The following is a 57,671-nucleotide window of genomic DNA, read 5'->3' on the forward strand; positions in this document are numbered from 1 at the left end:
TTAGTATCAGATGGTGTGGCTGAGGCTAATCAGGAAAGCCAGTCGTTGTTAAGCCTAGTGAAAAAGCTTGAGAATCAACTGGGGCGTTTCCGCTATTAATTGCTTGAGTTGAGCATCTTTACTGAATTGATGTAGCGCTTTTTCAATATACACATTAAACATTTTCCGTCCATTGAGGCGGGAAATGTTTTATTGTTTCTACATATGAGGCAACAGTGCCCATTTGTTGAGAACGGCCACAGCGAGTTGTTTATCAGTTTTAAGCGTACGTGCTTTAAATCAGCACAGTGAGTTACTTTTTTATATGATTATCTAAAGCAAGTTTCGGGTCGATTCTTTCATCCTTGGATCTTATTCTCTACTCTATATTCTATTGATAAATGCGTAGTGTGTTAATTGGAGAAGCGATGCGTCATGATTGATCAAGACAACATGAATTACACTCGCATTGCTGAGGCAATCGCATACATAAAAGATAACTTTAAAGAGCAACCTTCTTTGAATGAAATTGCAGCGGCGGTTAATCTCAGCCCGTTTCATTTTCAGCGGCTATTTTCTGATTGGGCTGGTGTGAGTCCTAAAAAGTTCATGCAATATATCAGTATTGAACATGCGAAGGGGCTACTTAAAGATCAGCGTTTGAGTTTGCTTGATACAGCTTATGAAACAGGGCTTTCAGGCACTAGTCGTTTGCATGACTTGTTCATCAATATCGAAGGAATGACACCAGGAGAGTTCAAAAAAGGAGGCGAAGCTCTACAGGTAAGCTACAACTTTGCGCAGACGCCTTTTGGTCAAGTTATCGTAGCATCCACAGAGAAAGGGGTTTGCCATATGGCTTTTGAAGAAAACGCCGAACAAGCCTTAACGACGCTTAAGCAACGCTTCCCTTGTGCCATCTATCATCAAAGCACTGATAAATTCCAACAGAGTGCGTTGTTAATTTTCCAAAAGGATTGGCAGCAATTAGATAAAGTTAAGCTTCATCTTCATGGCACTGCATTTCAATTAAAAGTGTGGGATAGCTTACTTAAAATACCCAAAGGCCAGCTTGCTAGCTACGGCGATATTGCAACGGCCATTGGTAACCCTAAAGCTTCACGTGCTGTTGGTACGGCTATTGGCAGTAATCCGGTAGCGTTTCTTATCCCTTGCCATCGCGTTATTCAAGCCAGTGGTAATCTTGGTGGTTATATGTGGGGAGCTACCCGAAAATCTGCCATTATTGGTTGGGAAGCATCACAAAAAGCGGTTTTATAGTTATCTTTAATCGTATGAGAAGTGAATACTAAACATGGACCTTTTCGAGCAAATAGAGGGCACGCCACACAACCTGCTTCCTTATGATGGCACCGTGCAATATTATGGTGCAGTGATGTCGTTATCTGAGGCTGACCATTACTATGAGGTATTACTTAGTACTATTGAGTGGAAAAATGATGAGGCAGTCATTTTTGGTAAAAAGATTATTACCAAGCGTAAAGTTGCTTGGTATGGCGATATCCCTTTTCCCTATACCTATTCCAACACCACTAAAACGGCATTACCGTGGACAAAAGTGTTATTGGCACTTAAAGCATTAGTCGAAAAAGAAAGTGGCGAAACTTATAATTCTTGTTTACTTAACCTTTATCATGAGGGTAGCGAAGGTATGGCTTGGCACAGTGATGCAGAGCTCGACTTAAAGAAAAACGGTGCTATTGGTTCTTTGAGTTTTGGAGCGGTAAGAAAATTTTCTTTTAAACATAAAAAATCTAAAGAGAGTATCTCTCAAGTATTACAGCATGGAAGCTTGTTGATAATGAAAGATGAAACACAAACACACTGGTTGCATCGCCTCCCGCCCACTACATTGGTTTTTACACCACGCATTAACCTCACATTTCGGACCATTGAAGCGAGCTAAGCGGCACCTGATGTTCGCCTTATAATTGCAAAGACCGATACGCGCTATAGACAAGATTAACGCTTAGTTAAACCTGATCTAGCACAGAGTGAGAGATCAGGTTTGCGTTTATAAAATCAGTGCTTATTTCTCTTTGTTTAGGTTTGCTCTTACCGTCTCGCTGTACCACTCCATAAAGTTGATTACTGCAAACTCGTATGTTTTTGAGTAAGGGCCAGGCTGGTAGCCAACTGAGTTTATACCCCGTTGGTTCTCTTCACCCAAGATGCGGTCTTGATCATTGGTTGCATCCCATACATGACGTAGTTTTTCGACGTCGTAGTCGATACCTTCAACAGCATCTTTGTGTACAAACCACTTGGTCGTTACCAAGGACTCTTGAGCAGAGATTGGCAGCACACGAAACACGACAAAGTGATCACTTTGCATGTGGTTCCAAGAGTTTGGTAGATGCAAAATACGCATAGAACCCAGCTGCGGATTTTTGATGCGACCAAGTAGCTTTTTACTACCTTCGGACCCATCCATCGTCATAGCCTGTGTACCTTTTTTAAGTGGCATACGCACGATACGATTACGCTTACCAGGGCCGAAGCTACGGTGCTCATGCGGAATGCCTTCTGCGTCCCATTCAGCGGCTTGTGCGTTGTAATGTTCTACAAAATCTTTGGGTGCGCGTGGGTCATTGGTATCATCCCATTCGAGTAAGCTGTTGAGCAGTTCGGGGTGGTTCGCTGCACAATGATAGCATTCGCGATTGTTCTCGATAACGAGTTTCCAGTTAGCTTTTTCATACATGTTGGACTCCACCGCAAGCTTGGTGTTTTCCACATCGTACGGTTCCATGTATTCCTGCAGTGTTGCTAGGAACTCATCAAAGTCGCCTTGAGGCTCTTCTTTTGCAAGACTAATAAAAATGAATCCGCCGGCGGTTTTACAAAAGGCTTTCTTTAAGCCGTTCTGTTTCATGTCGAAGCTTTCGCCCATTTCTGAACCAGCAAAAAGTAAGTTGCCTTTTAAGTCGTAAGTCCATGTGTGGTAAGGACAAACTAGGTTAGCAACCTTGCCGCGATGTTTAGTACAAATACGTGAGCCGCGGTGGCGGCAGGTATTATGGAATGCGTTAATATTGCCTTCTGCATCACGTACGATTAGAACAGGGTTTTGGCCGATTTCGACAGTGAAGTAGTCACCCTTCGTAGGGATTTCGCTGGTCATGCCAACAAATAACCACTCTTTCTGGAAAACTTCTTCCATATCTACGCGGAACATCTGTGGGTCGTTGTACAAAGGCTGTGGAAGTGAGTAGTCAGGCTCACGTGTTTCCAGCAGTTGCTCCATCTCCTTTCGTGCATCAGCATAGGAGGCGCTGGTGACGTTTAGCAGATCGTTCTGGTTCATTTGTTCTTATCCTCGTTAGCACCAGAGTGTGCGTAAATTTTTTGCTTGTTTCGGCGTAAAACCCCTACGTTATGTAGCAGCATTGACCTTGTGCTAATCCTCTTACAATAGGGCGTAAGCAGTTTGACCATTTACGACACGAAAGCATCTCTAAATCGACCAATTCGCACAGTGAAATTAGATATGTGTCGCTATAAGCAAGTTTTTGTCGCTATTGGCTAAATGAGTAATGAGAACAGGGCTGAGAATGCACGCATAGAGTTCCATTCATGCGAAGAATAATAGAGAGAAGAGCGATGGCAAATCCAGCAGCGGTAGCGGTGAATACCGATGCATTCATACCGGTTAATACACAAACATGGGTGAATGGTCGTCATAATGTACGTTGTGTAAAGGTTATTGATGAAACCTGGGATGTAAAAACGTTTTGTTTTATGGCAGAACAGCCGGTTATGTTCTTTTTCAAGCCAGGGCAATTTGTCACGCTGGAGCTAGAAATCGAAGGCCAGCAAGTGATGCGTTCTTATACGATATCGAGTTCTCCTTCGGTGCCTTATAGCTTTTCCATTAGTGTTAAGCGTGCACCGGGCGGGCATGTGTCTAATTGGTTACATGACAACTTAGAAGAAGGGCATGAATTAGCAGTGCATGGTCCGGTTGGCCAGTTTAACTGTATCGATTTCCCTGCAACAAAAGTACTGATGTTATCAGGTGGTGTTGGTATCACGCCTGTTATGTCGATGGCTCGTTGGTTTTTTGATACCAATGCCGATGTAGATATGGCGTTTGTCCATAGTGCGCGTACATCAAAAGATATTGTTTATCAGCGTGAGCTGGAACATATGTCCTCACGCATCACTAACTTTACCTTGCATGTGATCTGCGAAAAGGTTGAGCGTGGCCAGTCTTGGTCGGGCTACCGTGGTTATCTTGATCAGGCTAAACTAGTCATGATGGCACCAGATTTTATGGATCGTGAGGTCTTTTGCTGTGGCCCAACACCGTATATGAAAGCGGTTAAAGCATTGCTAGAAAGCAATGGTTTTGATATGAACCGTTATCATGAGGAATCGTTTGGTGCGACCCCAGTAGATGTTGAAGAGGAAGCAATAGAGCAGGCTGAAATTGCTCAGGAAGAAACGGACGCGCTTGTGCCTGCCGATATGGTACGGGTTGAGTTCTTCTCTGCGGGTAAAAGTATCCAAATTTCTCCGGGTGAGACGGTACATGCGGCGGCCTCTAAGTTGGACCTGCAGATTCCAAAGGCATGTGGGATGGGAATTTGTGGTACCTGCAAAGTGTTAGTGACAGAGGGTGAGGTAACAATGGAGCATAATGGTGGTATTACAGATGAAGACGTTGCTGCCGGTTATGTCTTATCATGCTGTAGTGTACCTAACGGTGACGTGGTCGTTGATTACTAAAAATGACTAAATATAACCGTTAAAGTTTTGAATTTACTTTGAAGGGCAAATAGAGAGTCTGATGGAAGCAGAACATATAGAGATTGCGGGGTTTCTAAAACAGTTTCAGCCCTTTAGTGGTTTACCTGACGAAACCATCAATACGGTTGCTCAACAGATAGAAATTGCTTATTACCGAGCTGATAGCGATATTTATCAGTTTGGGGATGAAATACACGACTTGTGTATGATTCGCAGTGGTTCTGTTGAAATCTACCGCCGTAATGGTGATCTCTATAATCGCTTGAGCCCTGGTGGGTTGTTTGGGCAGATGGGGTTGTTGATGAACAACCGCATTCGCCTGCCCGTCAGAGCGCTAGAAGACACGCTGATCTACTTTATTCCTGAGTCTGTTTTTGTTTTATTGTGCGAGCAGTTTGATACCTTCGCTTATTTTGTGGAAATGGATGACCATTCAAATTTACAGCATGCGGTATCAGGTAAAGAAAGCAATAATTTAATGGTCTCTAAGGCGACCATGATGATTTCGCGCCAGCCGGTGATTGTTGAAAGCAGCGCTACCATTCGTGAAGCCGCAATTAAGATGACCGAAGAGGGTGTGTCCTCTCTACTGATTGTAGATGCGTTATCGCCTGATAATATCGAGTCTGAAAACCAAGAGCAAAGCGGTGAGTCCCAAGTTGTAGGGATTATTACCGATCGAGATATGCGGACCCGAGTAGTATCGACCGGGATTTCATCGGATGTCGCGATAGAACAGGTGATGACGACCGATCTTCTCACCCTCGATAGTGATGCCTATGCGTTTGAAGCGATGCTTTGTATGCTTCGCTACAACCTGCATCATTTACCTATTTTGGATAAAGGTAGGCCGGTGGGTGTTATTGCTGTGTCAGATATTGTGCGCTATGAATCGCAAAGCAGCCTATATATGGTGAGTACAGTATTTCGCCAGAACAGTGTAGAAGAACTTAAGCTGTTGTCTGAAGAGGTATCTCCCTGTTTTGTACGTTTAGTGAATGAAGATGCTAACTCCCATATGATTGGTAGTGCTATGTCTGTCATAGGGCGTAGTTTTAAGCAGCGTTTGCTAGAATTAGCCGAAGAACATTTAGGTCCTCCTCCTGTACCTTATTGTTTTTTGGCGCTTGGTTCGATGGCACGAGATGAGCAGCTGATTATTACCGATCAGGATAACGCCCTGATTTTAGACAATAGCTATAACCCAAAACTACATGCTGAGTATTTTGAGACGCTGGCTAAGTTTGTCAGCGATGGCTTGGCCGCTTGTGGGTATACCTATTGTACCGGCGGTATTATGGCAACCAATCCACAATGGCGAAAAACCAGAAAGGAGTGGGAGGCGTGCTTCGCGGATTGGATTGATAACCCTGTACCTGAGGCTCTGCTCAATTGCTCAATATTTTTTGATCTTGAGGGTGTGTGGGGAAAGATAAAATGGGCAGAACAGCTTAACTTTTTTGTGGCAAAAAAAGCATCTCGTGAACCTCGCTTTTTGTCTAACTTGGCACGTAATGCTTTGAGCCGAACCCCTCCATTGGGCTTCTTTAAAAGTTTTGTGATGGAGAAAGATGGTGAGCATCGCAATTCGATCAATTTAAAGCGTCGAGGGACAGCACCCATTGCGGATCTTATTCGCGTGCACGCATTGGCGGTAGGTTCGCAAGCAAGAAACTCTTTTGAAAGACTAGACGATATTGTTAAAGCGGGGATCGTACCTGAGGGGCGTATTTCGGACTTAAGAGATGCGCTTGAATTTATATCGATGGTAAGAATCCGTCATCAAGCTTTAGATATCGCGGAACAACGTCCTGCAGATAATAATATTGAACCTGAGCATTTATCTGAGTTTGAGCGGCGTAATCTGAAAGATGCTTTTCAAGTGCTTAGTAACAGCCAGCGCTTTCTTAAATTTCGTTACCCCTAAATCTGGAATTCAGAATGTCGGGCTTTAAAAACAAACATCAAGACAGTATTGATTGGTCGCTTAGAATGAGTGAGCAAGCAGCAGTTGTGCGTGATTCACGCTTACGCACCTTCTGTGAAGGTGGCAGTTTTTCCCGAGATACGCCATTGAAAGAGGTCTCTTTTGTTGCATTAGATTTTGAAACTACCGGCTTAAATGCTAAAAAAGACGATATTGTTAGTATTGGCTTGGTGCCTTTTACGCTGCAGCGTATCTACTGTAAAAATGCTAAGCAGTGGATATTAAATCCACGGCAACACTTAGCTGAAGAGTCTGTGGTTATCCATGGGATTACGCATTCTGATATCGATAATGCTCCGGATTTAATGGGTGTCCTGGGGCCTCTGTTAAACGCACTGGCCGGGCGTGTCGTGGTTGTTCACTATCGTTACATGGAGCGTGAGTTTCTTAATGAAGTGCTATTAAAGCGTTTGGGCGAAGGCGTTTATTTTCCGGTAGTGGATACCATGGATCTGGAAGCACGCGTGTATCGTAATGGATTTTCGGCGCGATTTTTACGTTTTATTGGTCGAAAGCAGGTGTCGATTCGCCTGTCTGATAGTCGTACACGTTATGGTTTACCTTTCTACAAGCAACATGAAGCACTCACTGATGCGGTAGCTACGGCTGAGTTGTTGCAAGCACAAATAGCTCACCGCTACTCTCCAGAGACACCTATTTCTGATCTATGGCTTTAGATTATTTAGCTGTTTCTATAAAGTTTTAATTTTCTCTTTGGGCACAAAAAACGCATCTATTGTAAGCAGATCAATATTTTCAATAATGGCTGCTTAGCAATGATGCGTTTTTCGTTTGGTGCCAGTAGGGCTATAACGTATAGCCCTACTGGCGTCTTAGCCTTGTTATAATACTTGAGGCTGTAACGTTAAGATTTAACGCTATTGTGTGGATCAATAACGTATTTCTTAGCAGCACCGCCATCAAAATCTGCATAGCCTTCAGGCGCTTGGTCCAAGGAGATCATCTGAACATTAACCGCATCAGCAATTTTGACTTTATCAAAAAGAATAGCCTGCATTAATGGACGATGATATTTCATGACGGGACATTGGCCAGTATGGAATGAATGAGACTTAGCCCAACCTAAACCAAAACGCATACTAAGAGCGCCTATTTTAGCTGCATCATCCATAGCGCCCGGGTCTTCTGTTACATACAGACCAGGAATACCGATTTGCCCGCCTGCGCGGGTAATTTGCATCGCTGAGTTTAGTACCGTTGCAGGTGCTTCTTGGCCGTGGTTACAACCACACGCGTGTGCTTCAAAACCAACGCAATCCACAAAAGCATCCACTTCACGCTCGCCCAGAATAACTTCTAGCTTATCGGCCATATCGCCATCTTCACGAAGGTCGATCGTTTCGCAGCCAAAGCTTTCTGCTTGCTTGAGGCGGTCTGTCACCATATCGCCAACAATAACGCATGCAGCGCCTAATAAATGTGCGGCTGCGGCAGCAGCAAGGCCTACAGGACCAGCACCAGCGATATATACGGTTGATCCTGGACCAACGCCGGCCGTAACGCAGCCGTGAAACCCAGTTGGAAAGATATCAGACAGTAATGTTAAGTCTTTAATCTTTTCCATGGCTTGTTCAGGGTCTGGGAACTTAAGCAAGTTAAAGTCGGCATAAGGTACCATGACATATTCTGCCTGGCCTCCTACCCAGCCACCCATGTCGACATAACCATAGGCTGCACCTGGACGAGCCGGGTTAACGTTAAGGCAAATACCTGTATTGCCTTCTTTACAGTTACGACAGCGCCCGCAAGCGATATTGAAGGGGACTGATACAACGTCACCTGGATGAAGGAATTCGACGTCTGAGCCGCACTCAATTATTTGTCCGGTAATCTCATGGCCTAATACTAAACCGGCTTCTGCTGTTGTTCTGCCGCGTACCATGTGTTGGTCAGAACCACAGATATTGGTTGTTAACACACGTAAAATAACACCGTGGTTGCACTTTCTTTTACCAATGGAGAGTTCTGGAAATGCGATCGATTCAACGGCAACTTCGCCGGGGCCTTTATAAACAACCCCACGGTTATCAAAGTGGCTAGTCATGTATACACTCCTGTTATTTTTATGGTTGGATCTATTTTAAAAACCACTCTATGCTGAGCTGCGTTTTACGACATGACCGTAACGACCAGATACGTGTCTATTTCAGACATTTTAGAAATTTATAATATTTTTATGGCGGTGCGTTCTAGGTGAAAAGACTACTTGGCGTACAGCAATGTTTGATATTTATCAGGTAATAAATACTCATGTGTCGTTTTTAGATAGAATTTGTTATTTAATCGTCGTTTTTTGATGTGTTAAATTTAATTTGAGGGATATTATTGGTGATAATTCCACGATAAATTTTGTGCGGAAATAGCAGGGTTACAACAGCTATATTTTAGCTGCCATTCATGCCATTCAAGCTTAAAATAACTGACGTTCTGGAAGGTATGAACTGACAATGAAACCGAAATTTGAACTACTAGTTCTTAGATAATAATTATAAATAAATATCGATCTCTTACTGTGCAAAACAGAGGAGTTTGGTGAGGACTCTACAATGAATTCAATTGATACGCTTGGCCCTGCGCTCAAAAATAAAAAACTAACTCGAGTTGGCTTCTTACTGCTAGATAACTTTACTATGATTGCTTTATCGTCGGCGATCGAGACGCTAAGGATGGCTAATCAATTGTCGGGTGAGGAGCTTTTTAGTTGGCAATTAATCTCAGAAGATGGCTGTTTGGTGAAAGCCAGTGATGGGCTTTCGTTTACACCTGATTTTTCTATACAAAATGCTCCCACGTTAGATATTGTAATTGTAGCGGGTGGCGTTGATATTACCCGCAGCTTCACTCAGAAGCAGGTGAGTTGGCTGCGTACGTTGGGGCGTAAAAACTATACATTAGGTGGTATCTGTACAGGTGCTTATGCGCTCGCGCATGCCGGCTTGTTAGATGACCATGAGAGCAGCATTCATTGGGAGTGTTTGGCTTCTTTGCAAGAGCACTACCCTAAAGTTCGTTGTAATAACCGCTTGTATAGTATTGATAGAAATCGCATGACATCATCTGGGGGCACAACGCCTATGGATATGTTTTTGAACTATATTGCGCTTCAGTATGGCGGTAAGTTATCCAGTGCCGTATCGGATATGTTTATCTGTGATCGTGTGCGTGGTGAGTTTGATCAACAGCGCGTGTCATTACGCCAATTACATACTAATGGCCAGCCAATGCCAAAGTTAGTTGATATTATTGAGCTGATGGAAGCTAATCTTGAAGAGCCCATTGAGTTGGATGAGTTAGCAAGTTTTGTGTCGGTATCTCGCCGTCAGTTAGAAAGGATGTTTTTAAAGCATCTGGAGTGCTCGCCTTCACGTTACTATTTGAAACTGCGTTTAGATCGTGCAAGACAGTTACTAAAGCAGTCGAGCTTGTCTATAGTTGAGATTTCAGCCGCGTGTGGGTTTGTGTCCACGCCTCACTTTAGCCGCTGTTATCGCAAGCATATAGGTATTTCACCACGTGACGAGCGTAAAGGCATCTGGGCAGATACGGCGCGCTCTAATGTGTTACGTGAGCCTCTAATAGATCAAGAGAGCAGCATTGCCGCAGGCATCAGGTCGGCAACGGCGCTATTGCATGCGCAAACCGAGCCGAGTTACGGTTCGGTTGCTATTTGACGTTTAGTTAACTAGCTTTTAGCCTCGTAATTAACTAAGCATCGATCTTTAACGTGGTCGATGCTTACTTGTCTCACTAAAAACCATTAGCCTTTTAATACACTGCTTAACGACTGTGCAACATAGCTTAGGTTTTGCGCCGAAAGTCCTGCGATATTGATACGGCTTGAGTCCACCATGTAGATGGAGTATTCGTCGCGTAGCTGGCCTACTTGCTGTTTGTTTATACCCAAGAAAGAAAACATGCCTTTCTGTTGCGGTATAAAGCTAAAGTCTTGAGCGCATCCTGTTACTACCATTTCGTTAGCCAGTTGGTGGCGAAGTTGCAGAATTCGAGTACGCATTAGGGTTAGCTCGTCGTCCCAGCTTTTTGTTAGCTCTGCATTACCTAATATAGTTTCGACAATAGCAGCGCCATGTGCGGGAGGCATTGAGTAGTGACCACGGATGATACTGAAGAGGTTGCTGGCTGTAACGGCTGCTTGCTGCTGGTTAGGTGCAATGACCATAACTGAACCGGTGCGTTCGCGGTACAGGCCAAAGTTTTTTGAGCAAGAGCTTGCTATCAGCATTTCGGGTGCTTTATCCGCTAGTAAACGAACACCGTAAGCGTCTTCAGCTAAGCCGTCGCCTAAACCCTGGTATGCAATATCTACAAAAGGAATCAGATTTTTGCGGATTAGTAACTCAGCAATAGCATCCCATTGTACCTTTGAAAGGTCTGCACCGCTTGGGTTATGGCAGCAGCCGTGTAGTAGGACAAGGTCACCCGCTTTAGCTGTTTCTAATGCACTACACATGGCATCAAACCGAATGCCTTTGGTTTCACCATCATAATAGGGATATTCGGTGATGTTTAATCCAGCACCTTTTAGCAGAGGAATGTGGTTTGCCCATGTTGGATCACTGACCCATACGGTTGCATCTGGTGAGCATTTAGCTGTGAATTCAGCGGCCATGCGCAGTGCGCCACAGCCCCCCGGTGTTTGTGCCACCGTGATGCGTTGGTCTTTTATCGCACTATGGTCATTACCCAGTAGTAAGCGGCTGATGTGGTAATTAAAACCTTCTGCACCGGCAGGGCCAATGTAAGTTTTGGTGGTCTCTGTCGCTAACAAGTGCGTTTCAGCGGCAGTAACGGCATGCATAATACCTGTATGGCCTTGCTCGTCTTTATAGACACCTACACCTAGATCTACTTTATGCGGGTTGTTATCCCGACGGTATTGGACCATCAGGTTTAAAATCGGATCTGCGGGTAGCGCTTGCAGATGTTCAAACATAGCTATTCTCCTGCGCCTTTTGGGGCTTGTTGGTACTGTGCCATCAATGCTTTAAGCTGCTTTTCAGCTTTTTCGGCAGCTGCTTCCCGAACCGGCCCATATCCGCGAACCTCTTTTGGAAGGTTGGCAAGCTGTAACGCGGTATCGTAATTGTGCTGTGTCGTACCGCTTTGTAGCATTGTTATCACTTGTTTGTAGCTGGCTAACAGCTGTCTGTCCAGTTTTCGGTCAGCAGAAAAGCGAAAAGGGTCGAGCATTGTGTGGCGTATGCCGCGCATTTTGGCGAGCATTCGTAAGGATTTCAACATCCAGGGGCCAAATTGACGCTTAACAGGTCGCCCATTGGCAACTTTACCCCCTAAAATGGGTGGAGCGAAGTTGAAATTGATTTTATAGTCACCTTCAAACGTATCAGCCACTTCTTTAAGAAAATCAGTATTGGTATATAAACGAGCAACTTCATATTCGTCTTTGGTTGCCATTAAGCGGTACAGCTGTGTGGTGACAATATCAGTAAGCTGTTCGTTGTTATCGGCGCCTTGTTGTTGGTGAAGTTGGTTGTCGAGCTGGCGAATACAGTTGACGTGTTGTAAGTACTCATCCGCGAGCGCTTTGTTTTGGTAGCTTACAAGCGTGTTTGTTAAGCGTTGGATTTTCTGGTCAAGGGTTTCAGTAGCTTGGCTGGGTTGTGGGTTTGCCGCTTGCGTTACGTATTCTGGCATTGTTGCGGCTAAACGCCCCCAGTTGAAGGCTGTTTTGTTTTTCTCAACAGCCACGGCATTGAGTTCAATGGCGCGAATAAGTGCTGTTTGAGAGATAGGGATAAGGCCTTTCTGCCATGCGTAACCCAACATCATTACATTTGAAAACACCGTATCGCCTAATAAATGCAGCGCGAGGGTATTTGCATCCAATGTGGAAAATTGGCTATCGCCTACGGCATCTGCAAGCAGGTTTACCCGTTTACTACTTTCAATATCGGCATCACGATAAAGCACGTGATCCGCAGTCGCCATTTCTGCAAGGTTAACAACCGCTTTGGTATGGTTGTGGCGTAATACATCCAGTGCTTTAGCCGAGGACGCTACCACGATGTCACATGCGATAAGTGCATCTGCACGGCCGTGGTCAGTTCGTACTTGATGAATATTCTCAGGTGAAGGTGCAACGCGCACATAGCTGAGTACTGCGCCTCCTTTTTGAGCGAATCCCATGAAGTCGAGTACGCTTGAGCCTTTGCCTTCCAGATGTGCTGCCATTGTTATTAACGCACCTACGGTCACAACACCGGTACCGCCTACACCACTGACGAGTAAATCATAGGTTCCACTCAGTGGTGGTATGAGTGGACTCGATATTTTGCTGAGTTGCTCAGTGACAGCGTTAGCACTGAGCCCCTTTGGTTTACGTAGCTGGCCACCTTCGATAGTGACAAAGCTTGGGCAAAATCCATTGACGCAGCTGAAGTCTTTATTACATGAAGATTGGTCTATCTGGCGTTTAACCCCCATCTTTGTGACACGAGGCACGATAGATAAACAGTTTGATTGCACAGAGCAGTCGCCACAGCTTTCACAGACATGGTGATTAATCAGGACGCGTTTAGCCGGGTCAGGGAACTGGCCACGTTTACGGCGACGTCGCTTTTCGGCAGCACAGGTTTGGTCATAAATAAGAATGGTCACGCCTTTTATCTCGCGTAACTCACGCTGAACGGCATCAAGCTCATCACGGTGAAAAAAGCTTGTTGCTTTTGGAAATTGGCTTTCGTGGCCCTGATATTTTTCAGGCTCATCGCTGAGTACGACAACACGTTTAGCGCCTTCAGAATGCACTTGTTGTGCAATGGCTGGAACAGTGATTTGCCCATCGACTGGCTGCCCGCCTGTCATGGCAACCGCATCATTAAATAGAATCTTGTAGGTGATATTGGAGTCAGCAGCAATCGACTGGCGAATGGCCATAGAGCCTGAGTGGAAGTAAGTGCCTTCTCCTAGGTTCTGGAAAATATGACCATTACCGGTAAAGCGTGATTTACTGGCCCAGTTAACACCTTCGCCACCCATTTGGATGAGAGACTCTGTATCACGTCCCATCCACGACGCCATAAAGTGACAACCAATACCGGCGAGTGCTTTGCTGCCTTCAGGGACTTTGGTTGAGCGGTTGTGTGGGCATCCCGAGCAGAAGTAGGGCATGCGGCGTACACCACCTGGGTCTTTTACGGTGACACCGGATTCTTTAATCTGCTCAAGTTCATCGGTAAAAGTAAAGCCAAACAAGCGCTCTAGACGTGCTGATAGAAAAGAGGCGAGTAAAGAGGGGCTAAGTTCACCCACGTAAGGAATCAACGGCTGGCCGTTTTCATCTTGCTTGCCGGTAATTAATACTTCCCCTGGGCGGTCGGGTTCAGACATCGCTTCTTTAATTTGGCTTTCAATAATGCCGCGTTTTTCTTCTATAACAAGGATCTCTTGCTTGCCATGAATAAAGTCCAGCATGCCATTTTTTTCGAGTGGCCAGACGAGCCCAACTTTGAGAATTTCAATGCCTAAATCAGACAGTGTTTGTTCAGGTAGACCGAGTAGCTCAAGCGCTTCCATTAAGTCTAGGTGTGCCTTGCCGGTACTAACAATACCTAGTTTGGGATTGGCAGATGTAATGATTTTTTTATCAATAGGGTTCGCTCTGGCAAAGGCTTGAACGGCTGCAAGTTTGTGCTCAATGCGTGTTTCTAGTTGTGGTCCGGGAAGGTCAGGCCAACGATAATGTAAGCCTTGGTCGGGTGGTGTGAAATCGTTTGGGGTTTTAAATGTAGGGAGTGCTTTTAACTCAACACTACAAGCGCTTTCTACGGTTTCTGAGATCGCTTTAAAGCCCACCCACATGCCTGAAAAACGAGACAGTGCGTATCCCCAAAGGCCAAACTCTTCATATTCAGCAATGCTCGCTGGGTTAATAGTTGGCATAAACCACGCCATAAAAGCAACGTCGGACTGATGTGGCATAGAAGATGAAACACAACCGTGGTCATCACCAGCAATGACTAAAACGCCACCATGAGGGGAGCTTCCATAGGTATTGCCGTGCTTTAACGCATCGCCCGCTCTATCAACACCGGGACCTTTCCCGTACCAAATGGAAAACACGCCATCAACGTTTTTGTCTGGGTCTGTCTCAACTTGTTGGGTACCAAGCACAAGCGTCGCTGCTAGGTCTTCATTGATAGCAGGAATGAACTCAACGTTGTGTTGCTTCAATAATGGTTTAGCAGACCATAACGCCTGATCATAACCACCTAAAGGTGAACCTCTATAGCCACTGATAAAGCCGCCAGTATTTAAACCATTTTTTTATCCAACTGAGCTTGGACTAATGGAATGCGAACGAGTGCTTGCGTACCGGTTAGAAACACTCGCCCCTGAGTACGTGTATAACGGTCATTAAGAGCGTAGTTATCTAGCTGATCAGGTATGGCTGTAGCTGTGGTGGTATTTGCATTTGATGTTATAGATACAGAAGCGACAGATGTAGATGTTGGACTCGTCATAGTGATAGCTGCTTTTATTGTTGATTATTTAACCAGTTTAGGTGGTTTTTTTAGAAAGGTGCTTTCTTATTAGTGTGTAAAATAGTAATAATATGAAATCTTATTTCTTTATTTGTATTAAAATAGAGAGATTGTTTCTTATTCTGTGAGTTTATTTATATGGATTCTTTTGATCGACATATTTTGCGAATTCTTCAGCAAGACGGCCGAATCAGTAATCAGCATCTAGCGGACGAGGTTGGTTTGTCTGCTGCGGCGTGTTGGCGACGGGTCAAAGCTTTAGAAGAATCAAAAGCTATTCGTAAATATGTGGCGCTGGTAGATGCTGACATAGTGCAACAAGGCTTGTGTGTTTTAGTGATGGTGTCACTGTTACGCCACTCAGTTATTCACACAAAAGCGTTTGAGGAGGCGATGGCGGTTTGTGAAGAAGTACTGCAGTGCTATGCGGTTGCGGGCAATGCGGATTTTGTATTGCGTGTGATGGTTTCGGATATAAAAGCATACGATCAATTTTTAAACGATAAAGTCTTTCCCTTGGAAGGAATCTCTCAAGTAAATTCAAACTTTGCATTACGTGAAATCAAGTGTGGAACTGCGCTAAAAGTGTGAGCTACAAGGTGTTAGTGATTGATATGATTTTTCTATTGTTGTTAGGTCGCTGAATCAATTATTTGTGACTATATTTAATCTAGATAGCTTTTTAGCGGTTGGTATGCACTTTTATACAAGCGCTTTATTCAAACCCCATTTGGGTTGGCTTTATTCACCCGGTTTTTAGGGGACAATGATTGAATAAGCAGATTACTCGCGTAGTGTTAATGACATGCTTAATGCTACCGGCTCATGCAGTGATGGCGGCAGAAGGCATACGTAAAATTGTGCGCGCTGATGGTGTTATTGAATACACTAATATATCTAGTGGGCAGTCGAGAGGTGTGGGGAGTATAAGCAAGAGTCGCTCGCGTAAAAAGAATACTTATGAATCTATATATAAGTATCGTGAGTCGAATGGTGTTCTGACATTTTCTGATAAAAAGCCTAAAAGGGGAACGCAGTTTGCGACGCTTAAGTTTGCATGCTTTGCTTGTAACCCAAGCTCCAGTGTTAATTGGCACAACACACCATTGAATCTTACTTCGTATACTGCTGATGTTACTCAAAGCGCAAAAAAACATGCTGTTGATCCTGCGTTAGTGCGTGCGGTTATGCATGCAGAGTCCTCTTTTAATTCTCGGGCAGTTTCAAGTCAAGGTGCCCAGGGACTAATGCAATTGATGCCTGCTACCGCTAAGGAGTTGGGTGTAAGTAACTCTTTGGATGCAGCGCAGAATATTCAAGGGGGCGTTAAGTACTTAGGAGCATTGCTTGCTATGTACCAAGGAGATATTTCTCGTGCTACAGCAGCTTACAATGCAGGGCCTGGAGCGGTTAGAAAATACAATGGCATCCCACCTTATGCCGAAACACAAGCCTATGTTAAGCGCGTCGGTATTTTGCATAAGCGTTATCAGCAAGCCATTCCATAAGTCAGTATATGACAATTATCATTTAGAAAACGGAACAATATTAGCTGAATCAATAGTAGCGTATAGAAACTATTGATTCATGGTTGTGAGTAGTTTTATAAATTCTGTTTTACTTATGGGTTTGGAATAGAAGTATCCTTGAGCTTCACTACAGCCTAGTTTTATTAACTCCTCTTGTTGCTCATAGGTCTCAACCCCTTCGGCGATAACTTTAAGGTTGAGCAGCTCTCCAATGCTAATCATGAGTGCGGTAATGGCACTATCTTGACTACTCTTTGTTATTTTGCTGATAAAAGATTGATCAATTTTAAGGTGGTCAATAGGTAATTGTTGTAGGTAGCTAAGAGATGAGTAGCCAGTACCGAAATCGTCTAACGCTACTTGAATACCACGTTTGCGGATGTCGTTAAGTACAGAGTGTAAAGTATTGTTATCTTCCATCATCATAGACTCGGTAACTTCTATTTCCAACGAACTTGGGTTGATACCGGTCTTTTCTAAAATTTGATCAGTACGTTTTAAGAATTGTGGATCTTTTAGTTGCCGTATAGAAACATTCACGGCGATAGTAATTTCATAGCTTAATTCTGTTTTCCACTCTACTTGTTGTCGACAGGCTTCTTCAAGAATCCAGTAACCCATTGGCACAATGTATCCAGATGATTCAGCTGTTGAAATAAAGTCATTGGGAGGAATAATTTGGCCTTTGTGAGTCCAGCGAACGAGCGCTTCTGCTCCCAGTATTCTTTTTGTTTTAAGACAAATCTGAGCCTGGTACATTAGATGTAGCTCGTTACGCTCTACACAGTGTCTAAGCTCGGCAGCCATATGTAAGCGCTGCTGTAGTTCTTGTTCGAATTCCTTTCCAAATTCTGAGTAACCAGCACGGTGTTTTTTCTTCGCATACTTAAGGGCAATGCTGGCATTTTGTAACAACGTGTCTGCATTTTTTCCATGTTGTGGGAAGGTTGCTATGCCAATAGTCAGGCTTAAAGGGATTTCGTAGCCTTGAATAGAAAAGCTATGTTCAAGAGAGGCCTCTAGCTCTTCCAATTTTTCAGCTATGAATTTTTTATCTGTGCAGGGTATATCTATACAAAAGGTATCAGCTGATACTCGACCTAATAAACATGTCGGCCCAAATAGAGCTTTCAAATGTTGAGCCATTGTTATGAGTGTTAAATCACCAATTTGGTAACCTAATCCATCGTTTACCGTTTGAAATGTATCTATATCAGCGAGCAGTAGGGTGAAACCAGACTGCGTCTCAATCTGTTTTTCTAGTTGGTAAATTAGGCCCGTTCTGTTAGGTAGTTTTGTGAGTGTATCTATATAAGCTAATTCTTCCATTTTTTCAAAAAGACGAGCGTTATCAAAGCCAACAGATACACTGACAGAAAATAGTTCGAGTAAATGTAAATCTATTTCTGTCAATAAACGTTTAGTTTCAACACGTACTACGAGCGTGTCAGAGTGAGGTGATTGCATATATAGCATTACATGGTGTTCACTGAATAGGTGTTGCTTAGTATTCAGTACATGCATAATGTCTTTATTTAATGCTGTGTGTTCATCTGTATTGATTGTTTCCCCATGTAATAATGAGTAACTCCCGAAAGCAGCAAGCACTTTAATGGCCTGCGTGTTGCTATCTTCATGGCAGCATAAAAAGCTGTTGTTTTCTATTTGTAACAAGCTACACAGTTGTAGCAATACTCCTTGGGCAAATGAACCAACGGCCCTTTCACGAAAAAGGTTGGGCGCTCCATCAATGATCATTGCAAGGCCTGTTTTATTGGCTTTAATGGTCTTTATTTGTTGGAAAGATCGGATAGATGAAGTAATGGTTGTGATCAAGTGGTTACGTGTTAATTCGTCTTTCGACTTGTAATCATTAATATCGTATTTTTCTATAACATCGACTTCAGGGGCGTAACCAGGTTGCCCGGTTCTAAGTATGATTCGTGAAGTATCTTCTTTTAGCGTGTCGCGAATAAATCCGACAAGTAGTAGCCCCGCATCTGGTGTTTCCATGACAACATCGAGCAAAATGCAGGCGAATTGGTCGCTCTGTTTTAAGCATACTCTAGCTTCTTCGGCTGTATATACGCTGGTGATATCAAGTGATCTTCCTAGAATTAGTTGGTCCTTAAGCGCAAAACGTGTCGCCTCGTGAACTTCGGGTTCATCATCAACAATGAGGATACGCCAATGAGCGTGGCTTGAAATAGAGTCAGCTGACACTGTTTCATTAGCAAATGCTATCAGGTCGTTATTTTCCGGAGTCCGCATACCTATATATGGCCTTGAGTTTTTTGTGCACTGGGTGCGCTAATGGGAAACTTAAAATTCAGTGTTACACCCATATCTATCGTACTTTTAATTTCAACAGTTCCACCGAGAATGGTTGTTGTTAGATTATAGACTAGATTTAGCCCTAAGCCGGAACCTCCACATCCTAACTTTGTTGTAAAAAATGGGTCGAAGGCCTTCTCGCACTCTGTTGGTGACATTCCATTGCCATTATCGGAGATTACAAGTGATAAATACTTCTCATTAACAAGATCTGCTTTTATGCGGATTAATCCACTACTCTTTCCTTCGAAGCCATGCAATAACGTATTATTAAAACAATTTGTAATGATTTGCCCTAGTGGCCCAGGGTAACTATCTAGACTGATATTGGGTGGTACTGATACTTTTACCTCAAAAGGAGTGTGTTTAATTTGGGGATTTAGTGTGTAGATAATCTCTTCGATAACCTGCTTTACATCAAATTTGCGACGTTTTTCGCTAGTCTGATCAACTGCTACATTTTTAAAATTGCGTATTTGTGTAGCTGCTGTTCCTAAGTTTCGTTCTAAGATGGTGGATGCTTCGTTAATGGATTCGATAAAATTATTCAGTGCGCTCTTTGTTAGAGTGCCTGATTCAATATCTTTGCTGATGTTACGTGTGATGTCTGAAACAGTAGTGGCAACAGTGAGGCTGTTACCTAGTGGAGTATTGATCTCATGTGCTATGCCAGCAACTAAGCTACCTAGTGAAGCCATTTTTTCCGATTGAATTAGGTTAGTTTGTGCTTCTTTCAGGCTTAATAAAGCGTTCTCTGTTTTTAGGTGGGATTCTTTTAGAGCTGCTTCGGTTTTAGTCTGTTCGATTAGATTACGGTTGTAATTGTTGATTAGTTGGCCAAGTTCGTCGGTTGAATCCCAGTTAACGGGTTTGCGTTGGCCTGTTTGGCGATAAGATTTCAAGGATTCGGAAACACGTGATAATGGTGTAATGATCGTGCTACGAAAGGCGGCTGAGGTGATAATAATTAGTGTGAAAAAGAGTGTAAGGGATAGCGCTGCTAATGCTTTTAGCTGTTTTGTTATGCTGCTCCATTGCGTTGTACTCTCACTATAAAGATGAACCGTTCCTAGATGTCTACTCGTATTACGCAAATCTAGATAAATAATGGGGCTGGTAAAGTTTATTATTTCTTCTGAAGAGAGATCCTCGCATTCTCCCTCTATTATTAATGGCGTTATATCTGAATCTTGCTCAAGTTTGATGCAAGTAATATCAGAATCATCCATTGTTGCTTTGAGAATATTTGAAGATAATTTAGTAGAAAGTTGCCATACTGGCTCTGTCAGTAAGCGAGCCAAGTTATCAGTTTTTTCTTGAACTAGTTGGTTGTGGGCTTTTTTAGCCTTGTTGAGTTCAAAATAAGATAGTGCAGCTAAAAAAATCAATGATACTAAAAAGAAAGCGGGCAGTATTTTTAATAGAAATCGATAGCTAATCGAGTTATTAGGCTTATATCTCATACATCTTCCTGAAAATGAGAGTTATGGGTCTTGTTGCTTATCAGACCAAAGTGTATGAGCACGTGCTATCAAAAACTCAGCTCTCTTTTCTTGAGTGAATTTTTTCAAAGCTTTTGAAATTTTGGCTCTCAATTCAGATGAGTTGCATGCAGATTGTTTAGACATTGTCAGATAAAGGCTTTGGCGGGTTATCTCTAAGGGCATCGCTTGTAAATTTCGAATGTTCAATTTTTGTGCGTAAGCTTTCCCAGGGTTCTCTTCATAAATAAGATAATCTACGCGGTTGGCACTCAGCATGCGAAGTCCTTGATCAAGGCTCCCTACTTCTTCAATTGTAAGCTGTTTCTTGGCGTACTCATCGAACTCTTGACCAAAGCTATTATTGATAACAGTGACACCACGATAGTTTTTTAGATCTTTCCATTGTGTAAAAGGGAATGGGTTTTTGGTGTTCACCCAGACAGCTGTTTTAGTTCGCATCATATCTGGATAAACGTAGTCCATGTAATGTGTGCGCGGTAATGTAAAAAAGGCCCCCGCAATCATATCAATGCGACCTGCTGCAACATCTTCTTGTACGCGGCCCCAAGGGCCACTGTAAACCAACTCAATCTCGGTGTTTATCTCTTGTGCTAGTTCTTTCAAAAGCATAGCAATCGCGCCATGTAAATAAACTGATTTATCCGAGTGCCATAGGTAAGGTGGGTATTCAGCATTTCCACTGGCTCGAATTAGTTTACAAGAGGCAGTTTTATTTATAGGAGCGTTTAAAACGGAATCGGCTTCGCTAGCAAACGTGGATAGTGTTAAAGCACTTGAAAGTAATATGGTTGAAAATAGCTTCAAAATAATTGCCCCTATGCCTAGCCCAAACCTATTGATTTAAGTCTAGTTTAAATGTGCAAAGGAGCAAGTTTAAGCTTCGTAAGTTATTCTTTGTCAGGCTTTTAAAAGCTTAAAATTTTATTTAGATTCTAATATTGCTACCCCCTGGCGATAACCTAGGCCTCCATTACCATGTACTAAGCCGTATTGATTTTTCCCCGAAGAGGAAGCCGTTTTTGAATTTAATAGATGGTACATTTCGATTAATCCGTTAAGTGCAGGGTTATTCCAAGGCGCCCTAGCTAAGTTCATGCCACCCGTAATAGTCATTAAATGTTGGCTTATAAATGCAGAGGCATCATTCAGCGATTTTATCAATCCACTGCTTACAAGAAATGCTAGAGGTACCACTGGGTAGCAGGTATAAATTTCCATAAGCACTTTGTCTTTCGCTATAAGCGAATTGAGGTCTACATCAGCCTGTAAGCATGCTTGCTGGTAGGCGTGAGATAAATGCTCATAGCGGGCAATCAGAGGGAGTTGTTGCTTTTCGTCAATATCGAGTAGGCCTAAACCAACACCCGAAACGCTAACAGTGTGGTTTTTATCAATATTGAGTTGTTGGGTGAGTGCTTCGCTGCACAGTAATAAACGTCCGGAGAAATCTACCAGTGGATTAGCGCAATCAACGCCACGAAATAGCTTAGTGACATGGTTAAACCATTTGGTGTCTGGGGTAGGGAAGTGAGCGCGCTGCTGTTGTTTAGCAATGTAATGGCTGCGACTGTGGTTAGTAAATAATGCTTCAGCAAGCTCAAGAAATTTAGTATCACTAATGTTGTGATATTTTATGAACTCATCAGCAAGGTCGTTGTATAACTGAGCAATGGAGTAGTCATCAGCATAAACAGACATCAGCTGGTGACGTTCTTCACGCTGGTAACCGCTTTTTACTGCATCATCACCACGAATGATGACCGCTTGGTGTCCTTGGCTTATTAACTGTTGAGCATGCTCCAGTGCCATGATCGGAGCGCAGCCGCTACGAAAGTGATTAGGCTGTAATTCACTGTGCCAATCAGTAGATAGAGGTTCAATGGTGAGTTGTGTTGGCGTTATGCCTAGCGCTGTAATGGCGTCTACAGAAGATTGGTAGTGCGCAATTTTTTGTTGAAGTTGCTCACTATTATCTTGGTCAATTTTCGCATAAGCCGCGATTATATTTACTGTTGAAGCCGTCATACAAAGATAATCCTATTGAATGAATAGGGCTCGATAGTATCAGAGAACGCTATCCATTTTTCAGTAAAAATTTGTTAAGAAGCTGTCAATTGAGGCTGCCGTTCGGCCCAAGGACGCTCTTGGATGGGTAGGTGGACCAATGCTGAAAGAGCACCGACGCCAATACCAACCCACCATACTAGTGTGTAGTTGCCATATAGATCGAACATTGTTCCGCCAAGCCATACGCCAATGAAACCGCCTAGCTGGTGTGAGAAAAATACCAAGCCGTATAGCGTGCCCATGTAGCGTAACCCGTAAATCTGAGCAACAAGACCTGATGTAAGCGGGACTGTTGCTAGCCATAGGGCGCCCATTAAGATAGAAAAAAGTACGACCGATTCAGGGGTGACGGGGTTGAGAATGAATACAGCAGCAACGATGGTGCGCATCAAATAGATGCCTGATAATAAATACTTGCGTGAGTATTTACTGCCAAGCCAGCCTGCCAGTATGGTCCCTACAATATTTGAGACACCTATCAGGGCTATGGCAATAGCGCCGAGGGTTGACGTTGAAGAAACCCCTAATGATTGAATGACGCTGCCAGGGGTAACGACACTACACATTTCCGTAATAAATGCGGGGAAATGTGCCGTAATAAATGCTAATTGGTAGCCGCAGGAAAAGAAGCCAATAAAAATAAATGCAAAGGAAGGGTCTTTGACCGCCTGCATAATTACCTTGCTCATTTTCTCATCGCTTTGCTGCTTGGTGGGTGGTGCAGGAATGCGCATAAAAAATAGAGCTACTAGGGATACAAGAACAAAACCTGCAAGGGCTATGAAAACTGACTGCCAAGGCATTTGCTGTAATAAATGCTGCGTTATAGGCGGGCCGACAATTTGTCCTGCTGAACCTGCTGCGGTAGTAATGCCTAACGCTAAAGAGCGGTACTTATCAGAGACTGCTCGACCAACAATAGCAAGAATAACACCAAAGCCCGTTCCGGCAATGCCAAAGCCGACAAGAATTTCGAGCAGTTGGTGTTGGCCAGGTGTAATAGCAAATGCTGATAATACCAACCCGGTTACATAGCATGCGACACCTGCAACAATCGCTTTTTTGTCGCCATACTTTTCAGCCAAAGCGCTAAATAATGGCTGACCAATCCCCCAAAACAAATTCTGTATGGCGATAGCAAAAGAGAAGTCGGCTCTCAGCCAATTAAATTCTGTTGCAATAGGTATTTGGAACAGACCAAATGAAGCGCGAATAGAGAAGCTCACAAGTAAGATGATACACCCCGTAATAAGAACCGGGTTGAGTAGTAAGCTGTTTTTATGGGTAATTGTAGTCATTTATAGTACATGCCGGATTGATCGAGATGGGGTGATTTAAAGAGCCGGTAAGTATTGATAATACCCAAGTTACTGGTAGCTTGAAATAACTTAGGTTTTAAGGAGGGGGGAGTAGAATAGAAAGAATTAGATTATTACAAATCAGCAACTAACTAGTTGCTAGATGATATCTAACCCTTTCTATGTATTTTAGCGCTTACAGTCCCAGCATCTCTGCAACGTAGTCGGCGTCTTTATCACCACGGCCTGAAAGGTTTACCAAGATGGTTTGTTCAGGTGTCAGCGTGGCAGCTTTGCGAATAGCCCAAGCAACGGCATGTGCGCTCTCTAGTGCCGGGATAATCCCTTCAACCCGTGATAGCAACATAAATGCATCAAGGCATTCTTCATCACTTGCTACATCATATTGAACGCGTTCAAGGTCTTTAAGGTGGCAGTGCTGTGGTCCAACACCTGGATAATCTAGCCCTGATGCAATTGAGTGGACAGGCAGAGGTTGGCCGTCGCTATCTTGTAATACATAGCATTTAAAACCATGTATCTCACCTGGAGAGCCTTTACTCATAGTGGCTGAATGATGTGGCGTGTCTAATCCTTTACCTGAGGGTTCAACGCCGACAATGTTTACATTTTCATCATTCAAAAACTCGGTAAATAACCCCATAGCGTTAGAGCCACCACCGACACAAGCGGTGATGAAGTTTGGTAGTTGATTTTCTTTTGCTAAAAATTGCTCACGTGCTTCACGACCAATGACGCTTTGAAAGTCACGCACCATTTTAGGGAAAGGGTGAGGACCAACAACTGAACCAATGGCATAGATGAAATTAACCGGATCTTTAAGGTATTCTTCAAAGGCGCTATCAACAGCGTCTTTTAGTGTTGCTGTGCCACGTGTTACAGGGATAAGTGTGCAGCCCAAGATTTTCATTTTTGTGACATTTGGGTGTTCTTTTTCTATATCAACCTGACCCATATGGATTTCACAAGGAATACCGACTAATGCACAGGCTGTTGCTAAGGCAACTCCATGCTGACCTGCCCCTGTTTCTGCAATGACTTTGGTTTTACCCATATACTTTGCGAGTAGTGCTTCGCCAAGACAGTGATTAATTTTGTGCGCACCCGTATGATTTAAGTCTTCTCGCTTGAGAAAGATTCGGGCACCGCCAATTTTATCTGAAAGACGGCGGGCAAAATATAAAGGGCTTGGTCGACCTACATAGTCAGTAAGTAGCATTTCAAGCTCTTGCTGGAACTCTGGTAGCTTCCTGATTTCTTCGTATGCTTGGTCTATTTCGTCCATAATGGCTTTGAGTTCAGGAGGAATTATCTGGCCACCGTATTGTCCAAAAAAACCATCTTTATCAGGCATAGGGCCAAAATCAATATTGCTCATATTACATCTCTCTTGAAAAGTGCCGAATTTTTGTATCGCGATGAAGAGACTATAAAAGAGAGTGAAGCAGGAATCTACGAATAAGGGTAAATAATTACTGTATTAATGGTAACGCGGAGAGTGTATTTGGTCAGTGTTCAATCGAACTGAAAGCCTAGCTGCTTTTCAGTAATCCCCATTGTTTTATAGCCTAATTTACGTTGCTGTTTATTAAGCGAAAGCACAAGTGAGCGTGCTTCTGAATATGAGGTAAGAATTGAACGCATGTATTCTTGTTTGATGGTTGATTGTAGACGCCCGCGACTTTGAGAAACAATCCAATCACCGACAAGGTCTTGGTAGAGTCGTATCACGAGATACTCTTGATTTTTTCGCCAGTGTACGATCAAGGGGGCTGTACCATTTAATGGGTTATGTAATAAATTGTCTGAGGATTTATAATGGCGCGAATTGAGCCTTAATCTGCAGCATTTGTAAAGCGTAGGAGTGTAAGTTGTCAAAGAACATTGTAAAAATAGTGGCTGATGAGAATATTCCGGCCCTTGAGTCTATGTTTGGTGCTGATACAGGTATGCAAATTGAGTTAGACAGGGTGGCAGGAAGGGAGCTAAGTCCTGAGCAATTAGAAGGTGCTGATGTGCTTTTGGTGCGATCAATTACGCAGGTTAATGAGGCTCTTTTAAGTCGTGCGTCACAGCTGAAAATGGTAGGGACAGCGACTATTGGCGTTGATCATATCGACCAAGCGTATTTAAAAAGCAGAGGTATTCCTTTTTTTAATGCCCCGGGCTGCAATGCTGATGCTGTTGTTGAGTACGTCTTGAACATTATCTATAACACCTTGTTTGAACGTCGGGTTGCGCTAAAGGATTTAACTGTAGGTATTATTGGTGTCGGTAATGTTGGCGGGCGCCTTTATGAGCGTTTACGGTTACTTGGTGTTTCTTTGCTGATGAATGACCCGCCTCGTGAGCAACGAGGTGAAAGTGGATTTGTTGATTTGAATACCGTTATTCAACAGGCTGATATCCTTTGTTTACACACACCATTAGTGAAAAGCGGTGAACATCCAACGCACCACTTACTAGCAGAGAAAGAGTTGCTAGCATTAAAGCCAAATGCGTTACTAATTAATGCGGGTAGAGGACCGGTTATTGACAACTCAGCATTGTTCGCTTGTATGGAGCGGCGTGATGATTTAACACTGGTGTTAGATGTGTGGGAGCATGAGCCGCAATTGAACCCTTTACTGGTTGATAAAGCGATGGTCGCTACGCCTCATATAGCAGGGTACAGTTATGATGGAAAACTGCGCGGAACACATATGCTGAGGTGTCGCTTTAGTGAGATATTTGGAATTCCTCAGCCTAAACCGTTGTCGCATTATTTGCCGCAAGCCTTAATACATGAGGTAACAGTGGCTAACGATGTGGCTATTCATGACTTAATGAATATTGTCTATGACCCGTATCGCGATGATCGGGCTTTACGTAAAACACTGCTCGAAGAAAATCAGCCTAAGTTATTTGATTTGTTACGTAAAAACTACCCGGTACGGCGTGAATTTTCATCATTACGTGTGCTGGGTGTGAGTGATGTAGATAAAGCTAATGTATTGAAAAACCTCGGATTTACGATTGATTTAACGTAAGCTAGGCTTATTGATACAGAGGTATAAATGCTCCCGACGACTAATAATCAACAAATAGAAAAGTCATTAAAAGACTTAATGCCTGCCATAGGTGAGACTGTTTCTATCCAGTTTCAAAGTCCGCGTAAACGTTTTACTTTGAAGTTATTAGGTTTTAAAGAAAATGGCAGCGTGATCGTGTCTGCACCCCAAGGCAGTGTTAATACGCTGAACCTTGAAGGTGCACGGTTAACGGCAACGTTAATGGCGGGTAATAGGCGTTGCGCATTTGTTAGTCGGTTATTAAAAGCTAACCCTTCTCCTTACCCGCATTGGCACTTAGGATATCCAGATGCAGTTGAATACCACCAAGTTCGGAAGCACCAGCGGATACCTGTTAATTTGGCCATATCAATTGACCACCAAGATGAAAAGAAAAGTGTAGAGTTTGGGATGCCCAGAGTGCTACATAGCCACGATATGAGTGCGCACGGTATTGCAGTTGATGCCCCTAGCGCGCTTGGGCAAGTCAGTGATAAGTTTTTTATTACGTTACGTTTTCAGGTGGGCGGTCTTGATCAAGTTATTTTGCTGCCGACAATATTGCGCACTATCCAAAATATTGAAGCGGGTGTCGTACTCCATGGAATGGAGTTTGATGACTTGGAAGAAGATACTCATTTGCTGATCACAGCATTTGTTTACCAACAGTTTCTAGCAGAGTTAGGCTATCTCAATGACGAATAATACATCGCGAGTCTTTAGATTAGGATTGATTATTAATCCTTTGGCAGGGGTCGGTGGTAGCGTTGCTTTAAAAGGAAGCGATGGCGCTGAAACTGCTCGTAAAGCATTGGCGCTAGGAGCAGAGCCTAAAGCACAGCTGCGTGCGCTGGCGGCACTGTCTGTACTATCTGGATTAGCTATTGAGTTGGTGACATATCCTGGTGAGATGGGAGAGGATGCAGCACAGTCTGCGGGGTTTGAACCTTTCGTGATTGGCAGTATTCAAGCAGGACACACTACGGCAGAAGATACCGAGAAGGCGGCGTTGGCAATGTACCATGAGGGTGTTGATCTAATTATGTTCGCGGGTGGTGACGGGACAGCTCGTAATATTTGCCATGCTTTACCTGATCAATTCCCCGTTTTGGGTATTCCTGCTGGCGTTAAGATCCACTCGGGCGTGTATGCTGTAACTCCCAAGGCTGCCGGAGAAGTGGTTGCTATGCTGGTGAGGGGAGAGTTGGTAACTCTGGGTGATCAAGAAGTGCGCGATATTGATGAGGCGCAGTTCCGCGAAGGTAGAGTGCGTGCTAAATACTATGGCGAGTTACTTGTTCCGCAGGAGCACCGTTACTTGCAAAATGTAAAAAGCGGGGGTAAGGAAGTAGAGGAGCTTGTTTTAACCGATATAGCCGCAGACCTGGTTGAACAAATGGAGCCTGATATACGTTATATTATTGGATCAGGAACAACTGTTCAGGCGCTCATGCAAGAGTTGGGGTTACCTAATACATTATTAGGAGTAGACCTAATAGAAAATCAAAAATTATTATCTAGTGATTGTACGGCGCAGGAATTACTAGCTAAAACAGCGGGTAGCAATACCAAAATCATCATTACTATTATCGGTGGCCAAGGTCATATTCTTGGACGTGGTAATCAGCAGTTGAGTCCTGAGCTTATTAGGCGAGTAGGCAAGGATAATTTGATAGTAATAGCTACTAAGACAAAGCTTGCCGAGCTAGGAGGTCGTCCCTTGATTGTTGATACCGGGGATGCTGAACTAGATAAAGAACTGGCTGGCGTTATACCGGTTGTTACCGGTTATCACGATGCAGTTTTATATCGAATTGCTGAAATTTAAACCCAAAAAGCGCAGATAGTTTCTGCGCTTGTAAATTCTAGAGCTTGTCTGAGTTAGTGTTATCTATCTTATGAGGCTATTTTTACCTGGTTTCTGCCGCTGGCTTTGGCATGGTAAAGGGCCTTGTCAGCTCTATCAACCATCTGTTCAGCAGTTTCTTCTGGTAGGCGCTGGCTTATACCAAACGAGGCAGTAATTGAGCTAATCACCTTGCCTGATTTTTTCTGCTTTATGCGAATGGCTTGTATTTTCTGTCGCAAGTTTTCTGCAAGCTCGGCGCCATCATTTTTATGTTTTCCAACCATGAGAATTGCAAACTCTTCCCCACCAAAACGAACGGGAAGAGTCGGTTTCTGGCATTCAGTTTTGAGTAGCTTGCCAAAATACTGAAGAACTTTATCGCCCATTAAATGCCCATATTCATCATTAAATTTCTTGAAGTGATCGATATCTATCATTATCAAGGTGGCTTCAGCATGTTTAGGTGCGCCAATGATTTGTTCCAGTTCAGAGTCAAATACACGTCGATTAAATAAACCAGTTAAAGGATCGACGCGGGCATCTTGTTTTGTTTTCTGTAGTTCTTTTTTAAGTGAAACTATTTCTGCTTGAGCATCTGCAATCTGTTTTTGGAACAGTGTTGTTGATTCGCTTATAGAGGCTGTATTTGCAGCCAAACGATTAATAATACTAGTTATTTCTTGGTCGTCATTATCAGTTTCACTTAAGCCTCTGAGGCTATCTTCCAGTACTGAACCAAAATCAGAAGTATGTTTAGCGGCATGATCAACTTGTGTGTTAAGTGTATTAGTTAGCGCAATTATCTGATTTTGAGCTTCTTCTGATTCTGTAATTTCATCACTAATAACATGCTCGCGAAACAGCTGTTCTCCTAAGAGGGTTGGGCAGGTTCCATAGGTGTCGAGTGTTTGGTCAATTTTATAGTTTAGGTTTGGGATTTTATTAGATACATAAGTGTACCAAAGTGCATAGTTTAGGGGGTTGGGAGGAATATTATACTTAACCATTAAAGGTATGGCTTGGCGTAAATACTCGGCAGACTGTGTTGAATTCTCGGCAAACTTCATACATCCCCTTCGCTTATCTAACTGTGGAAGCTCAGCATTACAAGCATGATTTTTGTACAACTTAATATCAAAAACGCTACATAATATAGCGGGTTTTAACAACGAGTAAAACGCTTGTTTAAATTATTGCTGTAATTATGTTCTTATAAGCAAATCATCGGCCTATTTCCACTAAACTTTATACTTTTCTGAGTATAGTTCATTTTGTAAATGATGAAGAAGCGTTGCTAGGTTTTTTGATTGATGCTCCGTAACTCTTTGAATATATACTAAAAGCTACTTGACGACTGGAAGGTGAGGGTGCAGATTCTCTTTAAACCTTACCCTTGGAATGATGCATATGCAGTGGTTCAATGGACTACATTTTAATAATCTTAAAGGGGATATTTTTGGTGGTTTAACGGCAGCAGTTGTAGCCTTACCGTTAGCGTTAGCGTTTGGTGTTTCTTCTGGCGCTGGGCCGGTTGCTGGTATGTATGGTGCAATTTTTGTAGGCTTATTTGCCGCATTATTTGGTGGTACTCCTTCACAAGTATCTGGCCCGACTGGGCCTATGACTGTCGTTATGGCTGGAATTTTTACTCACTTTGTTGCACTTGACCCCGAGAGTGGGCCGGCGATGGCCTTTACGGTCGTGATGTTGGGTGGGGCGTTTCAAATATTATTTGGTGTTTTTCGCTTAGGCCAGTTTATTACCCTAATGCCATTTCCCGTTATTTCAGGCTTCATGACGGGTATCGGAACAATCATTATTTTATTGCAGTTACCTCCATTACTAGGTGCCTCCAGTGGTGCTAATGTATTAAGTGTTGTTCAGCAGCTACCAATGATTGTGCAATCAGTAAACCTTAATGCTTTGATATTGGGGTTACTCACATTGGGCGTTGTTTTCTTTTGCCCAAAAACTCTTGGAAAATATACACCCCCTGCGCTGTTGGCGATGGTAATAGGTACCGTTTTATCTTTTGTATTTGTTGGCGTGGATGTTATTGGCGAAATCCCAACCGGTTTGCCTTCTTTGCATTGGCCTGAGTTTGAATTGAGCTTAGTTAAAGACATGGTTATTTCATCTCTAATGCTCGCAACGTTAGGGTCGATTGACTCATTATTAACCTCCTTAGTTGCCGATAATATGACGCGTACTCAGCATAAGTCTGACCGTGAGCTGATAGGCCAAGGTATAGGGAATATTGTTGCAGGTTTCTTTGGTGGTTTGCCGGGGGCGGGCGCAACGATGCGAACGGTTGTTAATATACGTGCGGGAGGCCGAACGCCGATATCTGGTTGTGTTCATGCAGTGATTTTATTGATGATTGTATTGGGGGCGGGCTCCTTTGCTGCGCACATCCCGTTGGCGGTACTGGCAGGTTTATTGATTAAGGTTGGTATCGATATTATCGATTGGCGTTTTTTGATGCGGGTTCATCAAGCACCTTTATTCGTTATTTTTTTAATGGTGTCTGTATGGGGCTTAACGGTATTTGTTGATTTGATTACAGCTGTGGCTGTTGGTGTTTTTCTTGCCAATATTTATACCGTGAGACGTTTAACAGAGACTCAGTTAGAATCTGTTCGTATTGTCCAAGATCACAAAGAGGATCATCACTTTTTGAGTGAGCATGAAAGTGAAATTTTGATGACTGGGGCTGGCCGAATTTTACTGTATCAATTGAATGGGCCGCTAAGCTATGCCGCTGCTAAAGGCATATCAAATAAGCTTATGGCTTGTACAAACCATGAAGTGCTATTGCTAGATTTTAGTAACGTTCCGCATATTGATGTATCTACGGCGATGGCTTTAGAGGAAGTTATTTTAGACTCCCATCTTGCTGCTCAAAATGTACTGATAGTCGGTGCTAAACCTGAGGTGGAAACAATCTTACAACGTATGAAAGTTGCCACATTGATTCCTGAGCAATACCACTTCCCAAGTAGGGAAGTGGCTCTTGAGGCCGCCTCTATATTATTAGCGACTCCAGATGGTAAGCCTTGAAAACCACGGGAGTGTTTGCAGAGACTGATTAAGCTGAGTGCTTAAGGTTGAGATAGGTGGTGCTAGTTCACTATCGTTTGCAAAGTGCTCAAGCTTTAGCTCAATTTCTATTAGGTCGTGTAAGTAGTGTAATGTGACATGGTAGTTCTTCATACTAGGCGCATAAATACTCATTTGTTCCGAAAGAGCTGCTTCTATCTCTTTTCTTAAAGGTAAAACACGGCAGAAGCTTTCTTCTTCATCGTCATAGGTGTCAATATGGAAGATAACATGGCCAATATCATCAAAACGTTGTAGTAATTTCATAACGGCGGTATCACCAATCCAATGACCTTCGGATGCACTGCAATAAGGGGCTACCTGGATGTGCATCTCTAGCAGACTCTTGCTGCCCATATTGCGGCTTTTAAAATGGTGTACATTGGTAATTCCGTCTACTTCTTCGACGGTCTCTTTGAGCTCCTTAACGCGCTCTTCAGGTAAGGCGGTATCAACTAGCTCTTTAATACTGTTCCACGTAAGATCCCAGCCAATCTTTCCAACAAAAGCAGCAACGATGACGGCCGCCAATATATCCAGCCATGCATAGCCAGCCATTGCACCAAGAATACCAAATAGAACGACAATAGATGAAAATGAATCAGTCCGGCTATGCCATGCATTGGCTATTAATAGATCTGACTTAAGTCTTTTTCCTGCTGCTAGTGTGTAGCGGTAAATCCACTCTTTGCTAGCAATTGATAGAAAAGCGACTAATAAGGCAGGCCAGCCTGGAGTAGGGACTGATGAAGATGTCCAAAATTCACGAATACTTTCAAACGCCATTGCACCTGCCACTGCTATAAGGACACAACCAAGAAAAACAGTACCGATTGTTTCAAAGCGGGCATGTCCCCATGGGTGCTCATCATCCGGCTCCTCGTGAGAGAAATGGAAAATAATAACAACCATAAAGTCGGTCAGTAAGTCTGAGAAGGAGTGTATTCCGTCAGCTATAAGCGCGTTGGAATTGGAGGCGACTCCGACAATGACTTTGGCAAAACCGAGTAACGCATCAAGAATAGCGCCAATGATAGTAACTTTTTGAGCTTCTTTGTTTCTATTTGCAGACATAGACATGTTATTAGCCGATCATTTGAATCCATCGGCATGTTAACCTTACGAAGAGAATCGAGCCAGTTAAAAGGTTCAAAAAAGATATTTATTTCATTAAATTAGTCTTGACATAAAAAAATATTAAAATTATCTATTTCAATAGAGTATTTATTGATCAGGTGGAATATAATCTTTAAATGAATATATAACTCATTGATAAATAACAATAAATACTATTGGTTAAAAAATGATCAATGTGAGTAGAAGCTCATGAAATGGGCTCTGTAAGACGTTTTTCTTACAGAATCCACAGGGTTATCCACAAGATGTGTGTGTACCTTGCTCTAGCCCATATAGGACGTAGGATTGGGGGTTGTGATGATGGGTTGTTTCGTATTGCAGAAGAAATTAGACTGCATTTTTCTGTACCAAATAGGATTGACATTTAGATGGAAAGTACAGCACTAACACAGGTTGTTTTACCTCTTGCCTTGTTTTTTATTATGTTGGGTATTGGTTTGTCGCTGGACGTTTCTAACTTTTTAGATTTAAAGTCTAGACCTCTTGCTGTTGTGCTAGGTAGCGTTTTGCAATTAGTCGTTTTACCTCTATTGGGATATAGCGTTGTTACTTTGTTAAATGTGCCTCCTGCCTATGCTGTCGGTATAATGATACTGACATTCGCTCCGGGCGGTGCAACCTCTAATATGATCAGCTATTTAAGTAGAGCTGACACGGCGTTGTCCGTAAGTCTAACGGTGATAGCGAGTGTCGTAACCCCTTTTACTTTGCCGTTACTTTCCTTTATGGCCGTTTCTCATTGGCTTTCATTGGATACTACAGTTGCTTTTCCTATCGTACTGACCATTTTTAAATTACTGACCATCGCATTACTACCGGTTATTTTGGGTATGTGGTTGAATCATAAAGCACCATACTTTTCTGCCAAACTGCAGTTGGCTGTTAAATGGTGTTCTTTGCTATTTATGCTTGCCGTGGTAGTGGGGATAGTGTCAGGTAATAAAGACAAGCTGTCGGGTATGTTAGTAGAAGTTGGTCCTGTGATTATATTGTTATCATTTGCTGCCATGTTGATAGGCTGGTGGGCAGGCAAGCTTTTTCGCTTGCCTGCAAAGCAGGGGGTCACCTTGGCCATTGAGACCGGTATTCAAAACGCAGGGCTAGCTTTAATGATAACTGGAGCTGTGTTACACAACACCGAAATGTCAGGCGTTGTGCTGCTATATGGTGTACTGATGCAAGTACCTGCTATTTTGCTTATTGTCTGTTGTCATTGGCAATGGAAACAATCTGCTGCGGTTAAAAACATTAAGAGTTTTAAGCTATAGCTTCTCTTCTGATCTCGCTACTTATTAGTCTATGCCGACAATCTTGTGAGTTTGCAGGCTCATCTTCCAGCGAGGGTGTCTTAAGCAGTAATCAATAACGTGTTGTGTATTTTGGTTTGAACTCTGACTGTCTAATGGTTGCAAGTAAAAGTTATCAAACTCTAACTCGGTGAATCTCTCGGGCATCGCGTCGCTCTGAGGGTAGACAAGCTTTAGTTCATGACCTTGATTGATAACGAGTGGTGCAGAAGCTTTTGGGCTAACACAAATCCAGTCTATATCATTGGGTAGTGGCTTAGTACCATTGGTCTCGACTGCGATCTCAAAACCGCAATTATGCACCGCGCTGACCAGTTCTTGTGTTAGTTGTAGTGCGGGCTCACCTCCCGTAAAAACAACATAAGGCTTGCCTTCAGGGGTAGGCCAAAAGCTCATAATTGCAGTGGCCAGTGCTTGTGGGGTTGCGAATTTCCCACCGTTTTGACCATCGGTACCAATAAAGTCAGTATCACAAAAATCACATATCGCAGTAGCTCTATCTTGTTCGCGCCCAGACCATAAGTTACAGCCACTAAAACGGCAAAATACTGCGGGTCGACCTGCATGAGCGCCTTCGCCCTGCAATGTGTAGAACATCTCTTTTACGCTATACATTTTTGTGTTGTTAACCCTATTAAGAAGGTAGTTAAGAAGAGTTTAGAGTTTGTTGATTAGTAATTTGATCAGATGATTGAGACGATCAAGTAAAATGACAGATATTCCCTAGAAGGTGTAAATTCTACAGGGGATGAAAATCATATCAAGTCATTATCACTTCATTCGTTATCCCTAAGTTGTATCAGTTGCTGTAGAAGAAATGATAGGTGTGCTGTATAAATTGTGATGTGCTAAATTAACTTTCTCTAAACCAAAAAGTTCTTATAATAAAAAAATAGGTTGCTTATGTTTATTAAAACAATTTCATCGGTTGCGTTAGTTAGTCTGTTAACGGCTTCGCCATTAGCATTTTCGAAAGATAAACCTAAAGCCATGATTGCGCCGGGCCTCTTCTCTTTCGAAGTGATGCACGATGGCGCGATGGTTGAGATTAAACGTAATCAGAATCCAGAAAATCTAATTACTGATCTATATGCCACCACTTTTCGTGGCATGCCGCAAGCGATGCATCCTTTTGAGCCTTATGATGTAGAAACGATCGCTGAGCGTGAATTTGTGCAATACATGATAGATGCTCAAAAAAATAAAAATATCCTGATTGTTGATACACGTACTATCGGTTGGCATCAGCGTTTGACGATTCCAGGGGCTGTTAGTTACCCCTATACAATGATGGATGATGCTGATGATAGAGATTGGGCGATGGATGATTTTGGCGCGTTGAAGCAGTCTGATGGCGGCTATGATTTTACGAAAGCAAAGACTTTAGCAATGTTCTGTAATGGTTACTGGTGTGGACAAACGCCATCTATGGTTAGAGCAATGCTTGAGCACGGTTATCCTGCAGAAAAAATTAAATATTACCGTGGTGGTATGCAGGCGTGGACAAGCTTAGGGTTATCGGTAGTGGGAGAGGCGACTGAGTAGAGCGAGTGTTAAACGCTTAGAGCATCTACTGTATGTGGGCATAAAAAAGGGCTTATTATAAATAAGCCCTTTTTGTTTTCAATTAACGTTGTACCTGGCCGCCGAAGGCTTCCAAAATTTGCGGAAAGAGTCGCTGACACTCTAGTGCTAAACGAGCCACATCACTGTCTAATCTTACCAAAGGGTCTTCTGATGATTCTTCATTGAGCGTTTGTGTTAATTCGTCTGTTGGTTTTACGCGCTTGATCAATAAATCATCTTGTAAGATAAAGCTAAGCGTTTCATCCCACTGCAAGGCGAGCTTGGTCACTTGTTTTCCGGTTTCTAAGTGGGCAATGACTTCGCTGCTATGCAGGTCATGCCCTTTAATACGAATAACACCGCCTTCTTCTGTTTGGTCTTTCAGCTCACATTCATCTAAGCAGGTAAAGGCCGGGAATGAACTCGACTGCTGCAGCCACTCAGACATAACCACGCCAGGTGAGTGCACAGTATCCGGCAATGCGACAGGCAATGTGGTTAGGCTATTGCGTAATAGATTGAGTAACTCTTCCGCACCTTTATGACTTGAACTATCGACAACAATAAAACCGGCACGCGGTAAAACAAGCGCGCTGGTTTGTGAGAATCGGCTAAACGCACGAGGTAACAAATCAATAATGATTTCATCTTTCAATTGAAGCTGTTCTTTACGGTATACCTTGCGTGCCTGTTCGCGCTCAATCACCCCAACACGTTCATTCAAGTTTCTTTTAATCACATTAGCGGGTAATAGTTTTTCTTCTTTTTGTGCGGTAATCAAGTATGCCCCAGATGAAGCAAACACAGTTTGCTCATCAAGTGCTGAGTGTGGGGCAACCCAGCCGTAGCGGCTGAGCTCTTGGCTACGACATGGTTCAAATAAGTGTTCAGAGAAAGCGGCTTCCAGCTGTTCCTGTGTGTAATCTTGTTGCTCTGTAAACCGGTAAAAGACGAAATTTTTGAACCACATAAAGCTTCCAGTATAAGAAAATTAAAATCGCTGTTAGCTTAGAGGGAAATTACCTTGAGTGACAGGGTAAAATCACAACAAGGTAAATATTTGTTGTAGAGCATACTTAGCGAGCCCCTGGCTTAATGGGTGCTTTTTAGGTGGCGCTTGGTTTTGTGAGTAGCCATAGCGCTAGAGGGGTCATCAGGCCAGGGGTGTTTGGGGTATCGCCCCTTCATTTCTTTTTTAACTTGAGGGTATACGTGCTCCCAGAAATTCCCCAGATCTTGTGTGACTTGTAACGGGTGGCCTGCTGGTGAAAGTAAGTGGACTTTGAGTTTGACATTGTTGGCAATGGTTGGCGTTGATGTGGAGCCAAACATCTCTTGAAGCTTAACACCTAGTATCGGCGGGGTTTGACTATAATCAATGTGTATTTTTGAGCCTGAAGGGACAGCAATGCGCTCAGGTGCGAGTTCGTTAAGCTGTTGCGGTAATGGCCAAGGGAGCAAACTTTGTAAAATGCTCTGTAAATCCAATTTTGCAAAATGGTTAATGTGGCTAATTTTACCTAGATAGGGCGTTAGCCAGTTATCCAGTGTGGCCAGTAATGCGGTGTCCGATAGGTCTGGCCAAGGGTTTTTACCATTTTGGTTTTCGTATGCTTGGTACAAAAAAGTGACCCGTTGGCGCCATTGTGTGAGTGCTTTTGTATGGGAGAAAATCGAAAGCCCTTTGTTTTTGACAAGTCCAAGTAAGGCCTGGGCTCGGGCATCGTCAGAAAGTGTTTTTAATGGCTGACGTTTGATGATGATAGCTCCACAGCAGTGCTGCTCTTCTGCTATTAGCTTTTGCTGTTTGTCATTCCATTCAACAAAATTACGCTGTTCTAGCATATGGATAAGAGGCCCTTCAAAAAGAGATGGATTAAAGGGTGCTGCTAACCAAATAGCGTCGTTTGATCTGCCTTCTTGGCTGCCAAGCTGTGCGACGGCTATCCACTTCGATTTGCTGAGGTAGTCGTTTTCACTCGCGCTGGCTGCTCTTCCGTTTGCTAATTGGAATCGTGGTTGCTCTCCGGTTCGTTTAGCAATGCGATCTGGCCAAGCACTGGCTATTAATAGGCCGATTTGGTCTTCGCTATTAATTGTGTCAATCGCCTGTTGTTGGTTTTGTCTGTTAGCAGGGAGTTGTTGGCAAAGTGTAAAGTAGCGCTGACACTGTTGCTTTATGCGATAGAGCTGGCCTTGTTGTGATGGATGGCATTTTTTAGGCTCTCGAAGCCAATCAAGACGCATTTGTAAATCGGCTTGATGTGTATCTAATGGATCGCGCTCCGAAAGCAATGCAGCTAGTTCACATGCTTGGTATTCCAGTTGATACAAGCTAGCAGTGAGCATCATATGTGCCAAGCGTGGGTGAACTGGCAGGTTAGCCATCTGTTCGCCTTGCTTGGTTAAATGGTATTTATTGTTAGTGAACTCTAGCGCGCCTAGTTGGCACAGTAACTCGCGTGCTTGCTGGCAAGGGGCTAGCCCTGGAGTATCTAACCATGCGAGTTCACTTGGATCATTACAGCCCCAGCGATACAGTTGTAGTATGAGCGGCGCCAAATCGGCTTGTTGGATTTCAGGTGCTGTAAAAGGGGACAGTTGCGCTTGTTGTTCTTTTGACCACAGCCTATAGCAGACACCTGGTGTCGTTCTTCCCGCGCGCCCTGATCTTTGTGTACTCGCTGCACGTGATAGTCGACGGGTTTGTAAACGAGTCATGCCTGTATTTGGGTCATAAATTGCTTGTCGGCTGAGCCCACTGTCTATAACAACAGTAACGCCATCAATAGTAAGGCTCGTTTCTGCAATGGCGGTTGCTAGTACAATTTTACGCTGACCATTTGGCGCAGGAGTAATCGCTTTGCGCTGTTGCTCTAGGCTTAAGTCGCCATAAAGAGGAGTGATCAGCAGCTCTTGTTTATCTATATTATCGAGGGCTCCATATAACTGTTTTTCAACGCGGCGTATTTCGGACTGGCCCGGAAGAAACACAAGTAGGCTGCCGGATTGTTCGTTAAGAGCGGCTTTTATGGTTGCTACAATGCGAGGTTCTATTCTTTCTCGATGCTTCCATGGTGCGCCATAAATGAGCTCTACTGGGAAGCTGCGACCTTGGCTTTTAACAACAGGAGCGTTATCAAGCAGTTCTGCTATAGCCGCGCTGTCAAGTGTGGCAGACATGATCAGTAGTTTTAAGGGGTCATCGTCGCGGAATAAACTACGACCTTGCAAGATTAAAGCAAGGCCTAAGTCTGCATCGAGGCTGCGTTCATGAAACTCATCAAAGATGACTAGACCAGTATCATCCAAGCTGGGATCAGCTTGTAACATTCGTGTGAGAATGCCTTCTGTGACGACTTCTATTCGGGTTTTATGACTGACCTTAGTATCCATACGGACGCGATAGCCTACGGTTTCTCCGACGGGCTCGCCTAGTGATATCGCCATGCGCTCTGCAGCAGCACGTGCTGCTAAACGGCGAGGTTCTAACATGATGATTTTTCGGTTAGCTAGCCATGGCTGGTTTAATAATGCTAATGGAACGGCGGTGGTTTTTCCGGCTCCAGGTGGTGCTTCGAGCACCGCTTCGTGTTTAGCATCCAGTGCAGTAATTAGGTCAGGAATAATCGTATGAATAGGCAGTGTTGACATAGAAGGTAGATATGACTTTCGCTAATGGCTTAAGGAGGACGCACACTAAAATTATACAGTGAACCGTATTAGGAGTGGAAACTAAGGTAAGTAGACTGTTAATAGTTTTTTTGTGCTTAGCTGTCCCGATTTCTAAAATCTTTGCTAGGATTAATGCGTCAGAAATCATCGTTTGGGAGGCTAGTTTGCACTGTATTTTGAAACTCTGTGCGATAAGTATTTATTGTGCCTTTGTTGTGATGGCATCACCTGTAATCGCCTATGCTGAGGGTATTACCCCCGCTGTTTGTAATGCGATTACTAATAAAGGTGATAGAGACCGCTGTATATTACGTTATCAAAGCCAAGAAGTGCGTAAGCTCCAAGCGGATAGCGCACGAGGAGAGGCTGAAAAGGAAGCGATGTTTAGGCAACGTCAGGAGCAAGTGGCGAGTCAAAGAGGCTATGGTATGCCGCGGATGGAAAGGTACTCACGCAATAAGTTGAAAGTGGTATTTGATCCTGTGCTTCGTAGCCAGCGTGTTAAATGTATTGGTTATAACGCTCAAGGAGATTATGTTTATAGTCGCTCTTTTTACTTGAGGCCGCCAGCCGATCACGGCTTAATGAGAACACGTGATGCGTCTAAAATCACAAAGCTTATATGTAAGTAGCTTTATTTGGCTGATTTCTTTAGTAAATAAATAGCTTTGTCTATCGACTGGTCTAGGTAGTAGCCGTAGAACTCGGGTGTGTTAACGCCAACCATATTAGGCACGAGTGCTTGCCCTTTGCGGTCAAGGAACAGTAGAGTGGGCGTTAGGCTTGCATGGTAGCGTTTTGCAAAGCGCTTTATAGTGATCTCCTCTCCATTAAAGTCAGTAATTACACCGCTTGAGTCAATTTTCAGTTCTCTAAAGAGCGCTTTATCTTTATACCGGCCTCCCTGATACATAGGGTCAAGAAAATCATTATGAATGAGTTCGCAATAGCTGCAATCACGCTGGCTTACCATCACAATGGATACACGATTATCGCCTTGCTGTTTCGCATCTTCAAAAAAATTATTGGCACTGGGTAGACCTTGTGCATATGCTGCTGTCATTACGGCGCTAAAAATGAGAGCGATAATGCTATGAAAGAGTGCTTGTACCTTCATTCTTGATTTTCCAAAAATTCAACAACTAATTCTATCACTTCGTCAGCATACAGGTCCCTAAAGTAATGATCTGCTCCTTCAATGATGCGGTGTTCTACTTGCGAATTAGAAACCTGGCTCAACATTTTGGGGAGATCAGAAACCGTTTTGTCTTCTGAGGCGCTGATAACCAGCGTTGGTATCTTAATATCGTTCAAGAGAAAAGGTGTGTTGAAGCGCTCGTCAGCTTGATAGTAATTAAGAAACGCCCCGGCTTTGACCTGACTATTGGCGCAATAAATGAAGTTTGTATCTTTAAGCCAAGTATCTTTATTGGCTTTTTCAACTTGAGATAAAATATTTGTAAGAGATTGCGAATAGCGTTGCTGGTAATTATTTTTTTCACCTTCATCAGTCCATGTGGCGGGTGCGAGCAATACCTGGGCTTTAATTTGTGTGGGGTTATTGGTTGCGAACCATGCTGTTTGGTTTCCTCCGCGAGAGTGGCCCATTAACACAAGGTTTTGGGCACCTTGGTTTTTTAGCCAGTTTGTCCAAGCACCTATTTCATTAATTGCATCTGTATGTTTATGCTTGTGTGGCACCTGGCAATCATACATGCCGTGCCTATCGTTAATACCCAGACTTAGATTAATGGCTAAAGAATTCAGGCCTGAGTCGCTTAATAATAACTGTAACGTCTCAATGAGCTCCATTTTGTTATGTGCCAGCGTGCCATGTGTAATGAGTACAACACCATCAGCGAAGGAGCTTCCTTCGGCGAATTGCATCTGTGCATTTAATGTGAGATTTTCGTGCTTGGTCGTGACTTCTTGTGCAAAGAGAGGTTGCGATGTGAGTAGTAAAAGAGCGGTGGTGTTTAGAAGGATTTTATACATACGAACCTCTATTATTGTTATAAGCTTATATGAAAGCTCACAATAACAGAGGTCTCTAATTTAGGCTACAGACCTTCGTAGGCCAGCATGGTGTAAACGGGAACACCTGCTTCTTGAATACGGATAGAGCCGTTTAAGTCTGGAAGATCAACGAGTGCAGCACTTTCTATTACTTCAGCACCTAATTTCTTTATTAGGGTGCAGGCAGCAAGAATAGTCCCGCCGGTTGCAATAAGGTCATCGAATACTAATACGCGGTCACCCGGGCCTACCGAGTCTATCTGCATTTCTACGGCCGCCGTACCATACTCCAGCTTATATTCTTGGTGTACGGTTTCGCCTGGTAATTTCCCTTTTTTACGTACAAGTACTAAAGGTTTCTGCATTTGGTAAGCCATGATTGAAGCAATGAGGAAGCCTCGAGCGTCAATGCAAGCAATGTGTGTGAGTTCTGAATTCATATACCGCTGAATAAATGCGTCTGCGACCATGCGTAATGCTTTAGGGTCTTTGAAAATTGGCGTGATGTCGCGAAAGACTACACCAGGCTCTGGCCAGTCAGGTAATGATCGGATAACTGACTTGACATAAAATTCGTCGTAAGACATGTACTAATGGCTCCTCAATCAAGCCGGAACGTTAACGCTTGATATGGCTCAATGTTTACAAAAAGAAAATACGGTTTAATCATTGCGTTGGGTTACACATAGAGATGGCTACTTCTTTGTGCAACTATTTCTAGCGCCGTTCGATTAATTGAACGGCGTTTTTTTATTTGTAAGTTTTGTAAGCTATATAGAAAGCTGCTGTACATCTACTTCTGTAGGAGTGTCTTTGCCATGACACTCTCCAGAAACGTCATATAAACTGTCTAAGTCAAGCAGGTCTAGTTCTTTTCCGTCAACTTGAATTAGGTTGTTCTTTTGAAAGCGGGTAAAAATACGACTCACTGTTTCTACAGCTAATCCTAAGTAGTTACCTATTTCATTGCGCGACATCGATAGTCTGAATTTATGAGCAGAGTAACCGCGCGCTTGAAAGCGTTGAGAGAGTTTAATGAGGAACGTAGCAACGCGCTCTTCAGCGTTCTTTTTTGAGAGGAGAAGCATCATTTGTTGATCGTCTCTAATCTCTTTGCTCATGGTTCGCATTACTTGGCGTCTCAGCTCTGGTAACTGGCCACAAAGTGTATCTAAATTATCAAAGGGAATTTCACATACCGTTGTAGTTTCCATTATTTTAGTGGAAACCGGGTAGTGTTGATTATCATAACCGCTTAAACCAACCAGCTCCCCTGGAAAGTAAAAGCCCGTGATCTGCTCTTCGCCTTCATTGGTAATGGTGTAGCTTTTAACGCTGCCTGCACGAATAGCAAAAACCGATTCGAAGTTGTCACCCTGATGAAATAGGTGATCTCCTTTTTTTAGAGGTCGGCTTTTCTCAATAATATTATCGAGGCTTTCCATTTCCGTGTTGTTTAATGAGACGGGAAGGCAAAGTGAGCTTAGGCTACATGTATTACAATGGGCTTGTTGCAGGCTATGCAGTTTCCCTTCCTTTTTTATATCGCTCATGGCCAATTCCTGTGTTTGTTACATAATGAGAGGCTACTCAGCCGCTAATTATGTAACATTTCGAGGAAGGCGTGAAGTATCTATTAGATGATACGAGAAAAACCTTGTGTCGCTTGTTGTTTCGGGATGTAGCGATCGAAGGCCATGCAGATACGTCTAATCAGCAAGCGTCCTGCTGCAGTTACATGAATACGCTGCCCGTCTAGTTGAATCAAGCCATCCTGAGCAAAGAGTTGTAATTCAGACTGCTCTTGTGAAAAATACTCTTTAAAATCAATGCAAAATAGCTTTTCTATCGGTTTTGGGTCTAACTCGAAATGGCAAATTAATTGTGTAATTACGGCGCGACGAATTTGGTCGTCTGTGCTTAATTGCACACCGCGTCGGATAGCGCTTGCGCGTGTATCAACTGCTGTAGAGTAGGCGTTAATGTCATGTTCATTTTGATAATAAACATCCCCTATCTGACTAATGGCGGAGACGCCCATAGCAACTAAATCACAATCTGAGTGGGTAGTGTAGCCTTGGAAGTTGCGATGAAGCTGTCCACTCTGTTGAGCAAGTGCTAGTTCATCGTCAGGTTTTGCAAAGTGGTCCATGCCAATATACACATAACCCGCATCGAGTAACTTATTAATAGTGGACTCAAGAATGGCTAATTTTGTTTCAGGGCTTGGTAGGTCTTCTGCATTAATGTGTTTTTGTGAGCGGAATCGATCGGGCATATGAGCATAATTAAAGACGGACAAGCGGTCGGGGCTCATGTCAATGACGGTATCAAGGGTGGCATTGAAGCTTTCAAATGTTTGGTGAGGCAGCCCGTATATGAGATCCATGTTGATCGATTTGAAGCCAAGATCACGTGCGGCCGTTAGCACGGCTGCCGTTTGTTCGGTGGGTTGAATGCGATTAACCGCTTTCTGAACAACGGGGTTTACATCCTGAACGCCAAGGCTGATTCGGTTGAAGCCGGCTTTTCTGAGCGTGCGCATTGTTTCTAATGATGCTTCACGTGGGTCTATTTCGATGGAATAATCACCGCTATCATCGTCAAGTAAATTAAACTCTTGCTTGAGTTTGTTCATAAGCTCTGTCATTTGCTCATCGCTAATGAAAGTAGGTGTGCCGCCACCCCAATGTAGCTGGTTAACAATTCGACCGTCGCTATACCATTTTGCTGCTTGCTCAATCTCTTTATACAGGGTGTCTAAATAAGGTTGAGCTTTCTTTCGGTTGCGGCTAATCACTTTATTGCAGGCGCAGAAGTAACATACATGAGCACAGAAAGGGATGTGCACATAAAGTGATAAGGGCGCTGTCTTATCAGTGGTTGTTTGCCCGTTTAGTACAAGTTGCTCTTCAGATAGTGAAGCGTCAAATTGGATGGCTGTCGGGTATGAGGTATATCGAGGTCCTGATAAATCATAACGTTTAATTAGATCTAGGTCCCACGAAATAGTTTTGTCTGGGCTCACGATAAGTTCCTCATAATATTAAGCGCTGCAGTATAACATTTGGTATAGATAATAATTTGACGCGTATCAAATACCAAGGATTCCATTAAATGGAATGGTATATAAACCGAAAAGGATAATCATTAGGCCTGCAATGTGTTGCACATTACGGTTGGCTAAGAGCGTTTGCATCTGTTTGGCGAGCATTCCGGTGCTAAGCATAGCCGGTAGTGTACCAATACCAAAAGCGAACATCAGGCTGGCGCTTTGGATAGGGTCCTGTGCTGTTGCTGCCCATATAAGGGTGCTGTAAATAAGCCCGCAGGGTAGCCATCCCCAAAAAAAGCCAAGCAATAGCGCTTGTTTTATGTTCCTTACGGGGAGCAGTTTGCTGGCGGTGGGGCGAATGCTAGACCATAGCTTGCTGCCAAGTTTTTCAACATGAGTTAGGCCTTTCCACCATTGGGCAACATATAAGCCCATTGTGATAAGCAATAAGCCAGCAATTGTGCGAAGAGCAATGGCCAGAGTGCTATCTTGAATTAATATCCCAAGGGAGCCGACTAATGCCCCTGCTATACTGTAGCTGATGAGTCTACCGAAGTTGTAGCCTATAAGGTTTGGAATACGGCTGTGTTTTTGTCCTAGAGCAATGGTGGCTGCAATGCCGCCACACATCCCTAAGCAGTGAGCGCTACCAAGCAACCCAAGCAAAACGGCTGTGGATATAGAAAGAGACTCAGTCACGTGAGGAGTTTGCCTTTCCTTGTTTGGCATCATCCGGAATCAGGTCATCATCGTCATCAAATAATATGCTATGGGCGGGTGATTCAAGGTCATCAAACTGACCCGTGTTCACACTCCAGAAAAAAGCCCAAATGGCGAATCCCAACAAGATGATAGCTATGGGTATTAATACAAAAAGAATTTCCATGGAGAATTATCTCGAAAATTGAAGAGGCTATTTTACAGGATTACGGCGAACAAGTTTAGTCAGACGAAGCGCATTGCCAACAACAATGAGAGAGCTGACCGACATGCCTATCGCGGCCATGTAAGGTGCTATAAAGCCCATAGCCGCTAATGGTAAAGCAATTAGGTTATACAGCAGTGCCCAGCTTAGGTTCTGGCGAATAATAAACTGAGTTTTGCGTGACAGAAGAATAGCATCTGTTAGCCGCTCAATATCGCTACTGATCAGCACGGCATCAGCGTTAGTTTTAGCAAGATCTGTAGCACCACCCATAGCAATGGATGTTTGAGCTCCAGCGAGTACCGGGATATCGTTAATTCCGTCGCCAATCATGACTACTTTAGCGCCTTGGTTTTGCAGTTTTTGAATATAGGTAAGCTTTTCTTTGGGGGAGGTGTTTGCAATGACTTTGTCTATATTTAATTCTGAAGCAACTTCCTGAACGGCAGCAGAGTTGTCTCCCGTGAGCATTTGAATGTTAAGGCCGAGGCGTTTTAAAGTGTTCAAGGTTTGTTGGGTGTTTTTGCGAATTTGGTCGTTTAAGCAGAACCAGGCGAGCGGTGATTGGGCGTTACAAAGTAGTAGCCATTGGCCGCTATGATTGGGTGCATCACTATAAGTAAGTTGTTGTTGACATAGTGCAGATGCAAATTCAGGCTGACCAATACGGTAAACGATATTATCAACACTCCCTTCTAAGCCTTGCCCTAGTTCTACGTGGAGTGAGTCTGCTGTTTGGCGTTGATATTTGCGAAATGCCTTAGCAATAGGGTGTTCAGAATGAGCTTCTAATGCGGCGGCAATTTCCAGCGCTGTTTTTGCATCTGTGTTACAGCATAAGTGCGTACTTTTAAGTGATAAATTGCCTTCTGTGAGTGTGCCTGTTTTATCAAAAATGACATGGGTTGCAGTCGCTAGGCTTTCTAGTACATGGCCGCGGGTGATGAGTAGTCCATGTTGTCTGAGTGTGCCGGTTGCTGCTGTGAGTGCAGTAGGCGTGGCTAATGAAAGCGCGCAAGGGCAAGTAACAACTAGGACTGAAAGAGTGATCCAAAAAGCATTTTTAGGATCGATTTGCCACCAAATAAGGCTAACAACAACCGCTGTTATTAGAACGGCGGCAACAAAATAACTAGCGACCTTATCGGCAGTTTTGGCTACAGCGGGTTTTTCTTCATGTGCTCTGTCGAGTAATCTGACGATGGCAGATAGTTTTGTTGCTGCTCCCACTTCTGTGATTCTTAGCTGAAGGGGGCTTTCCACATTAATGGTCCCACCGACTACATGATCGTTTAGCGTTTTGCTGATGGGGAGGTATTCACCGGTTAGGGCTGATTCATCCACTGAAGAGTAACCTGCGACAATAATGCCATCTGCAGGTATCGTGTGGCCGGGTTTAACCAGAACAATGTCTCCAATGTTCAGATCAGTGGCTGGAATCAGTATCTCTTGCTCGTCGACTAGTTTTATGGCGCTGGCTGGAATTAGGTTTAGTAAGGCGTTGCCTGCTCGTCCGGTCCTGTGTCTTGCTTGCATTTCCAGATAGCGACCGATTAATAGAAAGAAAGTAAACATGGTCACGGAGTCAAAATAAACTTCGCCACTTTGAGTATAGGTAGCCCAAGCACTCGCTAGGTAAGCTCCACCAATGGCGATAGATACTGGAACATCCATACTGAGATGGCGTGTTCTGATATCACGTAAGGCCGCCGTAAAAAAGGGTCTGGCAGAGTACAGTAATATCGGTGTGGCAATGATAAGGCTGGTCCAGCGGATAAATATTTCAAATTTTTCTTCTATGCCTTGTAATGCACCAGCATACAAAGCAATAGACATCATCATCACCTGCATCATGCCGAGTCCGGCTATGCCTAAGCGGCGAAAAGAGCGCTTTTTTTCCAGTTCCAGTAATTGTTCTTCTTTATCAGGGTGGTAAGGGTGCCCTTGATATCCAATGTGATATATCGCAGCCATGATGCTGCTTAATGTAATGTCGCTATCATGCCAGCGTATGCGAGCTCTGTGATTGGTGAGGTTGACTGATGCCTGCTCAATACCCGCTTGTTTTACCAAGTGGTGTTCTAATAGCCAGACACAGGCTGCGCATGTTATTCCTTCAATGACTAACGTTGCTTCTTTGATGTCGTCTTCTAGCGTGACAACAAAATTTTGCTGAATCGAAGCGTTGTCATAGAGCTTTAGTTCATCTTGGATTGTACTAGGTAGCTCTGTACCAGAGAGATCTGGTGTGAGCGTCGAGTCTCCCTGGCGGTATTTGTAGTAGTGCTCAAGTCCGCTAGAAACAATGGTTTCTGCTACTGCTTTGCATCCCGGACAGCACATGGGTTGTGCAGTACCTTTTATATTGGCAATAAAAGGTACACCTTTGGGTACATCTTGGCCGCAATGAAAGCATGTTACAGGGGTATCCTGACAATTAAGACTACTACTCATACTGCTGCGTGCCTTATAAATTTGGCTTTAGTTCAAAGCTGCGTTGCTCATAAGGTGGAAGGATCTCTTTGCGAAGATGCCAGTTTTCATCCGCTGGAAACAGGAAAAGATAACGCTTTCCTTTGAGCGGGTTGGCCAATGATCCGGAGTATAGTTGTTGGGAGCCAATCGCTTTAAGAGTGATTTCTTGGTCGTATTTTTGGTGAGTAGGGTGGACAATATCTAATGTAAGGAGCTCAGGTACATTAGTCAGCTGACCATTCAGCTTGACCATGATATCGCCGGTTACATCGTCTAATTTAAGCTCTGCAACTATGTTTTGATCAATCGCATTTTGATTTTTTTCAGTGTTGAGTTCATAGCCTCTGGCTATGCGGTAATAGTCATCTTTTACAACGCCGTCCATTGTGACGATCGACAGATAAAGAAAGCCAAAACCGTAGAACACTACGGCGAATATTGGCGTCAGAATAAAAAGAAGCCAAGGTTGTTTGTACCAAGGTTTTGCTGCTTGAATTTCATCTTCGGTCATATGTATTTGTGTCATAAAAATAGCTGCTGTCTTTTCAGAAAGCAGCTATTGTAACTTATATTTAATGCGCAGGTCGGTTATCGACGTGGCGCAGGGCCAATGAAGCGATTTTCTTCAGTAATAGATATGCTACTGTCATCCAGTGCTTCGACTGTAATCTGGATATCATAATTAGGGCGTTTGATCTCTTCCTTGTTCAAATGAATACGAATGTTGTAATCAAGTAGCTCGCCCGCTTTGATAGTGACTACAGGCTCTGAAATTAGTTGCATACCTTCAACACCAGAAACGCTAATTCGATAGTCATGATCTTGCTGCTCTTTATTAGCCAGTTTAAGCTTATAAACGTTTTCAATCAGGCCATTAGATGTTTCATTATAGAGTTGCCCGCGGTCGCGTAAAATGTCGACTTCAAGAGGCACACGGCTGAAGACGGTGTAACCAAAGGCGATACACATAGCTATAAGTACTAGCAAATACCCTATCAGGCGAGGCCGTAAGAGGTGAGTTTTATTACCCTCTAATTGGTGCTCCGTTGTATAGCGTACTAAGCCTTTTTCATATCCCATACGGTCCATGATGTCATCACAAGCATCAACACACGCACCACAAGCAACGCATTCATATTGTAAGCCATCTCGTATATCAATGCCTACTGGGCAAACATTGACACAGAATCCGCAATCAATGCAGTCGCCCATGCCTTCAGCTTTGTAATCGGTATTCTTTTTGCGTTTTCCGCGGCTCTCTCCACGTTTTTCATCATAGGAGATAACAAGAGTATCTTGGTCAAACATTACGCTCTGAAAGCGTGCATAAGGACACATATAAATGCATACCTGCTCACGAAGCCAGCCTGCATTGGCGTAAGTTGCTACCGCAATAAAACCAATCCACCACATCTCCCATGGGCCAAGAGAGAAAGAAGCTAAATCACTAACAAGTTGGCGAATAGGGGAGAAGTAGCCGACAAATGCTACGGCTGAGGTTATGGCAATAAATAGCCATAACGCGTGTTTAATTGCTCTTTTACGGAATTTGGAAGCGCTCCACGGTGCTTTGTCGAGTTTCATTCGTTGGTTACGATCGCCTTCAGCGATACGCTCAGCCCAAATGAATAGCCAAGTCCAGACAAACTGAGGGCACGCGTAGCCGCACCAAAGGCGTCCGGCAAATACAGTCACAAAGAAAAGTGTGAATGCGAGAATAATTAGCAGCCAAGACAGCAGCATGAAATCCTGGGGCCAAAATGTCATCCCAAATACATGAAACTGGCGACTGGGTAGATCAAAGAGAATGGCTTGTCTTCCGTTCCATTCAATTAGCGGGAATGCATAAAACATGAGTAGCATTATTGAGCCGGAAATAACGCGAAAGTTTTTGAAGATCCCTTTGTAGAACTTTACATGAATATGTTCACGGTTTGCGTAGAGCTCGTAGGTCTCTTTTTTGCCGCTGTCTTTTGGCGTGACATCTTTTACAGGTATCTGGTTCATGTCTGTGCTCGCAAGCTTAATTGTTAGGTATTAGCCTACTGGGCCAACTTATCTATTAGAGAAGTTGCATATTATAATGTTGTCTACAAAAAAAGGCGATATGAATTTCTTCACATCGCCTTTTTATTGATAGTTGTCAATTACTTGTTAGACAAGCTATACACGTAAGCTGCAATTAGCTGAACTTTGTCTTGGCTAAGCAGGTCCTTATGAGCAGGCATTACACCATTACGTCCAGAACGGATGGTGTGAGCAATATCCTCAAAAGAGCCGCCATATAGCCATGTATTATCAGTAAGGTTTGGAGCACCAAGTGCTAGCATTCCTTTGCCGTCAACACCATGACAAGCTGTGCAAAGTGCTTGGAATTGAGTCTTACCGCGTGCAGTAGCATCAGCGTCAGATTCTTGGCCGCTTAGCGTGCGCACATAACTAGCAACGTCGCGAACACCTTCTTCACCCAGTACTGCGCCCCATGCAGGCATCGCACCTTGGCGGCCATTAAGAATAGTCTGAGTTAGTGTGGCAGGAGATCCACCATACAACCAGTCATTATCTGTCAGGTTAGGGAAGCCGTGAGCGCCTGTTGCTGCTGTACCGTGGCAAACAGAACAGTTGTTAGCGAACATGCGCTGGCCCATTTTCAGGCCTGCTTCGTTCTCTGGCTTTTGTAGGTCTTCTACAGACAAGGTGGCGTATTTAGCAAAGACTGGCTTATATACTTCATCAGCATGTGCCATCTCTTCTTCCCACTGATTAGTGGACGTCCAGCCTAGTAAGCCTTTGAAGTTACCTAGGCCAGGATATAGCGCTAAGTAAACTAAACCAAAAATGACAGTGCCCATAAACATCTGGAACCACCATTTTGGTAAAGGATTGTCTAGTTCTGCAATACCGTCAAATTCATGACCGACAGTTTCTTCAGTTTCTTCTTTATAGGTTTCACCCTTACGTGTCTGTAAGAGTAACCAAGTACAGCCAAAAATTACTGCTAGGGTAATTATTGTTACCCATGCGCTCCAGAAAGCACTCATTTTTCTACTCTCCTGTTCGGGGTCGATTCATCCGAATTACCCGACGCTTCATCAGCGAAGGGTAGTTGAGATGCATCATCAAATCGTTTTTTATTGCCGGGCAGTAAAACCCAGATAAAAAGTCCGATAAAGGTGATGAGCATAATCACCGGTATGAATGGGCCGTAAACATCGTAACTCACTAGTGATTACCGTTTGTTGTTATAGACAGAATGGGTTTTTCCCAGTACTTGCAGATATTCAACCAGTGCTTCGATTTCATATATGCCTGCTACATCATCCTGAGCACTAGCGATCTGCTCGTCAGTGTAAGGAACACCCAATTTACGCATAACAGTCAATTTGGTAGCAGTATCTTTACCCGTTAACTTGTCTTCGAACAACCAAGGATAAGATGGCATTTTAGACTCAGGTACAACATCGCGAGGGTTGTACAGGTGAGCGCGGTGCCAGTCGTCTGAGTAGCGGCCACCGACACGAGCTAGATCAGGTCCTGTACGCTTAGAGCCCCATAGGAACGGATGTTCCCATACTTGCTCATTAGCGGTAGAGAATTGACCGTAACGCTCAGTTTCAGCACGGAATGGGCGGATCATCTGTGAGTGACAAACATGGCATCCTTCACGGATATAAATGTCACGGCCTTCTAGCTCAACAGCACTGTAAGGGCGTAGGCCCTCGATAGGCTTAGTTGTTGATGCTTGGAAGAATAAAGGTACGATTTCAGCTAGACCACCACCACTGATAACAATGATGATTAACAAAACCATTAGGCCGATATTCTTTTCTACTGTTTCATGCTTAATCATTATTCTGCTCCTCAGCCTTATGCAACCTGCGCAGTAGCATCAGCTACTGGAGCTTTGCTGTTCTTGCGAACAGTTTGCCAAGTGTTATAAGCCATTAGAAGCATACCTGATAGCCAGAATATACCGCCCAACCAGCGAACGAAGTAACCTGGGTGAGATGCCTCAAGTGCTTCAACGAAGCTGTATGTTAGCGTGCCATCTTCATTAACTGCGCGCCACATCAAGCCTTGTAGGATACCGTTTACCCACATCGCACAGATGTAAAGTACAGTACCAACCGTAGCTAGCCAGAAATGAGTATTGATTAAAGCAACGCTCCACATTTGTGTTTTACCAAACAGTCTTGGAATCATGTGGTATGTTGCACCGACAGAGATCATTGCAACCCAGCCCAAAGCGCCTGCGTGTACGTGTCCTACTGTCCAGTCTGTGTAATGAGACAGTGCGTTTACAGTTTTAATAGCCATCATAGGGCCTTCGAAGGTAGACATACCGTAGAAGGAAAGAGATACGACCAAGAAACGAAGTATTGGATCTGTACGCAGCTTATGCCATGCGCCAGATAGTGTCATCATACCGTTGATCATACCACCCCAAGACGGCGCTAATAGAATCAATGACATAACCATTGCTACAGACTGAGTCCAATCTGGCAATGCAGTATAGTGAAGGTGATGACCACCAGCCCACATGTAGGTAGCAATCAGTGCCCAAAAATGCACGATTGATAGGCGATAAGAGTAAATAGGGCGCTCTGATTGCTTAGGCACGAAGTAGTACATCATTCCTAAGAAACCTGCTGTTAGGAAGAACCCAACTGCGTTATGGCCATACCACCACTGTACCATGGCATCAACAGCGCCAGGGTATAGCGAGTAAGATTTCCACATAGAAACAGGCATAGCCATGCTGTTAACAATGTGTAGAACCGCTACAGTGATAATGAAAGCCATGTAGAACCAGTTACCTACATAAATATGTGAGGTTTTACGGTTCTTGACAGTGCCAAGGAATACGATTGCATAGGAAACCCACACAACAGCAAGCAATATGTCAATTGGCCATTCTAGCTCGGCGTATTCTTTAGAAGACGTTAAGCCCAGAGGTAGGGTTATCGCTGCTAAAAGAATAACTGACTGCCATCCCCAGAACGTGAAAGCCGCAAGGCCGTCTGAAAATAGGCGTGTCTGGCAGGTACGTTGAACTACATAATAAGATGTAGCAAACAACGCTGATCCACCAAATGCAAATATAACTGCATTGGTGTGTAACGGACGTAGACGTCCGTAGGATAACCATGATGTGTCAAAGTTTAGTGCCGGCCATACAAGTTGTGCGGCAATTAAGACGCCAACTGTCATTCCGACGATACCCCATATCACCGTCATAATGGCGAACTGGCGCACAACCTTGTAATTATAAGTTGGGTGTTCAGTTACAGTGCTCATGTCAGGCTCTCATCCAAAAGCTTGGTTTGATAGTACAGTTCCACAGGCAATTATCTTGGAATAGCCTTGCGTTTTCAACGAGGTTCAGGCGTTGAGTGTGGCGCATTGTCGCACAAAATGGCTGGTAAATATATTGTATATGTAGATTAGTTTTTTCTATTAAATGCTTCTATCTTATTGATTTACTTTAGAATAAATATTTAACTGGCAGCTGTTCTACAATTGTCTACTGTGTACTTTAGCGGCAATTTGAGTTTTCTTCTGCTACTTTAGGCGTGGTTTTGTCGTTTCTTAATTCTCATTTGCTTGATCTAAATCAAGCCCTACAATAGCGTGAGACAGCGTTTTATTCTTTGAGGTGACTTTATTTGGATCTTTTAATTGATGGGGAGCCTATTTTAGGTCGTGTAATCTTGGCTCATGGTGCTGGTGCAGGCATGCAAAGCGAATTTCTTGAAGAGGTCGCTAAGTATTTGGCGGGTAACGGCGTACAGGTTGTTAGGTTTGAATTTCCATATATGCAACAAAGGCGTCTTGATGGCAAGAGAAGGCCGCCAAATAGAGCTGATAAGCTATTAGAAGCTTATAAATCTGTAGTTAAGGTGTTTGCTGACTCAGTGCCCTTGTTTTTGGCAGGCAAGTCTATGGGAGGACGAATTGCTTCAATGGTATTAGAAGATACGCCTGCACTTGCTTGTTTTGTTTTTGGTTACCCTTTTCACCCCGTAGGTAAGTTACTCACTACGCGTACTGAGCATATGGGTGATTTAACAAAACCGTTATGTGTGTTTCAGGGCGAGAGGGATCCTATGGGAACAAAAGAGGAAGTGCTGGGGTACTCGTTGCCACCTGCTGTGTCGCTTTACTGGTTAGCAGATGGCAATCATGACTTAAAACCTCGAAAAGTTTCAGGTTTTACACAGCAAGAGCATATGCGTTACGCCATGGATGTGATGCTTGATAAGATTAGACGGTCTAGTCATTAGGTTGATTGTTAGTGTTCAAGAATGGTGAACTTTTCTTCTCGGTCGAGCATCGGTCTAATTTGTTCCATCATCTCTTTACGCTCGCTTGAGCCTAGCCAATGTTGCCAGTCATGGATCGTTCTATAATTGGCAATAACAATTCGATGGTTAGGGTCATTAAAGTCTTTTAGTGCTTCGCCAGAGATGAAGCCATGTGCTTGCATTGCTTTTTGTAAGGTGGCTCTTGCTGTCTTTTCGTAATGCTCACCTAATTCATCAGCGATATGACGCTCAATTATTACTTTAATCATAGTGTTGTTCCCTCTTAATTCATCGCTATTGTTTAAGCATAAACCCTCGTTAGGAAATCACAAACCCATACTTTGGCAAGTACCAGCTTTCACTGCTGTGTTTTATTTGAGACAATAGGTCTGTTTATAGATCGAGATGTGAAATGGTTGGTATCAAAGAAGATCATTTATTGGATGCTACGGGCTTATATTGTCCCGATCCAGTAATGATGCTGCATAACAAGGTGCGTGAAATTGAGGTAGGTGAGATGTTGTTGGTTTTAGCAACAGACCCATCTACTCAGCGTGACATACCCAAGTTCTGTACATTTCTTGGGCATGAGCTGGTTGAACAGGTCAATGAATGCGAAAATGAAACATTCAGCTATTATATTCGTAAAGGCAGCTGATATAGTGTTTAACGATATTGAAGCCGCAGTAACGCAAACATTGCGGGTAGTTGATGAGTGCGAACGGTTAATAGGCAATTTAGAGCTTAAAAACAGCTGTTCGAATATCAAAGTGATCGAGAGAAATGTTGTGAACGACGTAGTGATACCAAAAAGTAAAAGTAAAGCGAAAAATAGAGCTGCAAATCAGGCTGCACTTCAGCTTTTAATGGAAACATACCCTCAGGTTTTTAATCGTGACAACGTACGGCCTCTGAAGATTGGTATTCAAGATGACTTGATCGCTGATGATAAAGTTGCAAAAAACAAAATTAAAAGAGCATTGGCATCTTATGTTCGTTCTCCACAGTATTTTCGATCTTTGCAAGAAGGTGCTGATCGGGTTAACTTGCAAGGTGAAGGTCAGGGGCAGGTAACTGCTGAAGAAGCAGAGCATGCCAAAGGTAAGCTAAAAGAGTTTCATCAGCACCGCCGTGAACAACAGCGTGAAAAAGAAAAACAGCAGCGTGAGACTGAGAAAGCTGACCGCTTGCATAATAAACTGGATCAGTTGGTCGCGTTGAATAAACGATAAGCCACACCTTGTAATCCTTCCAAAGCACCTTATATAGTTATTAGCTCATATATAAGGTGTTTTATGTCTCAGATTAAATTGATTTCGTGTCCCTCTTGCCAAACACCCAATCGTGTTCCTACAGAAAAACTTACAGCTAAGCCGGTCTGTGGTCGTTGCCGTGTCTTACTTTTTCAAGGTGTCCCAGTTGAATTGACAATGGCTCAGTTTGATAAGCTTGTTAAGTCTAGTGATATACCCGTTGTGGTCGACTTTTGGGCATCCTGGTGTGGACCGTGTAAAATGATGGCACCCGTTTTTGAGCAGGCGGCAAAACAGTTTGAGCCGCGCTTTCGGTTTGTTAAAGTTAACACTGAAGTAGAGCAGGCGCTTGCCGCGCGCTACTCTATTCGTAGTATTCCAACGTTGCTTGTGTTGAATCGGGGGGTAGAGGTGGCTCGCCAGGCTGGAGCAATGGATTTAACAAACCTCTCTCGTTGGTTAAGTGGTTATGAGTAGCGCTGTAGCGCTTTAAACTAAAGCTTCTGGTCTGCCATGCAGAAAGCCTTGCGAGCCATCAATATTAAGTTGATTCAGTTGCTCTGTTTGGCTTTCCCGTTCAATACGTTCCGCATATGCCTGAATGCCTAAGCTGTGAGCGGCTGTAATTAGACTGCTTATAAAGAAGCGGTCCTCAGCACTGTTATCAATTTCACGACTCAGAGATCCATCTATTTTAATGTAGTCAGGCTGGACTGCGTATAGGTAGCTAAAGCCGCTGGGGTGAATGCCGAAATTATCAACACCAAAGCCAACACCGCTTTGTTTTAAGAGGTCTCGAAATTCAACAATATGAGCTATGTCGTTGAGTACAGCTGTTTCATTAATTTCAATGTTGAGTCGATTTTTTAGGTTTCGTTTACTTAATTGTTCTCTTATCCATGAAGAAAAGTTTTCTGAGTGAATGGTTTGTTGGCTGAAGTTGACGGTCAGTGGTGGGCATTTTGGGTTGTGTTGAATATAGTCAATGGCACGTTCTAATACTGCCTTATCCAGTGCTTCAATTAACCCTAATTCTTTTACAACCTGAATAAATTCAATGGCTGAGCAAGGCATGTTCTCTCTATTGAGAATGCGTGCGAGTAGTTCGCGTTGTAGAACATTGTCACCCTTACTTGAAATGACTACCTGAAATTGAAGAAAGACCTGTTTGGTGTTGATGGCATTGGCTACATGGGTCTGCCATGAACTTGAGGCGGCTTGTGTACCAGAAAATTGCTCAGGGTATTTGATGCTTATGTTCTCTGTTACTGCTTGTTTTATCAATATACGCGCTTCTGATAAGAGCTGTGCCGCCGATGTGTTTTCGTTACTTTGTGTTACTGATATGTGCACAGGTATGTGGTTTGGTGAAGCATCATGAAAATTAGCTCTTATATTGATTGATTCATTAAGCTGATTAATAGTGCGCTTAATGGTTTCTTCATCAGTAATAGGGAGAAGGGCAATGAAGTCTGCTCCAGAAAGTCGACCTATAATATGTTGCTGATATTGCGTCGTTAGGTCAGAGAGCTGTGCTCCTATATAGCGTATAAAATTGTTAGCGTTTTCCTCACCAATTTTTTCGTTGAGCGCGTGTAAATTAGGGATATGCAGGTAAAGAAAAGTTCCGGGGCCAAAGTCTTTACGATAATCAAGCCAATCACTTAATTGTGCTTGGGTTGATCGTTGGTTTGCAAGACCTGTCAAATTATCTTGGTAGGCCGTTTTGCGTAAATCTTCTATGTTGCGTGTTTGCTCGTCAAAAGTGCGTTGTACGCGACGTACCATTCTGTTCATTGCTTCTACGACAACCTTTAGCTCCTGAGTTTTGGGAATGTGTTTTTGTTCAACATACTTTCGCTCAGATAAGGCCGCTGCTTGCTCTGCAACACCTTTAAGAGGGTGCAGAATGAATCTAAG

The 57,671-nt window shown here is 43.4% G+C and carries 53 protein-coding genes (2 of these 53 running past the window's edge); 20 read left to right on the top strand and 33 right to left on the bottom strand.

Features of this window, described 5'->3' with window-relative positions; all coding sequences use genetic code 11:
• From NEJAP_RS06250 to NEJAP_RS06260, 3 genes are all read left to right on the top strand, one after another.
• A protein-coding gene (locus NEJAP_RS06250; RefSeq protein ID WP_201349802.1) for a methyl-accepting chemotaxis protein crosses the window boundary here: on the top strand, positions 1–99 show its 3' end. It extends 1,995 nt beyond the left edge of the window; 99 of the gene's 2,094 nt are visible here — the last part of the coding sequence; its start codon lies beyond the left edge, outside the window; the stop codon is at positions 97–99.
• 315 nt (positions 100–414) lie between these two features.
• Positions 415–1,260 (top strand): bifunctional helix-turn-helix domain-containing protein/methylated-DNA--[protein]-cysteine S-methyltransferase, encoded by an 846-nt coding sequence (locus NEJAP_RS06255; RefSeq protein WP_201349803.1) that lies wholly within the window; start codon positions 415–417, stop codon positions 1,258–1,260.
• 34 nt (positions 1,261–1,294) lie between these two features.
• Positions 1,295–1,906, top strand: a complete 612-nt coding sequence (locus tag NEJAP_RS06260) for an alpha-ketoglutarate-dependent dioxygenase AlkB family protein (protein WP_201349804.1) — start codon at positions 1,295–1,297, stop codon at positions 1,904–1,906.
• Between the two features lie 123 nt (positions 1,907–2,029).
• On the opposite strand, the gene NEJAP_RS06265 is transcribed toward NEJAP_RS06260, so the two are convergent.
• On the bottom strand, positions 2,030–3,307 hold the full coding sequence (locus NEJAP_RS06265; RefSeq protein ID WP_201349805.1) for an aromatic ring-hydroxylating oxygenase subunit alpha: 1,278 nt from the start codon (positions 3,305–3,307) through the stop codon (positions 2,030–2,032).
• Between the two features lie 296 nt (positions 3,308–3,603).
• Between NEJAP_RS06265 and NEJAP_RS06270 the strand changes: the two genes are divergently transcribed.
• The 3 genes from NEJAP_RS06270 to NEJAP_RS06280 all read left to right on the top strand — a co-directional run bounded on the left by NEJAP_RS06270 (position 3,604) and on the right by NEJAP_RS06280 (position 7,416).
• On the top strand, positions 3,604–4,731 hold the full coding sequence (locus NEJAP_RS06270; RefSeq protein WP_419197849.1) for an FAD-binding oxidoreductase: 1,128 nt from the start codon (positions 3,604–3,606) through the stop codon (positions 4,729–4,731).
• Between the two features lie 61 nt (positions 4,732–4,792).
• Positions 4,793–6,679, top strand: a complete 1,887-nt coding sequence (locus NEJAP_RS06275; RefSeq protein ID WP_201349806.1) for a putative nucleotidyltransferase substrate binding domain-containing protein — start codon at positions 4,793–4,795, stop codon at positions 6,677–6,679.
• A 14-nt stretch (positions 6,680–6,693) separates the two neighbouring features.
• The gene (locus NEJAP_RS06280; RefSeq protein ID WP_201349807.1) at positions 6,694–7,416 is read left to right on the top strand and encodes a 3'-5' exonuclease; all 723 of its coding nucleotides are present in this window, start codon (positions 6,694–6,696) and stop codon (positions 7,414–7,416) included.
• A 188-nt stretch (positions 7,417–7,604) separates the two neighbouring features.
• Here NEJAP_RS06280 and fdhA read toward each other — a convergent pair whose 3' ends face one another.
• Positions 7,605–8,804: a formaldehyde dehydrogenase, glutathione-independent gene (gene fdhA, locus NEJAP_RS06285; RefSeq protein WP_201349808.1), complete on the bottom strand. Its 1,200-nt coding sequence runs from the start codon at positions 8,802–8,804 to the stop codon at positions 7,605–7,607.
• A 502-nt stretch (positions 8,805–9,306) separates the two neighbouring features.
• Between fdhA and NEJAP_RS06290 the strand changes: the two genes are divergently transcribed.
• Positions 9,307–10,431, top strand: coding sequence for a GlxA family transcriptional regulator (locus NEJAP_RS06290; RefSeq protein ID WP_201349809.1), 1,125 nt, complete (start codon positions 9,307–9,309; stop codon positions 10,429–10,431).
• 86 nt (positions 10,432–10,517) lie between these two features.
• Here the strand turns inward: NEJAP_RS06290 and NEJAP_RS06295 are convergent, their stop codons facing one another.
• From NEJAP_RS06295 to NEJAP_RS19345, 3 genes are read right to left on the bottom strand one after another with little or no spacing between them, the layout of a single operon-like run.
• A complete protein-coding gene (locus NEJAP_RS06295; protein WP_201349810.1) occupies positions 10,518–11,714 on the bottom strand; it encodes an aromatic amino acid transaminase in 1,197 nt (398 codons plus the stop codon).
• A 2-nt stretch (positions 11,715–11,716) separates the two neighbouring features.
• Positions 11,717–15,040 (bottom strand): indolepyruvate ferredoxin oxidoreductase family protein, encoded by a 3,324-nt coding sequence (locus NEJAP_RS06300; protein ID WP_236591132.1) that lies wholly within the window; start codon positions 15,038–15,040, stop codon positions 11,717–11,719.
• Between the two features lie 14 nt (positions 15,041–15,054).
• Positions 15,055–15,264 (bottom strand): hypothetical protein, encoded by a 210-nt coding sequence (locus tag NEJAP_RS19345; RefSeq protein WP_236591085.1) that lies wholly within the window; start codon positions 15,262–15,264, stop codon positions 15,055–15,057.
• A 159-nt stretch (positions 15,265–15,423) separates the two neighbouring features.
• On the opposite strand from NEJAP_RS19345, the gene NEJAP_RS06305 reads away from it, so the two are divergent.
• On the top strand, positions 15,424–15,876 hold the full coding sequence (locus NEJAP_RS06305; protein WP_201349811.1) for an Lrp/AsnC family transcriptional regulator: 453 nt from the start codon (positions 15,424–15,426) through the stop codon (positions 15,874–15,876).
• A 179-nt stretch (positions 15,877–16,055) separates the two neighbouring features.
• Positions 16,056–16,793, top strand: coding sequence for a lytic transglycosylase domain-containing protein (locus tag NEJAP_RS06310; RefSeq protein WP_236591086.1), 738 nt, complete (start codon positions 16,056–16,058; stop codon positions 16,791–16,793).
• 69 nt (positions 16,794–16,862) lie between these two features.
• Here the strand turns inward: NEJAP_RS06310 and NEJAP_RS06315 are convergent, their stop codons facing one another.
• The 7 genes from NEJAP_RS06315 to NEJAP_RS06345 all read right to left on the bottom strand — a co-directional run bounded on the left by NEJAP_RS06315 (position 16,863) and on the right by NEJAP_RS06345 (position 25,770).
• On the bottom strand, positions 16,863–19,085 hold the full coding sequence (locus NEJAP_RS06315; RefSeq protein WP_201349812.1) for an EAL domain-containing protein: 2,223 nt from the start codon (positions 19,083–19,085) through the stop codon (positions 16,863–16,865).
• A 2-nt stretch (positions 19,086–19,087) separates the two neighbouring features.
• Positions 19,088–20,611 (bottom strand): ATP-binding protein, encoded by a 1,524-nt coding sequence (locus NEJAP_RS06320; RefSeq protein ID WP_201349813.1) that lies wholly within the window; start codon positions 20,609–20,611, stop codon positions 19,088–19,090.
• A 21-nt stretch (positions 20,612–20,632) separates the two neighbouring features.
• Positions 20,633–21,457 carry a substrate-binding periplasmic protein gene (locus NEJAP_RS06325; RefSeq protein WP_201349814.1) on the bottom strand — a complete coding sequence of 275 codons (825 nt, stop codon included), beginning with the start codon at positions 21,455–21,457 and terminating at the stop codon, positions 20,633–20,635.
• Positions 21,458–21,574: 117 nt separating this feature from the next.
• A complete protein-coding gene (locus tag NEJAP_RS06330) occupies positions 21,575–22,678 on the bottom strand; it encodes a hypothetical protein (RefSeq protein ID WP_201349815.1) in 1,104 nt (367 codons plus the stop codon).
• A gap of 74 nt (positions 22,679–22,752) precedes the next feature.
• Positions 22,753–24,018 carry an MFS transporter gene (locus NEJAP_RS06335; RefSeq protein ID WP_201349816.1) on the bottom strand — a complete coding sequence of 422 codons (1,266 nt, stop codon included), beginning with the start codon at positions 24,016–24,018 and terminating at the stop codon, positions 22,753–22,755.
• A 196-nt stretch (positions 24,019–24,214) separates the two neighbouring features.
• Positions 24,215–25,417, bottom strand: a complete 1,203-nt coding sequence (gene trpB, locus NEJAP_RS06340; protein WP_201349817.1) for a tryptophan synthase subunit beta — start codon at positions 25,415–25,417, stop codon at positions 24,215–24,217.
• 137 nt (positions 25,418–25,554) lie between these two features.
• A complete protein-coding gene (locus tag NEJAP_RS06345; RefSeq protein ID WP_236591087.1) occupies positions 25,555–25,770 on the bottom strand; it encodes a hypothetical protein in 216 nt (71 codons plus the stop codon).
• Between the two features lie 140 nt (positions 25,771–25,910).
• Here NEJAP_RS06345 and NEJAP_RS06350 point away from each other — a divergent pair, with 140 nt between their 5' ends.
• The 3 genes from NEJAP_RS06350 to NEJAP_RS06360 are packed head-to-tail and all read left to right on the top strand — an operon-like array spanning position 25,911 to position 28,917.
• Positions 25,911–27,068 carry a 4-phosphoerythronate dehydrogenase gene (locus tag NEJAP_RS06350; protein WP_236591088.1) on the top strand — a complete coding sequence of 386 codons (1,158 nt, stop codon included), beginning with the start codon at positions 25,911–25,913 and terminating at the stop codon, positions 27,066–27,068.
• Positions 27,069–27,095: 27 nt separating this feature from the next.
• Positions 27,096–27,794 (top strand): flagellar brake protein, encoded by a 699-nt coding sequence (locus NEJAP_RS06355; protein ID WP_201349819.1) that lies wholly within the window; start codon positions 27,096–27,098, stop codon positions 27,792–27,794.
• Complete coding sequence (locus tag NEJAP_RS06360; protein ID WP_201349820.1) at positions 27,784–28,917, top strand: ATP-NAD kinase family protein; 1,134 nt, start codon at positions 27,784–27,786, stop codon at positions 28,915–28,917. Before NEJAP_RS06355 ends, NEJAP_RS06360 begins: the two co-directional genes overlap by 11 nt.
• A gap of 68 nt (positions 28,918–28,985) precedes the next feature.
• On the opposite strand, the gene NEJAP_RS06365 is transcribed toward NEJAP_RS06360, so the two are convergent.
• Positions 28,986–30,005 carry a GGDEF domain-containing protein gene (locus NEJAP_RS06365; RefSeq protein ID WP_201349821.1) on the bottom strand — a complete coding sequence of 340 codons (1,020 nt, stop codon included), beginning with the start codon at positions 30,003–30,005 and terminating at the stop codon, positions 28,986–28,988.
• Between the two features lie 340 nt (positions 30,006–30,345).
• On the opposite strand from NEJAP_RS06365, the gene NEJAP_RS06370 reads away from it, so the two are divergent.
• A complete protein-coding gene (locus tag NEJAP_RS06370) occupies positions 30,346–31,998 on the top strand; it encodes a SulP family inorganic anion transporter (protein ID WP_201349822.1) in 1,653 nt (550 codons plus the stop codon).
• Here the strand turns inward: NEJAP_RS06370 and NEJAP_RS06375 are convergent.
• Entirely contained in the window at positions 31,972–33,117 is a 1,146-nt protein-coding gene (locus NEJAP_RS06375) for a cation diffusion facilitator family transporter (protein ID WP_201349823.1), read from the bottom strand. The two genes, NEJAP_RS06370 and NEJAP_RS06375, sit on opposite strands and share 27 nt — an antisense overlap.
• Before the next feature lie 425 nt (positions 33,118–33,542).
• Here NEJAP_RS06375 and NEJAP_RS06380 point away from each other — a divergent pair, with 425 nt between their 5' ends.
• Positions 33,543–34,442: a bile acid:sodium symporter family protein gene (locus tag NEJAP_RS06380; RefSeq protein ID WP_201349824.1), complete on the top strand. Its 900-nt coding sequence runs from the start codon at positions 33,543–33,545 to the stop codon at positions 34,440–34,442.
• A 24-nt stretch (positions 34,443–34,466) separates the two neighbouring features.
• On the opposite strand, the gene queE is transcribed toward NEJAP_RS06380, so the two are convergent.
• Complete coding sequence (gene queE, locus NEJAP_RS06385; protein WP_201349825.1) at positions 34,467–35,096, bottom strand: 7-carboxy-7-deazaguanine synthase; 630 nt, start codon at positions 35,094–35,096, stop codon at positions 34,467–34,469.
• A gap of 288 nt (positions 35,097–35,384) precedes the next feature.
• Here queE and NEJAP_RS06390 point away from each other — a divergent pair, with 288 nt between their 5' ends.
• Positions 35,385–36,026, top strand: coding sequence for a rhodanese-like domain-containing protein (locus NEJAP_RS06390; RefSeq protein ID WP_201349826.1), 642 nt, complete (start codon positions 35,385–35,387; stop codon positions 36,024–36,026).
• Positions 36,027–36,108: 82 nt separating this feature from the next.
• Here NEJAP_RS06390 and rdgC read toward each other — a convergent pair whose 3' ends face one another.
• Together rdgC and hrpB are read right to left on the bottom strand one after the other, a co-directional pair.
• Positions 36,109–37,017: a recombination-associated protein RdgC gene (gene rdgC / locus NEJAP_RS06395; protein ID WP_028470205.1), complete on the bottom strand. Its 909-nt coding sequence runs from the start codon at positions 37,015–37,017 to the stop codon at positions 36,109–36,111.
• A 122-nt stretch (positions 37,018–37,139) separates the two neighbouring features.
• Positions 37,140–39,701, bottom strand: coding sequence for an ATP-dependent helicase HrpB (gene hrpB / locus NEJAP_RS06400; RefSeq protein WP_201349827.1), 2,562 nt, complete (start codon positions 39,699–39,701; stop codon positions 37,140–37,142).
• A gap of 239 nt (positions 39,702–39,940) precedes the next feature.
• On the opposite strand from hrpB, the gene NEJAP_RS06405 reads away from it, so the two are divergent.
• On the top strand, positions 39,941–40,354 hold the full coding sequence (locus NEJAP_RS06405) for a hypothetical protein (protein WP_201349828.1): 414 nt from the start codon (positions 39,941–39,943) through the stop codon (positions 40,352–40,354).
• A 2-nt stretch (positions 40,355–40,356) separates the two neighbouring features.
• On the opposite strand, the gene NEJAP_RS06410 is transcribed toward NEJAP_RS06405, so the two are convergent.
• The 14 genes from NEJAP_RS06410 to ccoN all read right to left on the bottom strand — a co-directional run bounded on the left by NEJAP_RS06410 (position 40,357) and on the right by ccoN (position 53,491).
• Complete coding sequence (locus NEJAP_RS06410; RefSeq protein WP_201349829.1) at positions 40,357–40,839, bottom strand: thioredoxin family protein; 483 nt, start codon at positions 40,837–40,839, stop codon at positions 40,357–40,359.
• Complete coding sequence (locus NEJAP_RS06415; RefSeq protein WP_201349830.1) at positions 40,836–41,717, bottom strand: alpha/beta hydrolase; 882 nt, start codon at positions 41,715–41,717, stop codon at positions 40,836–40,838. The genes NEJAP_RS06410 and NEJAP_RS06415 overlap by 4 nt, the downstream gene beginning before the upstream one ends.
• A gap of 65 nt (positions 41,718–41,782) precedes the next feature.
• Positions 41,783–42,325 carry an adenine phosphoribosyltransferase gene (locus tag NEJAP_RS06420; protein ID WP_201349831.1) on the bottom strand — a complete coding sequence of 181 codons (543 nt, stop codon included), beginning with the start codon at positions 42,323–42,325 and terminating at the stop codon, positions 41,783–41,785.
• A 183-nt stretch (positions 42,326–42,508) separates the two neighbouring features.
• Positions 42,509–43,291 carry a fumarate/nitrate reduction transcriptional regulator Fnr gene (gene fnr, locus NEJAP_RS06425; protein WP_201349832.1) on the bottom strand — a complete coding sequence of 261 codons (783 nt, stop codon included), beginning with the start codon at positions 43,289–43,291 and terminating at the stop codon, positions 42,509–42,511.
• Between the two features lie 83 nt (positions 43,292–43,374).
• A complete protein-coding gene (gene hemN / locus NEJAP_RS06430) occupies positions 43,375–44,766 on the bottom strand; it encodes an oxygen-independent coproporphyrinogen III oxidase (protein ID WP_201349833.1) in 1,392 nt (463 codons plus the stop codon).
• 66 nt (positions 44,767–44,832) lie between these two features.
• Entirely contained in the window at positions 44,833–45,492 is a 660-nt protein-coding gene (locus NEJAP_RS06435) for a sulfite exporter TauE/SafE family protein (RefSeq protein ID WP_201349834.1), read from the bottom strand.
• Positions 45,485–45,679, bottom strand: a complete 195-nt coding sequence (gene ccoS, locus NEJAP_RS06440; RefSeq protein ID WP_028470212.1) for a cbb3-type cytochrome oxidase assembly protein CcoS — start codon at positions 45,677–45,679, stop codon at positions 45,485–45,487. The genes NEJAP_RS06435 and ccoS overlap by 8 nt, the downstream gene beginning before the upstream one ends.
• A gap of 27 nt (positions 45,680–45,706) precedes the next feature.
• Positions 45,707–48,172 carry a heavy metal translocating P-type ATPase gene (locus NEJAP_RS06445; protein WP_201349835.1) on the bottom strand — a complete coding sequence of 822 codons (2,466 nt, stop codon included), beginning with the start codon at positions 48,170–48,172 and terminating at the stop codon, positions 45,707–45,709.
• A gap of 13 nt (positions 48,173–48,185) precedes the next feature.
• Positions 48,186–48,719 carry a FixH family protein gene (locus NEJAP_RS06450; RefSeq protein WP_236591089.1) on the bottom strand — a complete coding sequence of 178 codons (534 nt, stop codon included), beginning with the start codon at positions 48,717–48,719 and terminating at the stop codon, positions 48,186–48,188.
• A 62-nt stretch (positions 48,720–48,781) separates the two neighbouring features.
• Positions 48,782–50,200 (bottom strand): cytochrome c oxidase accessory protein CcoG, encoded by a 1,419-nt coding sequence (gene ccoG / locus NEJAP_RS06455; protein ID WP_201349836.1) that lies wholly within the window; start codon positions 50,198–50,200, stop codon positions 48,782–48,784.
• A gap of 140 nt (positions 50,201–50,340) precedes the next feature.
• Positions 50,341–51,234 (bottom strand): cytochrome-c oxidase, cbb3-type subunit III, encoded by an 894-nt coding sequence (ccoP, locus tag NEJAP_RS06460; RefSeq protein ID WP_201349837.1) that lies wholly within the window; start codon positions 51,232–51,234, stop codon positions 50,341–50,343.
• Positions 51,231–51,416: a cbb3-type cytochrome oxidase subunit 3 gene (locus NEJAP_RS06465; RefSeq protein WP_419197845.1), complete on the bottom strand. Its 186-nt coding sequence runs from the start codon at positions 51,414–51,416 to the stop codon at positions 51,231–51,233. Before NEJAP_RS06465 ends, ccoP begins: the two co-directional genes overlap by 4 nt.
• 6 nt (positions 51,417–51,422) lie before the next feature.
• Positions 51,423–52,043, bottom strand: coding sequence for a cytochrome-c oxidase, cbb3-type subunit II (gene ccoO, locus NEJAP_RS06470; protein ID WP_236591090.1), 621 nt, complete (start codon positions 52,041–52,043; stop codon positions 51,423–51,425).
• A gap of 17 nt (positions 52,044–52,060) precedes the next feature.
• Positions 52,061–53,491 (bottom strand): cytochrome-c oxidase, cbb3-type subunit I, encoded by a 1,431-nt coding sequence (gene ccoN / locus NEJAP_RS06475; RefSeq protein WP_201349838.1) that lies wholly within the window; start codon positions 53,489–53,491, stop codon positions 52,061–52,063.
• 368 nt (positions 53,492–53,859) lie between these two features.
• Here ccoN and NEJAP_RS06480 point away from each other — a divergent pair, with 368 nt between their 5' ends.
• Entirely contained in the window at positions 53,860–54,477 is a 618-nt protein-coding gene (locus NEJAP_RS06480; protein WP_236591091.1) for an alpha/beta family hydrolase, read from the top strand.
• 8 nt (positions 54,478–54,485) lie between these two features.
• On the opposite strand, the gene NEJAP_RS06485 is transcribed toward NEJAP_RS06480, so the two are convergent.
• Positions 54,486–54,767, bottom strand: a complete 282-nt coding sequence (locus NEJAP_RS06485) for an antibiotic biosynthesis monooxygenase family protein (RefSeq protein WP_201349839.1) — start codon at positions 54,765–54,767, stop codon at positions 54,486–54,488.
• A 143-nt stretch (positions 54,768–54,910) separates the two neighbouring features.
• On the opposite strand from NEJAP_RS06485, the gene tusA reads away from it, so the two are divergent.
• The 3 genes from tusA (at position 54,911) to trxC (ending at position 56,228) form a co-directional block, all read left to right on the top strand.
• Positions 54,911–55,156: a sulfurtransferase TusA gene (gene tusA, locus NEJAP_RS06490; protein ID WP_201349840.1), complete on the top strand. Its 246-nt coding sequence runs from the start codon at positions 54,911–54,913 to the stop codon at positions 55,154–55,156.
• On the top strand, positions 55,119–55,730 hold the full coding sequence (locus NEJAP_RS06495; RefSeq protein ID WP_201349841.1) for a ProQ/FINO family protein: 612 nt from the start codon (positions 55,119–55,121) through the stop codon (positions 55,728–55,730). Before tusA ends, NEJAP_RS06495 begins: the two co-directional genes overlap by 38 nt.
• Positions 55,731–55,793: 63 nt before the next feature.
• On the top strand, positions 55,794–56,228 hold the full coding sequence (gene trxC, locus NEJAP_RS06500; RefSeq protein WP_201349842.1) for a thioredoxin TrxC: 435 nt from the start codon (positions 55,794–55,796) through the stop codon (positions 56,226–56,228).
• A gap of 12 nt (positions 56,229–56,240) precedes the next feature.
• Here the strand turns inward: trxC and NEJAP_RS06505 are convergent, their stop codons facing one another.
• Positions 56,241–57,671, bottom strand: the 3' portion of a protein-coding gene (locus NEJAP_RS06505) for an EAL domain-containing protein (RefSeq protein WP_201349843.1). Its footprint extends 513 nt past the window's final position; the window shows 1,431 of its 1,944 coding nt (coding positions 514–1,944); its start codon lies off the right edge, out of view; it ends in the stop codon at positions 56,241–56,243.

The sequence above is a fragment of the Neptunomonas japonica JAMM 1380 genome (genome assembly GCF_016592555.1).
Lineage (GTDB): Bacteria > Pseudomonadota > Gammaproteobacteria > Pseudomonadales > Balneatricaceae > Neptunomonas > Neptunomonas japonica_A.

Excerpts from the sequence above, each read along its gene's own strand:
- NEJAP_RS06255 (WP_201349803.1), top strand. The coding sequence starts at position 415 with ATGATTGATCAAGACAACATGAATTACACTCGCATTGCTGAGGCAATC.
- NEJAP_RS06260 (WP_201349804.1), top strand. The coding sequence starts at position 1,295 with ATGGACCTTTTCGAGCAAATAGAGGGCACGCCACACAACCTGCTTCCT.
- NEJAP_RS06265 (WP_201349805.1), bottom strand. The coding sequence starts at position 3,307 with ATGAACCAGAACGATCTGCTAAACGTCACCAGCGCCTCCTATGCTGAT.
- NEJAP_RS06270 (WP_419197849.1), top strand. The coding sequence starts at position 3,604 with ATGGCAAATCCAGCAGCGGTAGCGGTGAATACCGATGCATTCATACCG.
- NEJAP_RS06275 (WP_201349806.1), top strand. The coding sequence starts at position 4,793 with ATGGAAGCAGAACATATAGAGATTGCGGGGTTTCTAAAACAGTTTCAG.
- NEJAP_RS06280 (WP_201349807.1), top strand. The coding sequence starts at position 6,694 with ATGTCGGGCTTTAAAAACAAACATCAAGACAGTATTGATTGGTCGCTT.
- fdhA (WP_201349808.1), bottom strand. The coding sequence starts at position 8,804 with ATGACTAGCCACTTTGATAACCGTGGGGTTGTTTATAAAGGCCCCGGC.
- NEJAP_RS06290 (WP_201349809.1), top strand. The coding sequence starts at position 9,307 with ATGAATTCAATTGATACGCTTGGCCCTGCGCTCAAAAATAAAAAACTA.
- NEJAP_RS06295 (WP_201349810.1), bottom strand. The coding sequence starts at position 11,714 with ATGTTTGAACATCTGCAAGCGCTACCCGCAGATCCGATTTTAAACCTG.
- NEJAP_RS19345 (WP_236591085.1), bottom strand. The coding sequence starts at position 15,264 with ATGACGAGTCCAACATCTACATCTGTCGCTTCTGTATCTATAACATCA.
- NEJAP_RS06305 (WP_201349811.1), top strand. The coding sequence starts at position 15,424 with ATGGATTCTTTTGATCGACATATTTTGCGAATTCTTCAGCAAGACGGC.
- NEJAP_RS06315 (WP_201349812.1), bottom strand. The coding sequence starts at position 19,085 with ATGCGGACTCCGGAAAATAACGACCTGATAGCATTTGCTAATGAAACA.
- NEJAP_RS06320 (WP_201349813.1), bottom strand. The coding sequence starts at position 20,611 with ATGAGATATAAGCCTAATAACTCGATTAGCTATCGATTTCTATTAAAA.
- NEJAP_RS06330 (WP_201349815.1), bottom strand. The coding sequence starts at position 22,678 with ATGACGGCTTCAACAGTAAATATAATCGCGGCTTATGCGAAAATTGAC.
- NEJAP_RS06335 (WP_201349816.1), bottom strand. The coding sequence starts at position 24,018 with ATGACTACAATTACCCATAAAAACAGCTTACTACTCAACCCGGTTCTT.
- trpB (WP_201349817.1), bottom strand. The coding sequence starts at position 25,417 with ATGAGCAATATTGATTTTGGCCCTATGCCTGATAAAGATGGTTTTTTT.
- NEJAP_RS06355 (WP_201349819.1), top strand. The coding sequence starts at position 27,096 with ATGCTCCCGACGACTAATAATCAACAAATAGAAAAGTCATTAAAAGAC.
- NEJAP_RS06360 (WP_201349820.1), top strand. The coding sequence starts at position 27,784 with ATGACGAATAATACATCGCGAGTCTTTAGATTAGGATTGATTATTAAT.
- NEJAP_RS06365 (WP_201349821.1), bottom strand. The coding sequence starts at position 30,005 with ATGAAGTTTGCCGAGAATTCAACACAGTCTGCCGAGTATTTACGCCAA.
- NEJAP_RS06370 (WP_201349822.1), top strand. The coding sequence starts at position 30,346 with ATGCAGTGGTTCAATGGACTACATTTTAATAATCTTAAAGGGGATATT.
- NEJAP_RS06375 (WP_201349823.1), bottom strand. The coding sequence starts at position 33,117 with ATGTCTATGTCTGCAAATAGAAACAAAGAAGCTCAAAAAGTTACTATC.
- NEJAP_RS06380 (WP_201349824.1), top strand. The coding sequence starts at position 33,543 with ATGGAAAGTACAGCACTAACACAGGTTGTTTTACCTCTTGCCTTGTTT.
- queE (WP_201349825.1), bottom strand. The coding sequence starts at position 35,096 with ATGTATAGCGTAAAAGAGATGTTCTACACATTGCAGGGCGAAGGCGCT.
- NEJAP_RS06390 (WP_201349826.1), top strand. The coding sequence starts at position 35,385 with ATGTTTATTAAAACAATTTCATCGGTTGCGTTAGTTAGTCTGTTAACG.
- rdgC (WP_028470205.1), bottom strand. The coding sequence starts at position 37,017 with ATGTGGTTCAAAAATTTCGTCTTTTACCGGTTTACAGAGCAACAAGAT.
- hrpB (WP_201349827.1), bottom strand. The coding sequence starts at position 39,701 with ATGTCAACACTGCCTATTCATACGATTATTCCTGACCTAATTACTGCA.
- NEJAP_RS06405 (WP_201349828.1), top strand. The coding sequence starts at position 39,941 with ATGGCATCACCTGTAATCGCCTATGCTGAGGGTATTACCCCCGCTGTT.
- NEJAP_RS06410 (WP_201349829.1), bottom strand. The coding sequence starts at position 40,839 with ATGAAGGTACAAGCACTCTTTCATAGCATTATCGCTCTCATTTTTAGC.
- NEJAP_RS06415 (WP_201349830.1), bottom strand. The coding sequence starts at position 41,717 with ATGTATAAAATCCTTCTAAACACCACCGCTCTTTTACTACTCACATCG.
- NEJAP_RS06420 (WP_201349831.1), bottom strand. The coding sequence starts at position 42,325 with ATGTCTTACGACGAATTTTATGTCAAGTCAGTTATCCGATCATTACCT.
- fnr (WP_201349832.1), bottom strand. The coding sequence starts at position 43,291 with ATGAGCGATATAAAAAAGGAAGGGAAACTGCATAGCCTGCAACAAGCC.
- ccoS (WP_028470212.1), bottom strand. The coding sequence starts at position 45,679 with ATGGAAATTCTTTTTGTATTAATACCCATAGCTATCATCTTGTTGGGA.
- NEJAP_RS06445 (WP_201349835.1), bottom strand. The coding sequence starts at position 48,172 with ATGAGTAGTAGTCTTAATTGTCAGGATACCCCTGTAACATGCTTTCAT.
- NEJAP_RS06450 (WP_236591089.1), bottom strand. The coding sequence starts at position 48,719 with ATGACACAAATACATATGACCGAAGATGAAATTCAAGCAGCAAAACCT.
- ccoG (WP_201349836.1), bottom strand. The coding sequence starts at position 50,200 with ATGAACCAGATACCTGTAAAAGATGTCACGCCAAAAGACAGCGGCAAA.
- ccoP (WP_201349837.1), bottom strand. The coding sequence starts at position 51,234 with ATGAGTGCTTTCTGGAGCGCATGGGTAACAATAATTACCCTAGCAGTA.
- ccoO (WP_236591090.1), bottom strand. The coding sequence starts at position 52,043 with ATGATTAAGCATGAAACAGTAGAAAAGAATATCGGCCTAATGGTTTTG.
- ccoN (WP_201349838.1), bottom strand. The coding sequence starts at position 53,491 with ATGAGCACTGTAACTGAACACCCAACTTATAATTACAAGGTTGTGCGC.
- NEJAP_RS06485 (WP_201349839.1), bottom strand. The coding sequence starts at position 54,767 with ATGATTAAAGTAATAATTGAGCGTCATATCGCTGATGAATTAGGTGAG.
- tusA (WP_201349840.1), top strand. The coding sequence starts at position 54,911 with ATGGTTGGTATCAAAGAAGATCATTTATTGGATGCTACGGGCTTATAT.
- NEJAP_RS06495 (WP_201349841.1), top strand. The coding sequence starts at position 55,119 with ATGAAACATTCAGCTATTATATTCGTAAAGGCAGCTGATATAGTGTTT.
- trxC (WP_201349842.1), top strand. The coding sequence starts at position 55,794 with ATGTCTCAGATTAAATTGATTTCGTGTCCCTCTTGCCAAACACCCAAT.